The organism is Phaeobacter italicus, assembly GCF_001258055.1.
GTDB classification, from domain to species: Bacteria; Pseudomonadota; Alphaproteobacteria; order Rhodobacterales; family Rhodobacteraceae; genus Phaeobacter; species Phaeobacter italicus.
In genome coordinates this window covers 222,614-280,284 of record NZ_CVRM01000032.1, presented here as the reverse complement: position 1 = coordinate 280,284, position 57,671 = coordinate 222,614, and the positions used below count along the sequence as shown (strand labels likewise).

Here is a 57,671-nt window from a genome sequence, read left to right as displayed (position 1 = left end):
AAAACGCCCTTCAGCAAATGATTCCTGCAAATCAGCGGCGTTGTCGGGCAGGCCACCGTCGGACTGGATCAACTCCAGTTCAGCCGCGGGAAAGGCGGTCTCTGCCGCCTCCTGCGCCAGGCGCAACCGGTCAACCGCAGCGGTGCGCGCCGCATGTATCCGATGACCCGCTTGCGCCATCTGGCTTTCCAGAACCCGGTACCAGGCGGCATCCCGCACCTGTTCCTTCAGCAAGCGATTGCGTTCGCGCATGGCCTTTTCATAGGCAAGGGTTGCCTCTGCATGCCCGGGATCGAAACTCAGCACGATGCGGTCCAGAAACCGGCGGCGCCCCTCGGCGCCTTCGATCCACAACCGATCCATCGCAGGAATGAGCCAAACCACCCGGCAGATCTCCCCAAGATCAATCTGGCTGGCCGATTTGTTGTCGATCTTGACTTGTCGCGCCTTGCCTGCCTCTGACCAGGTCTCAACCTCGTAGGTCTGGCGCCCTGCCCGCAGTTCTGCCCGCAGTTTCCAGCCCAGCTCCTCAGGGCGGCGCGCCATGTCGGCGGCACTGGCCCGTCGCAGACCGCGCCCTGGCGAGAACAACGATACAGCCTCAAGGATATTGGTTTTGCCTGCGCCGTTGGCCCCATGAATGGCCACGGGACGGCCGTCCAAATGCAAATCCGCCCGCAGATGCGAGCGGAAGTGGGACAGGGTCAGGGCGGTCAGCGCCAGCATGGGGCGGGGTCCGATGTCATCTTTCCATAAATACTCAAATCCTCCATCCCGGCAGGCGATCAGGCCGCCGGGACAAAGGTCATGGCCTCAGCCATGTTACACGCGCATCGGCATCACGACATAGACCGCGCTTTCGTCATTGCCTTCGCGCATCAGGGTCGGGTCACCGGAGGAGTTGAACAGGAAGACAGCGTTTTCACGGTCGACCTGATTAGCAATCTCAAGAAGATATTTAGCGTTAAAGCCGATCTCAAGACGTTCATCGCTGTAGGCAACGGCCAGTTCTTCTTCGGCCGCGCCGCTGTCCGGTGCGTTCACCGACAGGATCAGTCGGTCATCGTCAAGCTGCAGTTTGACCGCGCGCGAACGTTCGGAAGAAACAGTTGCCACACGATCGACCGCGCGGGCGAACTCTGCGGCATCCACTTCCAGTCGGCGGGTGTTGCCTGCCGGAATGACGCGGGTGTAGTCCGGGAAAGTGCCATCAATGACCTTGGAGGTCAGGGTGATGTTCGGCGTCGCGAAGCGCACTTTGGTTTCCGATACGGACACAGCGATGTCCATTTCATCATCGTCCAGCAACTTGCGCAGTTCGCCCACGGTTTTACGCGGCACGATGACCCCCGGCATATCCTCTGCGCCCATCGGCAGATTGGCATCAATGCGGGCCAGGCGGTGACCGTCTGTCGCCACACAACGCAGCGCTTTGCCGCCCTCGACGGCATCGGCAACGTGCATATAAACGCCATTCAGGTAGTAGCGGGTTTCTTCCGTGGAAATCGCAAACTTCGACTTGTCGAACAGACGGCGCAGGATGGCCGCGTTTGCAGTGAAGTTCGAATGATACTCGGATGAGGCCATGACCGGAAAATCTTCGCGCGGCAGCGTTGCGAGCGAAAAGTTCGACCGGCCGGCTTCGACGGTCAGGCGGCCGCTTGCGGCATCTGCGGTCAGGGTGACCAGCGCACCATCTGGAAGCTTGCGGACAATTTCATGCAGGGTGGTGGCGGCAACCGTTGTGGCACCGGCACGCTCCACCTGGGCGGGAGCCTTGTCGACAACCTCGATGTCGAGGTCAGTGGCGCGAAACTGAGCTGTATCGCCTTCGGCCTCGATCAGCACGTTCGCCAGGATCGGAATGGTGTTGCGGCGTTCAACTACCGACTGAGCCTGAGCCACAGCCTTCAACAGGGTGCCGCGTTCGATGCTGATCTTCATGTCCCTAAGTCCTCTAACGTCTGGCCGGGAGAAGCAACGTAACGCTTTACCCCTTCGGCACAAGGCTTTTTATGGATTTGTCCAAGGGATTGCGCGCAGCGTCAAGGGTCGATGCCCCCTTGGCGTGCATATCCCGAAATTGCGTGTCTCTGCCGCATGGGTCTGACCCGAATCCCACATCTTTTGCCTCGTTGCCGTCTCTCCGACAGCGGAGGGCAAAAGACCCCGGCAAAGGCCGGGGTCTGAGCGGGATGTCTGAGGCCACCCTGGGCAAGGTGGTATGAACTTGGCGCCGGAGATCTCTGGGGAAGATCAAAAGCGTTGCAGGGGCGTCAGGCTTCGAGCGCGCGACGCAGCATTTCGACATCTTCGGCGATCTGGCCGTCGATTGTCTTCAGCTCTTCGATGCGACGCACACCGTGCATTACGGTGGTGTGGTCCCGTCCGCCAAAGCGACGGCCGATTTCCGGCAGGCTGCGGCTGGTCAGTTGCTTGCACAGATACATCGCCACCTGACGCGGACGCGCATAAGAGCGCAGACGCTTGGGACCGATGATGTCGGACATGCGGATGTTGTAGTACTCGGACACTTTGCGCTGGATCTCTTCGACGGTGATCTTGCGCTCTGATGCGCGCAGAACATCCGCCAGGCAGTCCTGGGTCAGCTCCATGTCGATCTCGCGACCCACAAGAGACGCAAAGGCAAACAGGCGGGTCAGCGCGCCTTCGAGAACACGAACGTTGGTGGAAATGCGGTGCGCCAGGAACTCCAGCACGCCATCGGCAATCCGCAGATCCGGATAGGTCTGCATCTGCTGAGCCACTTTGGATTGCAGGATTCCAAGACGCAGTTCGTAGTCGGTCGGGTGCAGGTCGACAACAAGACCACATTGCAGCCGCGAGCGAACGCGATCCTCCAGATCCTTGATCTCGCCCGGCGCACGATCAGCAGAGATGATGATCTGCTTGTTCTGGTCAACCAGCGCGTTGAACGTGTGGAAGAACTCTTCCTGGGTGCTGTCCTTGCCAGCGATGAACTGAACGTCATCGACCATCAGAACGTCAACCGAACGGAACAGGTGCTTGAAGTCCATCATCTTGCGTTCGCGCAGGGCCTGCACAAAGCGGTACATGAACTGTTCTGCCGACAGGTACAGCACGTTCAGTTCCGGATTGCGGTCCTTCAGCTCCCAGGCGATCGCGTGCATCAGGTGGGTCTTACCAAGACCGACACCGCCATAAAGAACCAGCGGGTTGAAGGTGACGGGTCCACCTTCTGCGACGCGGCGCGCAGCGGCATGAGCCAGTTCGTTGGGCTTGCCCACGACAAAGCTGTCAAAGGTAAAACGCGGATCAAGCGGCGCTGCCTGCAGCGTATCAGCCAGATCTTTGGCCGCAGCAGAAGGAGCTGCAGACCGTGCGCGCAGCGCCATGTCATCAGCAGCGTCCATAGGCGTTTCAACCACGTCAGCGACGTCAGACCGCCGTGCAGCAGGACGGGCCGCTTCATTCGCGGCGACCTTGAAGGCCAGACGCTGTACCGGCTCGCCGGACAGGTTGAATTCATGCAGGATCAGGTCAGCAAAGTTCTGGCTGACATAGTTCCCCATAAAGTTGGTCGGAACGTTGAAAAACGCGACGCCATCGTCGACGCGTGTAAATTCCAAAGGTTCAATCCACGTCGTGAAATTGTTTTGCCCCACGGTCTTCAACAAACGCTGTCTCAACCGTCCCCAGTTCTCTTCCATCATGCTGCGCCTCACGCATCCCAAAGTAGTAGCGGCCATTATTTGGCCTATTGTTTCATCCCCAGCCCGGCCCCAGGTCCAGGCAACGTTCACGCACAGCGGGAGTGTGTACTGACTCGCAGAAAGTCAGCACTGCCTAGTTTCAGGCATCGAGCAGGATCGCGTTTACTGTGACCGGCAAGGAAAACTGCAACGGTCACAAGACGAACCAAATACGTACACAATTGAGACAGGCCTGCCGTCCGAACTACGTTCAGAAAACAGCAGGAGCTCGGTGTCGGTTGATCATGAAAACCAACGTCACCAGAGCAAAGAGCACCCTTGAGTCCCATCAAGGATACCGCGAGCAGCCTGTCCCCCCAGCGAGTGAATCGCTGTATTAGTGGTAGCAATTCGGCGGGGGTCCCATCAACGAAACTATGATGTTGACTCAGGTATTGGGGATAAAGAATCTCCCTAGCCCGCTGAGCCCGCACAGGCTGTGACCAAAATGCAAAAGGCGCCGCAGAACGCGACGCCTTTGTGTTTTTTACGGCTTGTCGAAGGGCCCCTGAGCGCGGGTGCGATGGAATCAGCAGACGCCTTCGAAAGACTCGTTTTAGCCCAGTGCTTTGACCCGTGCGGTCAGGCGGGAGATCTTACGAGAAGCAGTGTTCTTGTGGTAAACGCCCTTGGAAACGCCACGCATCAGTTCAGGCTGAGCAGCGCGCACAGCTGCGGCTGCTGCTTCTTTATCGCCGGATGCGATGGCTTCTTCAGCTTTACGCAGGAAGGTGCGGATGCGCGAACGACGGGCTTTGTTGATGGCAAAGCGCTTTTCGTTCTGACGGGCGCGCTTTTTTGCCTGGGGCGAATTAGCCATGGTGTAGGACCTAACTTTGGTTTCGTGTTTTCAATAGGCGCAATGCCAGCCGAACCCGGATCCTGTCACCGGTGTGATTCTAGCCTGAGCGGGCTGCACGCGCATGTATGGCAGCGGGTACTAGCGGCAAAAGCGCAAGATTGCAAGCCATCGTGGCAAACCCGATAGGCGTACCACCTGTGTATCTGCCAGAGCCCCCCGCCAACGGGGACTCGCCCTGCTCCTTTCCGGATGGGCCCCCAAGAAAAAGGCAGGCGCCAGGCCTGCCCTTTCCAGTCTTGTAGAAGCACCCGCTTACTTGTCGCGGAATTGCGCCTCACGTTTTTCGAGGAACGCAGCCATGCCTTCCTTCTGGTCTTCCGTGGCAAACATCGAGTGGAACACCCGACGCTCAAACAACATGCCTTCGCTCAACGGCAGCTCGTAGCTGCGGTTCACGGCTTCCTTCGCCGCCATTGCGGTCAGCAGGGATTTCTCTGCGATCTTCTGAGCGGCGGCTGTGGCCTCATCCAAAAGCTTCTTGGCCGGAACCACGCGCGAGACCAGACCGGCGCGCTCAGCCTCCTCAGCGTTCATGAAACGGCCAGTGAGGTTCATATCCATAGATTTGGATTTACCGACGAACCGCGTCAGACGCTGGCTACCGCCCATACCCGCGATGACACCCAGGTTGATCTCAGGCTGACCAAATTTTGCAGTGTCGGCCGCAATGATGAAATCACACATCATTGCAACTTCACAGCCGCCGCCAAGGGCATAACCCGCCACAGCCGCGATGATCGGCTTGCGGATTGCGGCGATGCGGTCGTTGGTATCAGCAAACAGGTTGTTGGTGAAAACATCCACAAAGCTCATCTCCGACATCTCCTTGATGTCGGCACCCGCGGCAAAGGCCTTTTCAGAACCGGTCAGAATGATGCAGCGCACCTTGTCGCTGGCGTCCGCCTCTTCGAGGGCGGCGCAGAGTTCAGTCAAAAGCTCTGAGTTGAGCGCGTTCAACGCTTCGGGCCGGTTCAGTTTAATGAGGCAAACGTGGTCCTGCACTTCGACGTTGATCGTCTCATAGGCCATGATTTTCGCTTTCGATTGTTCCGTTCAGGGAAGAGTCATTATCACGGGACACATCGCGATCAAGCTATCTTTGGCATTTGGCGCAGTAGAATGACGAGCGTCCAGATTGGGTCACACGTGCGATCGTGCCATCGCATCCCTCGCGTCGGCACGGTTCCCCCTCGCGACCATAAACATCAAAGCTATGCTGAAAATATCCAAGTTCTCCATCGGCTTGGCGGAAATCCTTGAGCGAAGATCCCCCCGCCTTGATGGCGTCGCTCAGCACGTCCTTGATGATCGGCACCAGGCTCGCGACACGCGGCGCGGCGATTTGACCTGCCTTTCTTTTCGGCGAAATTCCCGCACGGAACAACGCCTCGCACACGTAGATATTGCCGAGACCTGCGATGATTCCCTGATCCAACAACGCCGATTTCACGGGCGTGTTGCGCCCTTTGAAGGCCGCGATGAGGTGGTCATCATGAAAGCCGTTGCCCAGGGGCTCTGGCCCCAGAACCGCCAGCAGCTTGTGCTGCTCTGCGGTGGCTGTTTCCAGCAGGTCCATCGCCCCAAATCGGCGCGGATCGTTGAAGGTGACGCGGGCGCCATTGTCCATGTCAAAGACAACATGGTCATGTTTCTGTGCCTGAGGGTGGTCGTGCACAAACTGACCCAGCGGATCACCCGACACGGTCATGCGTCCGGACATGCCAAGATGAATGAGCAGCGTCTCGCCGCTGTCCAGATCCGCAAGGATGTATTTCGACCGCCGCCGCAGCGCATTGACACGCCGCCCGCTGAGCCGTTCGGCCATGCGATCGGGGAACGGCCAGCGCAGATCCGGGCGGTTCACTGTTGCCTTTGTTATGACGGCCCCTTCCATCGCGGGTGACAATCCGCGGCGCACCGTCTCGACCTCGGGCAATTCTGGCATTACATCCCTCCTGACACTTGAGCGCACATGCCGGCACGAAGCTCCGCATTGTACCGCCCTCTCAGCGCCCTATAACTGGGGCGACACACAACAAACGGCAAGCCGCATGACCCAGAGATCTGAAAACACCACCCATTTCGGTTTTGAAACCGTGCCCGAGTCGGAAAAGGCGGGGCGCGTGCAGGGCGTGTTCAACTCCGTCGCGTCGAAATATGACGTGATGAACGATGTCATGAGCATGGGTATCCACCGCATCTGGAAAGACGCGATGATGGATTGGCTCGCTCCGCGGCCCGGCCAGCGGCTGCTGGATGTGGCAGGCGGTACCGGCGATATCTCTTTCCGCTTTCTCAAGCGCGCAGGTCACGGGCATTCCACTGTTCTGGATCTGACAGCACCGATGCTCGAGGAAGGCCGCAAGCGCGCCGAAGCCGAACAAATGGCGGATAGTCTGAACTGGGTAACCGGCGACGCCATGGCGCTGCCGTTCAAAGATAACACCTTTGACGTCTACACCATCTCCTTCGGGATCCGGAATGTGACCCGCCCCCAAGAGGCCCTGAACGAGGCCTACCGTGTGCTGAAACCGGGTGGTCGCCTGATGGTTCTGGAATTCAGCCAACTGCCCAACCCTGCGATGCAGAAGGCTTATGACCTCTATTCCTTCAACGTGATTCCGCGCATGGGTCAGGTCATTGCGGACGATTATGACAGCTATCAGTATCTGGTCGAATCGATCCGCAACTTCCCGGATCAGGACACATTCCTGTCGATGCTAAAGCAGGCCGGCTTTGCCAATGCCAAGTATCGCAATCTGTCGATGGGCATTGCTGCACTGCATTCGGGTTGGAAGATCTGATAGATGCGCGGTCCCCACAATATCGTTCGCCTGATCCGGACAGGCGCCACATTCGAGCGCACAGGTGCCATGCAGGTGGTGCTCGATGCGTTTGAGGCTCCCAAACCTCTGCGAATCCTGGCCCGCACCCTGGGCTGGCCGTTCAAATGGCTGGGCTACAAGGGGGATCCGTCCATGCCCCCGGCGACCCGTGCGCTGACGGCTTTGGGGCCTGCCTATATCAAGTTCGGTCAGGTCCTCTCGACCCGCCCGGATGTGGTGGGGCAGGACATGGCCCAACAACTACGTGTCCTGCAGGACCAGCTGCCTCCGTTTTCCCGCGATGAAGCAATCGCGCAGGTCGAACGCGAACTTGGTCAGCCGGTATCGCAGATCTATTCCGAGTTCAGCGAACCCATCGCAGCGGCATCGATTGCGCAGGTACACCGGGCCCGTCTGGTCGACAGTGGCCGTGAGGTGGCGGTGAAAGTCCTGCGACCGGGGATTGAGCGGGCCTTTAACAAGGACGTAGACGCCTTCTACTTTGCTGCGCGGATTGCCGATCTGTTTGCCCCTGGCGCCCGCCGTCTGAAACCGATGGATGTGATCGAGCATTTCGACGGTGTTGTTCAGGGCGAACTGGACCTGCGTCTGGAAAGCGCTGCTGCCTCCGAGTTTGCGGCGAACACCAAAGGCGACGAAGGTTTTCAATTGCCGGAGATCCTGTGGAACTACTCCGCACGGCGGGTCATGACACTGGGCTGGGCAGACGGGCTGCCGATCGGCGATAATGCAGCCCTGGACGCGGCGGGGCATGATCGGGCCGATCTCGCCCGTCGGGTGCTGTCGCTGTTTCTGCGCCATGCGCTGCGGGACGGCTATTTTCACGCCGATATGCACCAAGGCAACATGAAGGTCGCAGCCAATGGCGATATCATTGCCTATGACTTCGGGATCATGGGCCACATCGACGAATACACCCGCCGGGTCTATGCCGAGATTCTCTTTGGGTTTATCAAACGGGACTACAAACGCGTTGCCGAGGTCCATTTCGAAGCAGGTTACGTGCCTGCGGACCGCGATGTCGATGAGTTCGCCCGCGCCCTGCGAGCCGTAGGCGAACCCATCTTTGGCATGGACGCCTCTCATATTTCGATGGGACGTCTGCTGAACTACCTGTTTGAGGTGACAGAACGCTTTGGCATGGAAACCCGGACCGAGCTGATTTTGCTGCAGCGCACCATGGTGGTTGTCGAAGGGGTTGCCAGATCTCTGGATCCGCACATCAACATCTGGGAAACCGCCCGCCCGGTGGTCGAGGACTACATCAAGAAATCCATCGGTCCCCGTGCTGTGGTCAGCGACCTGCTGGAAACAGCAAAGGTCATGGCCCGTTTCGGCCCCCGCTTGCCGGCGCTGGTGGAACAAGCCCTGATCGCACAGAGCCACCTGTCAGACGAAGCAGCCAACCGCAAATCCGCACGCAGCTGGGTGGTGCCTGGCTTGTGCGGATTGGCTGTCGGACTTGCCGTGGCTTTTGCGGCCGTGGCGATTGGCTGACCTCTGTCAGCGCAGACGGTTCAGAACCGACAGAGACGGGTAGCCGTCGGGTGTCAGCCCGGCGGCCATTTGATAGGCTCGGAGCGCCGCTCGCGTACGTGGCCCGATCCGACCATCAACACCACCAGTGTCATAGCCTGAGCGCGACAGCCGTTCCTGCAGTTCCCGTCGCTCCTGCCGCGTCAGCGGACGGCTGTCTCGCGGCCAGTCTGCCTGTATTGGCGGGCGACCCTTCAGTCGGTCGCTCAGATGGCCAACACCGATGACATAGGCATCGGCTGCATTGTAACGCTCGATCACTGAAAAGTTGCGATAGACGAGAAACGCCGCGCCCTGCGCCCCTGCAGGCAATAGAACTGCGGCCTCGCCATGATCCGGCAAGGCGCCTCCGTCCACTGTGCGCAAACCAAGGCGCTGCCAATCCCGCGCCGGTTTGGTGATCTTGCGATCCGCCTGAGCGTAGTCAAACCCGGCCGGAAGCTGCACCTCGATTCCCCATGGCTGCCCCTTCACCCATCCAAAGCGTTTCAAGTAGGCCGCGGTAGACGCCAATGCATCGGTAGGGTCGTCCGACCAGATATCACGCTTGCCATCTCCGGTGAAATCAACAGCGTATTCCAGATAGGATGTCGGCATGAACTGCGTGTGACCCATCGCACCCGCCCAACTGCCAGTCATGGCGCGTGCACTGACATCACCGGACTGCAGGATTCGCAGCGCTGCAATCAGCTGACTTTCAAAAAACGCAGCGCGGCGTCCGTCAAAGGCCAGCGTGGCAAGCGAGCGGACAATATCCCTGCTGCCACGGAAATTCCCATAGTTGCTTTCCATGCCCCAAACCGCGGCGACAACCTCCTTGTCGACACCATATGTGGCCTCAATCCGTGCCAGCGTGTCATCATGATCGCGCAACGCGGCGCGTCCATTTTCAACGCGGCTGTCTGAAACCGCCCGCTCAAGATAGGTCCAGATCGGAGTAACGAACTCTGACTGATTGCCATCGCGTTTCACGATATCGGGGTCAAAGCGAACACCGGCCAGCGCACTATCGAGTGTTGCACGAGAAATGCCCGCTTCCTGCGCCCTGCCCCGGAACGCCGTCAACCACATCTCAAAGGCGCGCGCGGTTTCGGCGTCAACGGCTTCGCCATCAGGCTGAGTGCGTTCCGACGGGCGCGATTGCGGCCGCAGAGAGGTCGGAACAAGATCTGGCGTATTGCGCGCCAAGGCATGACCCGGCCGGGCAGCCGGGCGAAGGGAAACCTGTGGTGCAACAGCTACCTGCGAGGGAATCGCCCCCGCACCGGATTGGCTGGCATGGCTCGGGAATGAAACCATTCCCAAACCTCCCATACAAAGGGCCAGCGACAGCAATCGGGGCGGGCCAAGGCGCAAAGGCATCTTAAACCTCATGTTTTTATCTGCTCTGCAGAAGTCTACTTCCGAACAGATCCGACACAAAGCACCATGCAGAAGGCTGGCGGCACATTGCCGACGCCGCCAGTCTGGCCCAGCCTATTTCCGGCGCTTGCGCTCCACCTTGCGCTTGATCTTGCTGCGTTTGGCTTTTGCCTTTGTGGATTTTCGTTTCATCGACCGGCCCGCCGGGCTGCGGCGAGCACCACCGCCAACCGGCATCGGGTCGTCCCCGATCGCCAGGAGTTCAAGCTCCAGACCACCTGTGACTGGCGTCGCCTGGGCAAGACGCACGGTGACGCGTTGACCAACGGCAAGCGTCAGGCCCGTATCCGCCCCCATCAGCGTGCCCGCCTCTGCATCAAAGTGAAAAAACTCACGGCCAATGGAACGCACAGGAACCAGACCATCTGCCCCGGTTTCGTCCAGCTTCACAAAACAGCCAAACCGCGCGATGCCACTGATACGGCCTTCGAACTCATTGCCGACGCGCTCTGCCAGATAGGCGGCAAGGTAACGATCTGTCGTATCCCGCTCTGCCATCATCGAACGTCGTTCAGTGTCCGAAATATGGGTCGCGGTCTGTTCCAGACGCTCGATCTCTTGCGGATCAAGCCCGTCTTCCCCCCAGCCATGGGACGAAATCAGAGCCCGGTGTACGATCAGATCCGCATAGCGGCGGATCGGCGAGGTGAAATGTGCGTAGTTGCGCAGGGCCAGGCCAAAGTGACCGAAATTCTCGACGTTGTAATACGCCTGCTGCATGGAGCGAAGGGTCGAAATGTTGATGAGCTCTGCATCATCAGTACCGGCTGCCCCATTCAGCAGAGCATTAAGATGCCGAGTCTGAAGAACCTGCCCCTTGGCCAGCGACAGACCGGCGGCGCGGGCTGTCTCTCGCAGGGCATCCAGTTTTTCTGGTGCGGGCTCCTCGTGAACACGAAACAACAGCGGGGTGCGCTTTTTGATCAGCGTTTCCGCTGCAGCCACATTGGCCAGGATCATGAACTCTTCGATGAGCTTATGCGCATCCAGCCGGTCCCGGAAGTTCACTGAAACGACATTGCCTTTTTCATCCAGAACGATTTTGCGTTCCGGCAGATCAAGATCCAGCGGCTGCCTGTCGGCACGCGCTTTGACCAGCGCGGCATAGGCGGCATAAAGCGGCTTGATAACAGGCTCTAAGAAAGGCTCTGTCCGTTCCGTTGGCATTCCATCCATTGCCTCCTGGACTTCGCCGTAGTGCAGAGATGCAGCAGACCGCATCAGGCCCCGCACAAACCGATGGCCAATTTTGTTGCCGTCCGCGTCGATCTGCATGCGCACGGCAACACAGGCCCGTGGCACGCCCTCGTGCAGACTGCACAGATCACCTGACAACCGATCGGGCAGCATGGGGACAACGCGGTCGGGGAAATAGCTGGAGTTACCCCGCTTTCGGGCTTCCCGGTCGAGCGCGGTGCCGGGGCGCACATAGGCCGCCACATCGGCAATCGCGACCCAGATTACATGACCACCGGGGTTCTTTGGGTCATCATCGGCATGGGCGTAGCAGGCATCGTCATGGTCGCGCGCATCTGCCGGATCAATGGTGATCAACGGCATGTCCCGCAGATCCTCACGCCCTTTCAACCCCATCGGCTTGGCGGCATCAGCTTCGGCTATCACGGTGTCCGGGAAATGGTCGGGAATGCCGTGCTGATGAATGGCGATCAGCGAAACGGCCTTTGGCGCGGATGGGTCGCCCAACCGCTCGACCACACGTGCCCGCGGCAGGCCAAGGCGGGTCTTGGGGCCAGCTTGTTCGGCTTCAACCAATTCACCGTCGCGGGCCCCGTGGGTCGCGTTCTCTGCGACCGTCCATTCGGTGGAGGCCGCCTTGTCGATGGGAACAATTCGTCCGCCTTCGTCATGGCGGCGGAAAATCCCGATCACCCGCCGCGGGTTTGTTCCCACCCGCCGGATCAGCCTGGCTTCGTAGTGATAGTCCGCATCCTGCACCAGCGTCAGACGTGCCAGGATCCGATCCCCTTCGCCCAGGGCCGGGTCCGATGCACGCGGCAGGACCAGAACAACAGGTTCCACACCCTCTCCGTGCCATTCGAGCGGCCGGGCAAACAGATCGCCATTGTCATCCGGCCCTTTCACCATCAGCACGGAAACGGGCGGCAAGCGATCAGGATCGCGATATGTCTTCTTGCGCTTTTCCAGATGCCCTTCGGCCTCCAGCTCTTTCAGGATCCGCTTGAGGTCGATCCGGTCTGAGCCTTTGATGCCGAAAGCTTTGGCAATGTCGCGTTTGGAATTGTGAGTCGGATGGGCTGAAATCCATTCGAGGATTTCGGCCTTGGAAGGAATACGGGTCATAGATCTGAGCTACCACGCCCAGCGCGGAAGGTCATCGTGAAAAGCGCGCGATCCCACTCCGGACCGCGCGCTGTTCAGAAAATGATCAGGGGCTGAACCCGCCCCTTAGTCGGCGGCGAAATAGTCATTCAGGATGCGGGAATAGATCGCCTTGAGCTGATGGATCTGATCGATGTCCACCCGCTCGTCCACCTGATGCATGGTTTTCCCGACCAGACCGATTTCGACCACGGGACAATGCGATTTGATGAACCGCGCATCGGATGTTCCACCGGTTGTCGACAGTTCGGGCATCCGGCCGGTCTCGGCCTTCACTGCTGCGGCGACAAGATCGGACAGCGCGCCGGGCGGGGTGATAAAACTCTCGCCAGAGATCTTGACCGTCATGTCGATCGTCACGCCGAAGGCCTCGGCCACCTTATCCGCCTCTGCCCGCAGCCACGCGCTCAGATCCGCACCAGTGTGAGCATCGTTGAATCGGATATTCACGGTCGAGCGCGCCTGCGCGGGAATCACATTTGTTGCGGGATTGCCGGTATCGATGGTGACGACGGCCAGGGTTGACGCATCAAAATGTTCTGTTCCCTGATCCAGTTCGTGACTCGCCAACCGGTCCATGAGACGGGCCATCGCGTTGAGCGGGTTATTGGCGCGATGCGGATAGGCAGAGTGCCCCTGAACACCGGTTACCGTAAACCAGGCAGACAACGACCCGCGGCGGCCGATCTTGATCATTTCACCCATCTCATTCGGGCAGGTCGGCTCTCCCACTAGGCAGACAGACATCCGTTCGCCCTCTGCCGCCATCTGGTCGAGTATCGCGGTGGTGCCGTCGATGGCGTCCCCCTCTTCATCCCCGGTGATTGTGATGAGAACGGCGCCCTCGGGAGGGGTCGTGCGGACATAATCCACCGCGGCGGCGACAAAGGCCGCAACGCCCGATTTCATGTCGGTTGCGCCCCGCCCATACATGAAGCCATCCTTTTCCTCGGCCCCGAAAGGATCCACGGTCCAGGCTGCGGCATCACCGATTGGCACCACATCCGTATGGCCATTGAAACCCATGGTTTTGGGATGCGCCTTGTCGCCCCACCGCGCAATGAGATTGCTGACCTCGCCGCGATCCGCGCGGCTGCATTCGAATCCGGCCTCTGACAGAAGTTTCTCCAACAGAACCAATGCGCCGCCTTCCTCCGGGGTGACTGAGGCACAGCGGATCAAATCAGCAGTGAGCTGTTGCGGGTCGAGCGGCTGAAAGTCGGTGGAATTGGTCATTGGGCTCTCCGGTTGTCTGGCCCTTGGCTAACGCGGTTTGAAGCGCGGTGCAAACCCGCTGCTCCGCAAGCTGTTACGGAGTTTGTGGCGCAAATACCGCGGCTGCAGGCATTAATTTGCCGCAAACCGACCCAAAGACGGACAGAAAGCTACGGAAAATGTTAACCAGGTCTTAACAATAACTCGAGGCAGAGCATCAGAGTCCGCAAGACCACCGCAAAAAGCGGGGCGCGGAGACAGGCAGTTCCAACCGGCACCACCGCTGTTTCGGCAGCTGGGCCGTTCTATCCCTGTTCATCTGATCGCTGACGCCTCTCGTGACTGAGATGGGGCAGACGCATGGTTGCGGCATCCGAGCTGACATATGACATAAACGCCACTGCGGTGCAGATGGCTGAAACCATCTTTGGAGATGGCGTACAGGTCGTCAATGCCACCTACACCGGCGACACCCGCGCCTCTGCCATCTACTCAAACGGGGATGCCATCGCACCGGGGGCCACACCTGCGGATACCGGCATTATCCTGTCCACGGGGCAGGCCAGCGCCTTTACCAACTCCAGTGGTCAGGCAAACCAATCCAGCAACACAACAACTGCCAGCAATGGTCCAAACGGCGACCCGACATTCAACGCTGCAGCAGGTGGCGTGCAGACCTATGACGCATCCTATCTGGATGTGACGTTTGTCCCTGATTCCGACACCATGACGCTGCAGTTTGTCTTCGCTTCTGAGGAATACCCGGAATATCAGGACTCCGTCTTTCAGGATTTCGTGGGTGTCTGGGTCAACGGCCAGATGGTCGATCTGGAGTTCGGCAACGGGGACACAGACCCCGGAAACGTGAACTCCGGCAACAACTCCAACCTCTATCTCGACAACTCAAACAGCGATTACAACACAGAGATGGACGGTCTGACCGTCACCATGACACTGACCATGCAGGTCGATCCGGGTGTCGAAAATACGATTCGGATCGGCATCGCAGATGTGTCGGACGGCAGCTACGACAGTAACTTGCTGATCGCCGCCGATTCCGCACAAACAAGTGTAATCGCCAACACCGATATCGCCCATGTTGCGCCGAACGAAACCAAGGTGATCGACGTTCTGGCCAATGACACCAATTCGTCCAACAGCACATTGACCGTCACCCATATCAACGGCGTCGCCGTTGTGGCCGGGGACACCGTCACCCTTGGGACGGGCCAGCAAGTGCAGTTGAATGCTGATGGCACCCTCACCTTGATAGGCGATGGCGACGCCGAGGACTTTACTTTCAGCTACACGGCAAGCAACGGCACCAACAGCGACGTTGGCTACGTCGAGGCAAGCACCATCCCCTGTTTTGTCGCGGGTAGCCGCATTCTGACGGACCGGGGGCAGATCCCGGTCGAGGAGTTGCGCGTTGGCGATCTGGTGTTGACCCGCGATGCAGGCCTACAGCCCATTCGCTGGATCGGATCCCGCAGTGTTGCTGCACAGGGTCGGCTGGCACCGATCTGCATTGCCAAAAATGCGCTCGGCGATCACGATGAGCTCTGGGTCTCGCCCCAGCACCGCGTCCTTCTGAGCGACGCGATGGCTGAGATCCTGTTTGGCGATCACGAGGTGCTGGTCGCGGCAAAGGATCTGACAAACGACCACTCGATCACCCGCCGCCCCGGTGGCTCAGTCACCTATTTCCACCTGATGTTTGACGACCATCAACTTGTCACCAGCGAAGGATTGGTGACCGAGAGCTTCCTGCCGGGCCCGCAGACCAGCAAGCACTTTGACCAAGATGTGCTGGAGGAACTGCAAACCCTGTTTCCGCAACTGGATCCGAGCACCGGCACGGGCTACGGTCCATCGGCCCGACCAAGCCTGCGCAGTTTTGAGGCACAGCTGCTCTGTGCAACCTTGGCTGGGCTTTGAGGGCATCATGAGCTGGCTGGCCACACGCAGCACCTGTGATACGCTTGTCGTCTACCATGACACAGGTGGTCTTGATGCGGCTCAGGGCGATGGTCTTTTGGTCAGTGGCAGCCTTTGCATTGATATCCTCAATGACGAAAGCCATAGCCCGGCCCCCTTGCTGCGCCTGTGCCAAGGCGGTGACTGGCCGCTTGATATCTGCCTGTCCCGCACAGCCAGCGGCGGTTTTCGGCTAAAGATCCAACAACCGGGTATCTCCATCTCGCGAGAGGTCGCGCCACGGTCGGCCAGCCAGCCGAACGCTCCGTCAAAAGTGGGCTTACCCACGCCGCCAACCGGGCCTGCCCGTTTGGTTTACGCTTGGCACGGTCCTGCCCGCTGGGGGCGTCTTGCGCTGCTTGGTCATACAGGCCACACCATTTCGGTCGCAGAGGTGAACGCACCGCCGCCGCTGCGGCTGAGTGATTTGCGCCGACTTTTGCGCGACCTTCCATCCGACGCCAGGCAGCAGGGTCTCTTGTCGGTCAGCCTCAGCAACCGCATCTTGCCGCTGGCGCCTTTCGCGGGCCTTGCGCCAGAGACACTGGTTGCGACACCTAGCGGGCCCACCCAGATTTCCCAACTCAAGCGTGGCGATCTCATCCTGTCTGAAACAGGCGACTACATCCCGGTTCTGCATAAACTCATGCGGCAGCGTCCGGCAGTCGGCCATGACACCCCCGTTCGGCTTCGGGCCCCTTTTCTTGGGCTCGACGAAGACATCACCGTCGCGCCATATCAGCAGCTGGTGGTGACGGGCAGCGATGTCGATTATCTGTTCGGCCGCCCGCAGGTGCGTGTCCCCGCGATCGCACTGAAAGGGACCGCCATCGCAACCCCGGTTTCAGCCGATCTGACCGAGCAGGCGGTCTTTACCCAGCTCGTATTGCCGCGCAACGAACGCTTTCTTGCTGCAGGAACCCCGGTGGAGAGCCTGTTTCTGGGCCGTCTGCGGCGCGATACTGTCGGTCTGAGCGCCAGCGCGGTAGCGCATATCCCACGCAGTGATCTCCCGGAACATGCCACCGATCCGACACCCATTTTGCGCAGCTTTGATGCCGCAGTTCTGGCAGAACGTCGCATCGCATGACCATGGGTGCTTGATCGGTGCAGACTGACCTTCTAAGGAATCTGGAACGTTCACACCAACAGGGTCTGTCAGCACGTTGCGCCGTCTTTTTGCACCCTTTTCACTGATCTTTGTGCTGTGGGGCACTTTTGTTGCGGCAGAGACCTTGACCGTCAGCACGGTCACCCGTCCGCCGTTTTCCATGCAGGAGATGGATCGCGACACCGGGTTTTCGATTGATCTGGTGCGCAGCCTGACCGACAGGCTCGGCTGGCGCTATGAACTGGTCCGCACTGAAACCTTTGGCGAAATGCTCGATCTGGTGCGCACGGGCCAGGTCGACATGGCAGCGGCCAATATCTCCATCACTGCTGCACGTGAAACAGAGATGGATTTCAGTCATCCGATTTTTGAAAGCGGGCTGCGGATCATGGTTGCAGCTGACGATGTACGTGCCCCATCCCTGATGCGGGTTCTGTTTTCTGCCGACCTGATGATTGCCATTGCCGTTGCTGTGGTTCTGCTGATGGGCGGGGGCATGATGATGTGGGGGCTGGAGCGCCGGGCCCAGCCCTATTTTGATCGCCCGCTCAAGGAAGCATGGTTCCCATCCTTCTGGTGGGCGCTGAATCTCGTGGTCAACGGCGGCTTTGAAGAACGGGTTCCCCGCACACCGATTGGGCGGGTGTTTGGCGTTGTGCTGGTCGTTTCGTCCCTGTTCGTGGTTTCGCTTTTTGTCGCAAAGATCACGGCGGTCATGACTGTCGAGGCGATCAGCGGCTCGATCAACTCTGTCAACGATCTGTATGACAAGGACGTCGCAACCATTTCAGAGTCAACCGCAGCACGTTTCCTGGAGCGCCGTGATATTTCCTACCGGGGCTACAGTGATCTGGCGACTCTGCTGCGTGATTTCGATCAGGGCCTGACCCGGGTAGTGGTCTTTGATGCGCCGGTACTGGATCACTACATGGAAAGCGACGGGCGCAAAGTGGGCCATCCGGTGGGACAGGTGTTCCTGCGGGAAGACTACGGTCTATTGCTGCCTGATGGCTCTGACCACCTGGAAGAGATCAATCGCGCCCTTTTGGCCATGCGCGAAAATGGCGAATACGACGACATTTACCGCAAGTGGTTTGGCAAGGCCCCATAGGCCGAACGGGACCCAACCACCGGATAGGTTCAGTGCAGCAGATCTGCGGCACTCTCTCCGTCGTCAAAGAACGGCGTCATCTGGGCAACGATAACCGCGTTCTCATCCAGGGCGCGCTGCATCAGCTCTCGCTCTTCATCCGAAATCTCGTGTCCCTCGGCCTCGCGCTCTTCCAGTGTGCCATACCCGGTCACATCCAGAGGGGCGGTGTCCGCCTGCTTCAGGATCGCAACCGTTTCACGTACGGCTTCGGCCTCGTCCACGCCTGAGGCATAGATCATCAGCGCAGCACCTGTTGCGCCTTTTGGCAGACCATCGCCATCCTTGCGACCAATCTGGACAAGGAGGGTGTAGACCTGCTGGCGGGAGATTTTCTTCTTTTCCATGCTGCCGCCATATCTCTGCCACATGGGTTTGGTCAATATGAACCAAGCACACAGCAGGTTTGCCTGCTGAGCAATACTGACATCTGCCGGTCAAAGAGGATGACGCTGGGGCACGCCAAACCGACGCACCAGATTAAACCTTTCCTAAATCCGGCACTGTTAAATACACGCAATTGTTGTTTCTGGTTCGCTTAACAGGTTTCCTATGCCCACAGCCTCTGAACTTCCTATCAATACCACAGCGACTGCCACCGACATGGCCGAAACCATGTTCGGCAACGGTGTCACTATTGTCAGCGCCACCTATACCGGTGCTCAGGTCGCATCCGGGATTTACACCAATGGTGACACTGTTGCCCCCGGCGTTACACCATCCGATACAGGGGTCATCCTTTCGACCGGGAATGCGACCTCCATCACCAACAGCAGCGGTGATGTGAACACAAGCGCTGGAACCTCCACCAACAACCAGACCGCGGGGGATGCCGATCTGTCCGCAATTTCAGGACAGACCACCTACGACGCGGCGGTGTTCGAGGCTGAGTTCATCCCAAACGCTGATACACTGACCATGCAGTTTGTCTTTTCTTCGGAAGAGTACCTGGAATACGTCAACTCCGGTTTCAATGACTCCATCGGTGTGTGGGTAAACGGGGTTCAGGCAGAGCTCAGCCTTGGGTCGGGCGATATTTCAATCGACAACATCAACACAACCAGCAACGAAAACCTCTATATCGACAACGCCCCGACGGCTGACACCTTCAACACCGAGATGGATGGCTTCACCATCACCCTGACGCTCAAGGCGCCGGTGAATGTGGGGGAGGTCAACACCATCAAGATCGGCATCGCCGATGCAGGTGACACGGCCTACGATTCAAACCTTCTGATTGCGGGTGACTCGGTCCAGACAGAGCTGATCGCATTCGACGACACCATCGCGGTTCGAGAAGGGACAACCACCGACCTAGACGTTCTGGCCAACGACACGCAGGTCAACAATGCCGCGCTGACCATCACCCATATCAACGGGCAACCGGTGGTCGCGGGAAGCACCGTCACCCTTGCGGGTGGGGAAATGATCACCCTGAACGAGGACGGCACCTTCACCGTCGCAGGCCAGGATGATGTCGACGTCAATGAATCAACCGCATTTTCCTACACCGTCGCTGACACCGAAGGAAACACCGACACCGGTTTTGTCAAATTGACAACCACGCCCTGTTTCGTTGCAGGGACCATGATTGACACCATCGACGGGCCCCGTCCGGTAGAGGATCTTAGACCTGGCTGCATGGTTCAGACCCGCGATCACGGTCCACAGCCCCTGCGCTGGATCGGTCGCACAATGCGCAAGGCAAAAGGGGCAGATGCGCCCGTTGTCTTTGCCAAAAATGCGCTTGGCGATCACGGCGAAACGGCTCTGTCCCCCAATCACCGGGTTCTGGTGCGATCCGCCTCTGCCGAAATGCTGTTTGGCCAGAATGAGGTTCTGGTAAAAGCCAAGGATCTGATTAATGACACCACGATCCGTCCGCGCGCTGATGGTCAGGACACGATCTATGTGCACCTGCTGTTTGATCGGCACGAGATCATTCGCGGTGACGGGCTGGAAAGCGAAAGCTATCACCCTGGCGACCAGACACTCGAGAGCTTCGATCCCGAGACAAGAGCCGAAGTGCTGGAACTGATCGCGGACATGCAAGACCCCTACGGGCCAAGCGCTCGCGTGACAGTCAAAGCGCACGAACGTGACCTGCTAGGCGCGATTACCCAGTAAGACAGAAAGGCAAACGCCCAGTCAGTATTGGCTGCGCATCTGGTAACCGGGGTGAAAGCTCATCCTGACAAATGTCACGGGTTGAGACCGGAACCAGGTTGTGCGTTCCATTTGGAACAGGGGCGTTGCCTTTGCACAGGCCAGGTAATCAGACAGTTCATCATCCGCAGGTACGGCGGCAAAGGTCAGCTCTGCGTTTGAAAACGGCACCTCTCCCAGTAGCCACTCGTTCGGGCCGACAGTGGTGAAATCAGCATCCACCACCTTTGGCACCGCCGCGATATTGATCCAGCGGTCCTCGTACTGAAACGGCTGGTTATCGGCATAATGCATCGCCCGCAGGTGAAGAACCTTGGCGCCCATCGGCAAATCCAACTGCGAGGCCAGCCACCCCGGCGCAGTCTCTTCTTTTCGTTCGACCAGCGCATAGCGGTAATTTGCATTGCGATCCTCGACCAGTTGCCGGGTCAGAACAATTTCCAGCTTGGCTTGTTTCACGGGTGACACTGCTACCCGGGTCCCGCTTTTACGCTTGCGATCGATAATGCCGCGATCCGCCAGCTCCCGCAGGGCACGGTTGACGGTTGCGCGCGCGCAGCCGAACTCCTCTGCCAACTCCTGTTCTGTTGGTAACAGATCCCCCTGGGACCAGACACGGTTCTGAATCCGCTCCAGCACCACGTCCCGCACATCCTGAAAACCGATTTTGGCTCGCTCTGTCACCTGCTCAATCGCTCCTGTGCTACCGCGCCATGGGTCTTTCCCTGTTAAAGTGCACTCAGGAGTGCGGCAACAGCCGAACGATAACGACTGATGATCTGCGTGCGTTGGGCATGGCGTCCGTCTGCAACAACATGTCGGCCCGCAGACCAGACATCGCGCACCACCTGCCCCCCAGCGGCAAAGCACAGCCCGTCGAGCAACTGATCGTCCCGCAGGGCGCAAAGTGCCGGGTCTGAACTGTCGAAACTCATGAGATCTGCGAGCGCACCGACCTCGATGCGGCCAGCGTCACGGCCAAGGGCCTGGGCCCCTCCGCGTGCTGCACCAAGATAAAGCGCGGTCCCGACCGAACCCTCGCCATCGATAAACACGTTGCGCGCAAGATCCCGCAGCCGCTGGGAATATTCCAACGTCCGCAGTTCTTCGGCCAATGCGATCCGAACATTGGAATCAGACCCCACACCAAAGCGCCCACCGGCCGCCAGATAAGCGGGCCCGTTGAACGGCCCGTCACCAAGGTTGGCCTCAGTGATCGGACATAGCCCTGCCACAGCACCGGTTTCGGCCATCGCACATGTCTCGGCATCGGTCATATGCGTTGCATGGATGAGGCACCATTTTGCATCCACCTGTGCATTGTCCAGCAGCCACTCAACCGGGCGGGCGCCCAGCCAGGCCTCGACTTCTTCCACTTCCTTTGGCTGCTCTGCGATATGAATGTGGACGGGCAAATCTGCCTGCAGCTGCAAAGCCTCTGCCAGATAGGCAGGCGAGCTCGCACGAAGCGAATGCGGTGCAATACCAACCCGCGCATCAAAAGGCAGAGCCGTCCTTGCAGCCGCGCGCGCCGCCTCTACCAAGGTGCCAAAGCGATCAACGTCATTCCCAAACCGCATCTGCCCACCAGCAAGCGGCTGCTCTCCGGCCCCGCCATAGGAATACAGAACCGGCAGATGCGTCAGACCAATGCCCGTCTGTGCGGCAGCGGCAAAGATACGGGTGCTCAATTCTTCTGGCGCGTCATAGGCCTGCCCGCCGGGTTGGTGATGCACGTAGTGAAATTCCCCCACAGACGCATAGCCCGCCTCTAGCATTTCCAGAAAGACCATCCCGGCAATTGCCTCGATCTGATCCGGCGTCAGGTGATCGACAAAGCGATACATCAGCGTGCGCCAGGACCAAAAGCTGTCACGCCCGGATACCCGCGCCTCTGTCATGCCCGCCATGGCGCGTTGAAAACTATGGGAATGCAGATTGGCCAGGGCAGGCACAAGCGTATCCACGCAGGTGTCACCGTCCTTGGCCGCCGCGCCTGACTGCAGCGACGCAATGCGACCCTCCGCAACCGTGAGCCTCAGATCGCTCACCCACCCCTGCTCCAGTCGCGCCCGGCGTGCGAAAATAGCCTGCATGATATCCTCTTATGTATAGACATAATGATATTAGGCGCATACATTCTGGCGGACAAGCTCTTTTGCGAGGCCCTCATGAGCAACAGCTCCCCCTATCTGATAACCGACGCCACACTCGCCACCATGGTTCCAGGTGACACGGCCTACGGGCTGTTGCGCGATGCTGCGATTGCCGTGCAAGACGGTAGGATTGCATGGGTGGGACAGGCCAACGAGGTGCCGGATCACTATGCCGATTGGCAAAGGAAGCCGATGCAAAACCGCCTGATCACACCGGGCCTGATCGACTGCCACACGCATATCGTCTTTGGCGGCAACCGCGCGATGGAGTTCGAGATGCGCCTGAATGGGGCATCTTATGAAGAGGTGGCCCGCGCAGGGGGCGGCATCGTCTCAACCGTTTCGGCCACCCGTGAGGCCACGCTGGAGAAGCTGGTCGAGGACGCCCTGCCGCGTCTGGATGCGCTGATCGCAGAGGGCGCCACAGTGGTAGAGGTCAAATCGGGCTACGGGCTGGACCAAGAGACCGAGCTGAACATGCTGCGCGCTGCCCGCCGTCTGGGCAAACTGCGCCCGGTGACGGTGAAAACCACCTTCCTCGGTGCCCATGCCACACCAGCCGAATACAAGGGCCGCGATGATGACTACATCGATCAGATCTGCATCCCCGCCCTGCACGCCGCCCATGCGGAGGGGCTGGTGGATGCGGTCGACGGCTTCTGCGAAAACATCGCCTTTGCGCCTGCCCAGATCGAACGTGTGTTCAAGGTGGCGCAGGAATTGGGCCTGCCGGTGAAACTGCACGCCGAACAGCTGAGCCATCAGGGCGGCACCGCATTGGCGGCGCAGTACGGTGCATTGTCGGTCGATCACGTGGAGTATGCGACTGAGGACGACGCCAGGGCGATGGCCGCGGCGGGCTCCGTTGCCGTGATCCTGCCCGGTGCCTTCTACACCATCCGCGAAACGCAGATGCCTCCGATTGAACATTTCCGCGCCCACGGCGTGCCGATGGCTCTGGCCACCGACTGCAACCCCGGCTCCTCTCCAATGACTTCGCTGCTGTTGACGATGAACATGGGCTGCACCCTGTTCCGCATGACGCCGGAGGAGGCTCTGGCAGGCGTCACGCACAACGCCGCCCGCGCGCTGGGGCTGGCAGACCGTGGCCAGATCGCCGCCGGCATGCGCGCCGATCTGGCGGTCTGGGATGTCGAAACGCCCGGCGAACTGGCCTACCGCATCGGCTTTAACCCGCTTTACACCCGTATCTATGAGGGCAACCAATGATCAAGATGATCCCCGGCACAGTAACGCTTGCTACGCTGGAAGATATCTACCGCAACCTGACCCCGGCCAAACTGGACGCATCTGCCCGCGAACCGGTAGAGGCCGCAGCCCGGATGGTGGCCGAGGCCGCCGCTGGTGAGGCAGCCGTATACGGCATCAACACCGGGTTCGGCAAACTCGCCTCGACCAAGATCGCACCGGAAGACACCGCCACTCTGCAGCGCAACCTGATCCTCAGCCATTGCTGCGGCGTGGGTGAGCCGCTGCCCGAGGACAAGACCCGACTGATGATGACGCTGAAACTGCTGTCGATGGGCCGCGGCGCGTCGGGCGTGCGATGGCTGGTGATCGAACAGATCGAGCAAATGCTGGAGCGCGGCGTCATTCCGGTGATCCCGTCGCAGGGCTCGGTTGGGGCCTCTGGCGACCTCGCGCCGCTGGCGCATATGGCAGCGGCGATGATCGGAGCGGGAGAAGCCACCTTTGAGGGCACCCGAATGTCGAGCGGGGAAGCCCTGAAAAAGGCCGGATTAGAGCCTATTATTCTGGGCCCCAAGGAAGGGCTGGGGCTGATCAACGGCACCCAGTTCTCCACCGCCTGCGCCTTGGCCGGGCTGTTTGACGCCTGGCGCATGGCAGAGGCGTCGATGGCGATTGCGTCGCTGACCACGGACGCCATCATGGGCTCCACCGCGCCGCTGGTGGCGGATATCCACTCTCTGCGCGGCCATGCCGGGCAAATCGACGTGGCCCGCGAGATGCGCGCTATCATGGATGGCTCGGAAATCCGCGAGAGCCACCGCGAAGGCGACACCCGGGTGCAGGATCCCTATTGCATCCGCTGCCAGCCGCAGGTGGTGGGCGCGGCGCTGGACGTGCTGCGGATGGCCGCCAAAACGCTGGAGATCGAGGCCAACGCCGTCACCGATAACCCGCTGGTGCTGGTTGAGCGCAATCAGATCGTTTCTGGCGGGAATTTTCACGCTGAATACGTGGGCTTTGCCGCAGATCAGATCGCGCTAGCCATCGCTGAAATCGGCGCCATCGGCCAGCGCCGCATCGCATTGATGGTGGATCCCACCCTGAGCCACGACCTGCCGCCGTTCCTGACGCCCGATCCCGGCCTGAACTCCGGCTTCATGATTGCCGAGGTCACCACCGCCGCGCTGATGAGCGAGAACAAGCATCTGGCAAACCCCTGCGTGACGGACTCGACGCCCACGTCCGCCAACCAGGAGGACCACGTTTCGATGGCCGCCCACGGCGCGCTGCGTCTGACCAGGATGAACGCGAACCTGTCGGTGATCCTAGGCGTCGAGATGCTCTGTGCCGCGCAAGGGGTGGAGGCGCGCGCACCGCTGCAAACCTCGGCCCGCCTGCAGGACGTGCTGGCAATGCTGCGCGCCGATATCCCCTCGCTGGAGGAGGACCGCTATCTGGCGCCGGATATTGAAGCCGCCAGCGCCATGGTCCGTGCAGGCCGCGTGGCCGATGCCGCTGGCGTCAAGGTGGCGGCATGATCGACGTCACCCAAGGTTCATCGCCGCTGGTGCTGGGCCTGCCCCACACCGGCACCGATGTGCCGCCGAAAATCTGGGACTGTCTGAACGAGACCGGCAAGGCGCTGGCCGATACCGACTGGCATATCCATGACCTGTATTCGGGGCTGGTGGAGGACGTCACAACCGTCCGCACGCCGATCCACCGTTATGTGATCGACGTGAACCGCGATCCCATGGGTATCAGTCTCTATCCAGGGCAAAACACCACCACTCTGATACCGCTGACCGATTTCGACGGCCTTCCGATCTGGCAGGGGGGCAAGGAACCGGAAGAGGCGGAAATCACCCGCCGCCGCGACGCTTATCACGCGCCCTATCACGCCGCGCTGGCGGCGGAGCTGGAGCGGGTGAAGGGTATCCACGGTTTTGCCATCCTATACGATTGCCACTCGATCCGCGGCGATATTCCGTTCCTGTTCGAGGGCCGCCTGCCGGATTTCAACGTGGGCACCAACATGGGCGAAACCTGCGACGCGTCGATCGAGGCGCTGACCGTGGCCCATTGCGAAGCGGCGGAGGGCTATAGCTCAGTCCTCAATGGCCGTTTCAAGGGCGGCTGGACCACCCGCCATTACGGGCGGCCGGCTGAGGGCTTGCACGCGATCCAGATGGAACTGGCGCAGGCCACCTACTGCCATGAAAGCCCCCCCTGGCCCTATCAGCCGGAACGCGCAGGACAACTGCGCGCCCATCTCACCAACATTCTGACCGATCTCAAAAACTGGAGGCCCTCGGCATGAGCGATCCCCGCAAGAACACCCGCGATATCTTTCCGCCCACCGGCCCGGAAATCACTGCCAAGCATTGGGTTACCGAGGCGCCGATGCGGATGATGATGAACAACCTGCATCCCGACGTCGCCGAAAACCCGCATGAGCTGGTGGTCTATGGTGGTATCGGCCGCGCCGCGCGCACCTGGAAGGATTTCGACCTGATCGTCGAGACCCTGAAGAACCTCGACGACGACCAGACCCTGATGGTGCAGTCCGGCAAGCCGGTCGGCGTGTTCCAGACCCACAAGGACGCGCCGCGGGTGCTGATCGCCAACTCCAACCTGGTGCCGCATTGGGCCAACTGGGACCACTTCAACGAGCTCGATAAGAAGGGCCTGATGATGTACGGCCAGATGACGGCCGGCTCCTGGATTTATATCGGCACGCAGGGCATCGTGCAGGGCACCTATGAGACCTTTGCCGAGGCGGGCCGCCAGCATTACGGCGGCGACCTGAAGGGTAAGTGGATCCTGACCGGCGGCCTCGGCGGCATGGGTGGCGCCCAGCCGCTGGCAGCCGTATTTGCCGGTGCCTGCTGCCTGGCGGTGGAGTGCAACCCCGACAGCATCGACTTCCGCCTGCGCACCAAATACCTGGACGAGAAGGCCGAGACCCTGGACGAGGCGCTGGAGATGATCGAGCGCTGGACCGCCGCAGGCGAGGCAAAGTCCGTGGGCCTTCTGGGTAATGCGGCGGATGTCTTTGCCGAACTGGTCGAGCGCGCCAAGGCGGGCGGCGTGAAGCCTGATATCGTGACCGACCAAACCTCTGCACACGACCCGGTCAACGGCTACCTGCCGCAGAGCTGGAGCATGGCGCAGTGGAAGGAAATGCGCGAAACAGATCCTAAAGCAGTAGAAAAGGCCGCTCGCGCCTCCATGAAGGTGCAGGTCAAGGCGATGTGCGACTTCCACGCGATGGGTGTTCCCACCGTCGATTACGGCAACAATATCCGCCAGATGGCGCTGGAGGAAGGGCTGGAGAACGCCTTTGACTTCCCTGGCTTTGTGCCCGCCTATATCCGCCCACTGTTCTGCAAGGGCATCGGCCCGTTCCGCTGGTGTGCGCTGTCGGGCGACCCGGAGGATATCCGCAAGACCGACGCTAAGATGAAGGAGCTGTTCCCCGAAAACGAGGGCCTGCACCGCTGGCTGGACATGGCACAGGAGCGCATTGCGTTTCAGGGCCTGCCCGCGCGGATCTGCTGGATCGGCCTCGGCGACCGCCACAAAGCGGGCCTTGCCTTCAACGAGATGGTCCGTAATGGCGAATTGTCCGCACCAGTGGTGATTGGCCGCGACCATCTGGACTCGGGCTCTGTGGCGTCCCCCAACCGCGAGACCGAGGCGATGATGGACGGCTCTGACGCTGTCTCCGACTGGCCGCTCTTGAACGCGCTGCTGAACACCGCCTCCGGCGCGACCTGGGTGTCGTTGCACCACGGCGGCGGCGTTGGCATGGGCTTCTCGCAGCATTCCGGCGTGGTGATCTGCTGTGACGGGACCGAGGACGCCGACCGCCGCATCGGCCGTGTGCTGTGGAACGACCCGGCCACCGGCGTCATGCGCCACGCGGATGCGGGGTACGACATCGCCAAGGACTGCGCGCGCGAGCACGGGCTGAACCTGCCCGGTATTCTCTAGGCAGGGGCCATAGGGGCTCTGCCCCTCGGCCTCACGGCCTCACCCCGGAGTACTTGGGGAAACGTGATAGGCGGATTGCCTGTCATCTTTCCAAAAATACTCTGGGGTCCGGGGCAAAGCCCCGGTCCTACAAAAGAAAGCGCGCCCCGTTTTGACAGGGCGCGCTTCCGTGGCAAACTTGTTCTGAAAATCAGTCGCGCAGCAGCTCGTTGATCCCGGTTTTCGAGCGGGTCTTTTCATCCACACGCTTCACGATGACCGCGCAGTAGAGGTTGATGCCATTCTTCGAAGGCATCGAGCCTGCGACGACAACAGAATAGGGCGGCACTTCGCCGTACATCACTTCACCGGTTTCGCGGTCGACGATCTTGGTGGACTTGCCGATGAAGACCCCCATGCCCAGAACCGAACCTTCACGCACGATGCAGCCTTCGACCACTTCAGAACGCGCACCGATGAAGCAGTTGTCCTCGATGATGGTCGGGCCTGCCTGCATCGGCTCCAGCACGCCGCCGATGCCAACGCCGCCGGACAGGTGCACGTTTTTGCCGATTTGAGCACAGGAGCCAACGGTGGCCCAGGTGTCGACCATGGTGCCTTCATCGACATAGGCGCCAAGGTTCACGAAGGACGGCATCAGAACCACGCCGGGAGCAATATAGGCGGATTTGCGAACCACGCAGTTCGGCACCGCGCGGAAACCGGCATCTTTCCACTGGCTGTCGCCCCAGCCTTTGAATTTGCTGTCGACCTTGTCCCACCAGCCAGAGCCCTGCGGGCCACCGGACTGTTCTTCCATGTCCTTGATGCGGAAGCCCAGCAGCACGGCCTTCTTGGCCCATTGGTTCACATGCCAATCGCCGCTTTCCAGCTTTTCGGCGACACGCAGTTTGCCGGAGTCCAATGCGTTCAGGGTCTCTTCGATGGCGTCGCGCTGCTCACCTGTGGTGGCGGGGGTGATGGTATCACGGGCCTCCCAGGCGGCCTCGATTGCGGTTTCCAGCTGAGCGTTGGACATATGTGGTATCTCCGGGGTGAGAGTGGCTAGATCAACTTGTCGCGGTTACATAACCGCATTTTGCGCCGGGGTCATGTGCGTATTGCGTCAATCCACACGGCAGCAGCGCCCCTATCGGACGCGGCGCAGGTGTCGGCGCAGAATATCGCAGGCGGTTGTGACATCGCGCCGACGCATCGCCTGCACCACCAGGGCATGATCCGTGTCCACCCGCTGGGTCCAGCGCTGTTTCCAATTGGCAAACAGATGTCGGGCCGAGGCAATGTGCAGATCGTCAATTGTCGCCAGCAAACGTGGCATTTGACAGGGCGTCAGGATGATCCGATGAAACGCGCGGTTTTTCTGCTCCCAATCGGTCATGTCGGTTGCGGCATCACAGGCCAGACGTGCGGTATCAGCCGCCGTGATGTCCTCGGGTGTGAAATGGGCAAAGGCATTTTGCAGAGCCAGAATCTCCAGCGACACCCGCATTTCGATCACTTCGCGGATTTCGGCAGGGTCAAGCGCCGTGACACGGGTCCCACGCCGAGGAATAGACAGGGCCAGGCCATGTGCCTCAAGCCGCAACAGCGCCTCGCGGACAGGAACATGGCTGGTGTTGAACTCACGTGCGATATGGTCCTGGCGGAGCTTTTCCCCCGCAGGAAGCTCACCCCTGACGATCCGCTCGCTCAGAGCGTGATAGATCCGATCAGAGATTGTCGCGTTCATTTGCCGACCTTGTTGCCAACCCGCAGTAACGGGCTGGCTACCTGTTGTCCGATATCAGCCATCTGCGCCATCCACAGGATTTGGCGCTATATTGCCGCCACAGAGCAGAACCGCGACATGTTCACCCGGCTCGGGAACGTAAGCGCCACTTGTCAGGGCTGCCAGCGCCGTTGCCCCCGCAGGTTCAACCAGAATACGGCGATCCTGCCATAGACGGCGCTGCGCTTCCACGATTGCCGCATCACTCACCGTGAGCGAAGACAGATTGACGGCACCGGAGCTGGCGAGATCGTAACAGATCGATCCAATCCGACGCGCCCCCAGGGCATTGGCGGCAACGCCAGAGACGTCAACATCGACGGGTCCGCCCGCATCAATAGCCGCATTGAGGGCGCGGCTGGTTTGCGGTTCGACTGCGATGATCTTCTTTGACCCGCCATACCAGGCCATTGCGCCGGCAATCAGTCCACCGCCACCGACGGCGATGAGGATCGTATCCGCCTCAAGCCCCTGCGCATCCCATTCGGCAAAACACGTGCCCTGTCCGATCACAGTTGCGGGGGCATCATAAGCATGGACCTGCACCGCCCCAGTTTCTGCCTCGTAGGCCTTTGCCTTCTCCAGCGCATTCGCATAGGCGCCTGGCACGACTTCCAGATCTGCACCGCTGTCCCGGATCAGCGCGATCTTCGAAGGCCCAGCCATTTCCGGCACGTAGACGCGCGCCCGAAACCCCAGTTTTTGCGCCGCAAAAGCAACTGCCGCGCCATGATTGCCCCCTGATGCGGCAACGATGCCCGCGTCAGGCACAGATCCGCCAAGCAAGGTATTGAAAGCTCCACGCGCCTTGAAACTACCGGTGTGCTGCATGTGCTCAAGCTTCAGCGCGATGGGGTGTTCCAGGCCGAATGCGGTTGTGTCCAGCACTGGGGTACGCTGCACATAGCCCCGGATACGGGTCTCTGCGGCGCCGATATCCTGTGTCCAATGCATGATCAAATCCTTCTTTCCTGCGCGCCAAGCGTAATGGTCCGTCCCATTGGTACAAGGCGGACGTCACGGCCCAAAAAATAATCAGCCTGATGACGTTTCTTCACCATCGGTTGTGACACGGGATCGGCTCTGGCGCCATGCCTGTCGAACAGCTACTACTGAACTTCCGGTTTATTATACAGAAGAATAGGTTTGCCATGACTGATGATCGCCACAGCCGTTTGCGGGATGCACATTCCGACCGCGACCGCGCAGAGCACGTCCCTTCGACCCCGCAGACCGAAGCCCCGGCCTATCGGCTGGCGTTTGCTGACGATGATTTCCTGTGCCGGGATGAGCTGCGGCCAGTCCGCCTGCAATTGGAGCTGCTGAAGCCGCAGATGATGCTGGATGAGCATGGCATCGAGAGCACAATCGTCATGTTTGGAGGCGCCCGTATTCCTGCGCCGGCGGACAAGGAAAAGGCCCGCACACAAACCCTGCGTGATCTGTCCCATTTCTACGACGAGGCCCGCAAATTCGCCCGCCTCATGACGGAAAAATCAATGGCCAACGGGGGCAAGACAGATGTGATCGTCACGGGCGGCGGCCCTGGTGTGATGGAGGCCGGAAACCGGGGGGCAATTGATGCCGGAGGGGCTTCGATCGGGCTGAATATCGTTTTGCCGCATGAGCAGGCGCCGAATGAATATGTCACGCCTGACCTGTGCTTCAACTTTCACTACTTCGCGATCCGCAAAATGCATTTCCTGATGCGCGCCCGTGCCATCACGATTTTTCCGGGCGGCTTCGGGACACTGGATGAGATGTTTGAAAGCCTGACCCTGATTCAAACTGGCCGGATGGAGCGTGTCCCCTTCCTGCTATTTGGTCGTGCTTTTTGGGAAAAAATCATCAATTGGGATGCGCTGGCCGACGCCGGCACGATCTCGGATGAGGATCTTGATCTGTTCCGCTTTGTCGAAACCGCCGAGGAAGCGCTGCATATCATCGACAACTGGGAGCCTGCACCCGCCCGTGACAAGCTGCCTGGCCGCGACTGCTGAGTCAGACATCGTTCTGACAGGACATATTCAGGGCCTGCCTGGTTCCATCGCGGATCAGGCGGGCCTTGATCGTTCTGAGGCCTGATGCGTTCAGGCAAATTCGGGTGGAAGCACCCCAAGCGGCTGGCCCTGAGGCAGGCGTGTCAGAACCTGCTCGCCCTCCACGTCCTTGATTGCATAGCCATAGCCGCGCAGGCGAAATTTCCATTCCCGTGCGCTCAAGGCCTTGATGCGTTCTTCGCGCACAAGATCCAGAACTTGCGGTTCGATCGGCGCAGCGGCCGGAGTGTGACGTGCCATGGTCTTTTTCCCTTTCACTGACTGTCTACGATTTGGAAACTGTCGGCCGCGAATGGCAGAAATGTACCGCAATTGAGGAAATTTCTGGGCGCGCAAAGCCGCAGTGCAGCCAGCCCCCTAATAGCAGAGGGCAACACGGGCTGATTCCTTGCTTGAGGAGTGCGAAATCTGGTTTGGACAGGCGATTGATGCGGCTCCTCCTTTGGATCGGGCACAGCCTTGATCCACCTGCGAAACCGACGTCACCATTCTAACCGCTTGATTCTCATGCCCTGAATGTCGACACGGCTGTGAGCCCTGCCCTGCAGCACCCAGAATCCCCCAAAATTCGACCCATCATGGCCACATTCATTGACGAGAGTATACCTCAACCGAGAGTGGAGCGGGACGATGCCCAGAATCACAGACTACACAGCGCTGCTGTATTATTTGGAAGGTGACCACTTCCGCTGGAACTCACCGTTCGCGGTCGGCACACAGGCCGTTATCACCTACAGCTTTACCCTTCCGGGAAACCTGCCTGACGTTACTCAGGATCCGGTTGGCGCCACGGGCTACTGGTCCTTTGATGCGACCCAACAAGCGCGGGCACAGGCTGTGTTTGATCAGTACGAAGCCATCGCGGGCGTGCGCTTTGTCGAGGTGGATGGCCCTTCGATGATCAATATCTACGGCTTTGATGGGGGCAGCGCAGATGGCTATGCCAACATCGCCTATTCCGGGTCCGGCTATACCGGATCCGGTGCGCTGACGTCTGGCGAAACAGATCTGACGCCTGGAACCTACGGCCATATCGTGATGATGCACGAGCTGGGCCACGCTCTTGGCCTGCAGCATTCACATGATGGCAGCTTGACACTGGAACCGACCTGGGACCGACCAGAGCTGACGGTGATGACATACAATCACGCCCCCGACTACGTGACCGAACTGGGCACCTTTGACGTTCAGGCGATGCAGCACCTCTACGGCACATCCGACAGCTTTGATGGCTGGGAGATTGTCGGCGGCGGAAGCAGCCGGATCATCATTCGCGGCAGTGCCGATGGCGACCGGATGATGGGAACAGATCAATCCACCACACTTAACGGCCGCGGTGGACATGACCACATTCAGGGACGAGAAGCAGACGACATCCTGCGCGGCTCGGGCGGGCGCGATACGCTGGTTGGCGGGCTCGGAGATGACCGGCTGATCGGCGGACAAGGCTATGACGTTTTGATCGGTGGGTTGACCGACGATGGTCATTCCGGCGGACCGGACAATGACACGATGTACGGGCAGCGTGGATACGATCGGTTGGAGGGCGGCGCTGGCCGCGACCGGCTGTTCGGGGGCAATGGAAGGGACACACTGGTCGGTGGCGATGGCGCTGACACGCTGAATGGCGGTTTTGGCGCCGACGCCTTTGTGTTTGACCACGCGGATATGGGCGAAACTGACCATATCACCGATTTTGGTCGCGGTGCGGATGTCATAGACCTGTCGGGGCTGTGGCTGACAGATATCAGTCAGCTCACGATCACGGTCGGGGCAAACAGCACAACCATCCAATACACGGACTTCTTTGAGCTGATTCTGGCCGGATACACCGACCCCCTGACAGGATCGGATTTCATTTTCAGTTGAGGCAGCCGGGGACCTGCCCAGCGAGGCCGGGGGTCAGGGGTTCAGTCCCGCCTCGGCCTCGATTTGTTTGCGGCTCTTGCGCGCGCGCTCGGTTGCAGATTTCAGCTGTCCACATGCCGCCATGATATCATCACCTCGCGTCTTGCGGATCGGAGACGCATAACCCGCCTGGTAGATGATGTTCGCAAACGCCCGGATGCGATTGTTTGAAGACCGCTTATACGGGCTGCCGGGCCATTCATTGAACGGAATCAAATTGATCTTGGCGGGGATTTTATACCGCTTGATGTGATCGATGAGACGGTGCGCGTCTTCATCGCTGTCATTCACACCATCCAGCATCACGTATTCGAAAGTGATCCGTTCGGAATTCGATGCCTTGGGATAGTCCGCGAGCGCCTGCAGCAGCTCGTCGATGTTCCAGCGTTTGTTGATTGGCACCAGAACGTCGCGCACCTCGTTTGTGGTCGCATGGAAGGAGATTGCCAGCAGGCATCCGATTTCCTGCGCCGTTCGCGCGATTTCCGGCACAACGCCAGAGGTCGACAGGGTAATCCGGCGGCGACTCAGAGAGATACCTTCCGGGTCCATCGCAATCTTCATCGCGTCTCGGACGTTTTCAAAGTTGTATAGCGGCTCTCCCATCCCCATCAGGACGATGTTGGACAAAAGCCGCGTCTCGTCCTTTGGTGCACCGGGGGTGGGCCATTCCTCCAGATCATCACGTGCCATCATAACCTGCCCGATGATTTCGCCGGGTGTGAGGTTGCGAACCAGCTTCTGGGTGCCGGTGTGACAGAAAGAACATGTCAGAGTGCAGCCAACCTGGGATGACACACATAGCGTGCCGCGGTCATCCTCCGGGATATAGACCACCTCAACTTCGTGGCCGCCCGCAATCCGCACGAGGTATTTACGTGTCCCATCCGTCGAAACCTGTTTGCTGACCACCTCTGGCACTGCAATTTCGAAGGTCTCTGCCAATTGCGCACGGTACCCCTTGGCGAGATTGGTCATCTCTTCAAAGTCGCGTTTGCCCCATTGGTAGATCCATTGCCAGATCTGGCCCACACGCATCTTTGCCTGCTTTTCAGGAGTGCCATTTTCAATCAGCACATCGCGCATCTGCTCACGGGTCAGACCGACAAGATTGATCTTGCCGCCCTCGGGCAGTTTGCGGGGCAGGGTCATGACATCCTGGGTGATCGGCGCTTTGACGGTCATGGCAACGAAACTCGTGGCTGTGGCGGTGGATGCGGCTCTATATAGGAATTTAGCCCGAGATCAAAAGGAATCCTGCAAAAAACAGCGCATAGCTGCCCCGCGCCCAGCGCGGACCAGCGGAGTGTCGGGGGCAAAAACAAAAAACCCCGACACCAGCCGGGGTTTCTGAGAGCGGACAAAAAGGCCTGGATCAGAAGCAGCGCTTCTCGGCCTCTTCAACGGCAGCTGTAAAGCCGAGAAGGGAGAACGTATCCTTCGTCTGGGTGCCACGGGCGGAGCGGCCAATCAAAACAGCCTGGGCACCACGTTTCATCGCCGTAATGATCTTGGCGTCATCAGAGGCAGTCGCAGGCCAAGCCCATTCACCTTCGGTGAACAGTTCAAATTCGGAATCGCCGACAGCCATGTTCACGGTAGAGCCGGGTGCGAACGGATAGCCACCGGTAAAGGTGATCTGGCCACTCTTGCCGCTGTCGGGACGGAAGAAGACAAACAGCTGGATCTTGCCACGGCGCACGGCTTTGACCCGCCCATCACGCGTGTTGACAGTTTCCTTGGGGGCAGAAACACCCCAGCATTCTTTCGGGCTCTCGCCCTGGAACACACTCCAGTCGACATTGCTGGCGACGCGATTGTCAGTTTCTGCCTGCTGTGCGGTTGCGCTGGTGGCCATTGCGGCCAGACACAGGCCCGCGATGCTGCGGACGAGTTTTGATGTCATTTGTCCCGACTCCAAGACTGTCTTACCTCAAACTAGCAAGGGTCATGCGGCGTTGCATTCGCCGTCTGGTCCCGTTCCCCTCGCTTGTGTACTCATACACACTAACGTAACTATCGCCACGGGTGAAAGCCCGTTTTGGCGGGAAATTGCCAACAGGAAAGGCGTTTGTGATGACCAACCCCGTACCCATGACCGAAGTCTGGCGCGGTCCCCTTCTGGAAAGCCTGCATCTCGGACACGCCGTGGTGTGCAACGCGAAGGGCGAGATCGAACGCAGCTGGGGGGATCCGAACGCCGTGATCTATCCGCGCAGCTCTGCCAAAATGATTCAGGCGCTGCCGCTGATCACCTCTGGTGCGGCAGCAAAATACGGCCTGACCTCTGAGCAGCTGGCGCTGGCCTGTGCATCGCACAATGGCGCAGAAATCCACACAAGCCGGGTGAACAAATGGCTGGATCAGCTGGCGCTCAGTGACAATGACTTTCGCTGCGGCCCGCAACTGCCTGATGATATCCCTGCCCGCAACGCCCTGATCAAGACAGACAGCAGCCCCTGTCAGGTCCACAACAACTGTTCCGGCAAACATGCAGGCTTTCTGACGCTCAACCAGCATCTTGGCGCTGGCCCGGAATATATCGACATCGACCACCCGGTGCAGCAGGCCTGCCGCACTGCCTTTGAACAGGTAACGGATGAGGCCAGCCCGGGATATGGCATCGATGGCTGCTCTGCCCCGAATTTTGCAACCACTGTCAAAGGTCTGGCCCGCGCGATGGCATGGTTTGCCTCTGCTGCGGATCGATCGGATCGCGATGCTGACGCAGCACAACAGCTGGTCGCTGCGATGACCGCTCACCCCGAGCTGGTTGCAGGGGAGACACGGGCCTGTACCAATCTGATGCGGGCCATGGGCGGGAAAGTCGCGATCAAGACAGGCGCCGAAGCCGTTTTCATTGCGATTCTGCCGGAACAGAAATTGGGCGTGGCACTGAAAATCACGGATGGTGCAACCCGTGCGAGCGAATGCGCAATCGCAAGCATTCTTGTGGGTCTTGGAGTGCTCGATCCAGAACACCCAATGACGCGCAAGTATCGCTATGCACCGCTGATGAACCGGCGAAACGTCAACTGCGGAGAAATCCGCCCGGCAGCTGAGCTGCTGTTCTGAATTAGGTGAAACACCTGAATTGCCGCCCTGAACGGATTGCCTCCGTTCGGGGCGCATCTGTTTCGGATCAACCGGTTCAGACTGTCGGGCCTACATTTCTATGATTTCCGCAACCTCGACGCTGCCGTCGCCCATGACGACCATTGGGCAATCCTTGGCCATGTCACATGCGGCCTGCTGGTCCGGAGCTTCAACAATCGAATAGCCTGACAGGGGATTGGCGCCACCATTGTCGTCTACTCCGCCATGGTGGACCGTCCGCGACAGACCAACCGGCGCGCCAGGCACCACAAGCGCCTGCCCCAGCCCTTCCATCCAGCTGGACCACGCCGCCATGACCTTGCTGGTCTCTGCTTCGGTTTCAGGTGTCTTGCCGCCATGGTAGGCGAAAATGAACTGTGGCATCGGTCTTTCCTCCTTGGGATTTGGTTCAGCACGGTCAACCAAACGCCGGAAAGATCAGCACACGCCCCTAGCTGTGACCCGCCAACGCCTGTCAGAGCATGTCCCACAACAAACGCAGAGCAAGCACCACTGACGTTAGAACCAACAGTGGTTTGATCAGTCGCGCACCCTGTTTCTGCGCCATTCCAGCACCGGCGCGCGCTCCGGCAATCTGTGCCACTCCCATTGCCAAACCGACCGCCCACCAAGGGGTAGCGACGAATGCAAATGCCAAAAGCGCGCCCGCATTGGACGCGAAATTCAGCAACTTAGTGTGGGCAGTTGCCCGCAGAATACCATAGCCCGCCAAAGATACAAAACCGAGCATGTAAAAACTGCCCGCTCCCGGCCCCAAGAGCCCGTCATAGGCCCCGCATAGCGGCACGATGGTCGCAGCAAATACGAACGGCGACACCCGACGAGCGCGATCACTGTCATCAAGCCCCTTCTTGGTGGCAAAGAACACCGCGATCCCGATCAAAAGGACGGGCAAGATAAGGCGGATCCAATCGGTCGGCAGCACAGACACCAGCAACGCCCCCGCAACAGAGGCAATCCCGGCAATCAACGCAGACCCCGCCTGCTCGCGCAGGTTCACATGTCCGCCTCGCGCATAACTGAGCGCAGCGGTGGCAGCCCCGAACAGACCTTGGATCTTGTTGGTTGCAAGCGCGGTAATGGGATTGGCACCTGCCAGCAGCAAAACCGGGACAGTGATCAGGCCCCCGCCCCCGGCCACAGCATCAATAAACCCCGCAGCAAACCCTGCCGCCATCAACAGCAGCAGGATGTCGAAACCGACTTCGAACATAAATTTAGCCTTTGAATTCGGACCGTGCGTAGCCCTGGATAAACAGAAGCGCGCTCAGGTCGCCGTGGTTGATACGAATATCACATTCAGCCGCAACCGATGGTTTGGCGTGTAGGGCGACACCCGCGCCCGCACGCCCCAACATGCCCAGATCATTGGCCCCGTCACCAACCGCCATGACATCCGCCTCTGACAGCCCAAGGCGCGCTGTAATCTGTTCCAGGGCTTCGACCTTTGCAGCCCGGCCCAGAATCGGACGCGCGGCCTCTCCGGTCAGCTTGCCATCCTCAACCATCAGAGTGTTGGCCCGGTTCTCATCAAACCCCAGCTCCGCAGCAACCTTTGCCGTAAAGGCCGTGAACCCACCAGAGACAAGCGCAGCATAGGCGCCATCTGCCTTCATGGTGGCGAGAAGTGCCTTGCCCCCAGGCATCAGTGTGATGCGGTTTTCCAGCACCTCGTCGATCACGCTTTCCGGCAGCCCTTTCAAGAGAGCGACGCGTTCGGTCAGAGCACCTTCGAAATCCAGCTCTCCGTTCATGGCGCGCGCGGTGATGTCCTTGACCCGTGCACCTACGCCTGCCTCTTCGGCAAGTTCGTCAATACATTCCTGCTGGATCATCGTGCTGTCCATATCCGCCAACAGCATCTTTTTACGGCGCCCGGCGGCGGGTTGGACGACCAGATCGACACCCATCTGCTGCAGATCCGCCCAGACATCCCATTGATTATCCGGGCGATGCTCCAGCGTGAACTCGGCAGCCTCATCCGGTGCAAGCCACTGCGCATCACCCCCACCCCAGGCATTGCGCAGGGATTCGACCAAAGCAGGCGCAAGGGTCGGAGAGGTCGGATCGCACAGCAGCGTAGCAACAAACATGAAAGAGGCTCCGGTCATATGGGTTGCGCCAGTCATACGCCCCTCTCCCCGATCCCGCCAAGCCCCTGATTCATCTCTGCTCGCCCGAAACCGCCGAATGGCCCAGCCACTGGTCCGCCAACTGCGCCATGCTGCACCCGCAGAAGGCATCTGTTTCCGAAAGGCGTCAAAATGCGTCGCTATTGATGGAAGAATGGCCGCAATCTGCCATTTTCCGTATTGTTCGACGCGAGTTCAGCCAGTAGCCCTGTCTGTGGGACACCTCTCCCCAACGAGAGGCGCTTATCTGGAAGGGTAGCATTCATGGCTATTGAACAACCGGCAACGCGGCCGGCCAACCCGCGTTTTTCTTCTGGCCCCTGCGCCAAACCCCCCGCATATGATCTGACCAAACTCGCAGGCGCCCCCTTGGGTCGCAGCCACCGTGCCGCTGTCGGCAAGGAAAAACTGCTTGCCGCGATTGAAGGCACCCGTGAGATCCTAGGCGTTCCGGCAGATTACAAAATCGGGATCGTGCCCGCCTCTGACACCGGCGCTGTTGAAATGGCGATGTGGAACCTGCTGGGAGCGCGCGGCACCGAGATGCTCGCCTGGGAAAGTTTTGGCGCAGGCTGGGTCACCGATGTGGTCAAACAGCTAAAGATCGACGCGGTTGTGAAAACCGCCGACTACGGAGAGCTGGTCGATCTGGCTTCCGTCGATTTCAACAACGATGTTGTCTTCACCTGGAACGGCACCACTTCCGGGGTGCGGGTGCCAAACGGCGATTGGATCGCTGACGACCGGGCGGGGCTCACCATCTGCGATGCGACCTCCGCTGCATTTGCCCAGGACCTGCCTTGGGACAAACTGGATGTGACCACCTTCTCCTGGCAGAAGGTTCTGGGCGGCGAGGCCGCACACGGCATGATCATCCTTTCGCCGCGCGCCGTGGAACGACTGGAAAGCTACACACCTGCATGGCCCCTGCCCAAGATTTTTCGCCTGACCAAGGGTGGCAAGCTGATTGATGGCATCTTCAAAGGTGCAACAATCAACACACCGTCCATGCTGGCAGTCGAAGACTATTTGCTGGCGCTGGATTGGGCCCGGTCTGTTGGTGGGCTTGACGGGTTGAAAGCACGCGCTGACGCAAATGCGCAGGCGATTTTCAATTTCTGTGCCAACCGTCCGTGGATTGCCAATCTGGCGCAGGATCCTGCAACGCGCTCCAATACGTCAGTCTGCCTGAAATTCACCGACGAGCGCATTCAAGATGGGACGGCCTTTGCCAAGGCGGTCGCCAAGCGCCTGGAAGCGGAAGAGATCGCTCTGGACATTGGCGCTTATCGTGACGCCCCCGCAGGACTGCGCGTCTGGTGCGGCGGCACGGTGGAAACCTCGGATATCGAGGTGATGCTGCCCTGGCTCGAATGGGCCTTTGAGGCCGAAATCGCGGCACAAGCCTGACCCCCGCGCCGTCGACATCTGACAGACCAGTAGCCCGCCTTGGATCGGGCTGCTCTCTCCGAATTCAGGCCGCAAGCGGCCCCCGCAGATAAAGGACCAAACCAATGGCTCCCAAAGTACTCGTCTCCGACAAACTCTCGGAAACCGCCGTCCAGATTTTCCGCGACCGCGGCATCGATGTGGATTTCCTTCCCGACGTGGGCAAAGACAAGGACAAGCTGGCAGAGATCATCGGCCAATATGATGGCCTTGCCATTCGCTCTGCCACCAAGGTAACCGAAAAGATCCTCGAAGCCGCCACCAACCTCAAGGTGGTGGGTCGCGCCGGCATCGGCACCGACAATGTCGACAAGGAAGCGGCCTCCAAGAAAGGTGTGATCGTCATGAACACACCCTTCGGCAACATGATCACCACCGCCGAACACGCGATCGCCATGATGTTCGCGGTTGCCCGACAGCTGCCAGAGGCCTCGGTCTCCACTCATGCAGGCAAATGGGAAAAATCCAAGTTCATGGGGGTTGAGCTGACCAACAAGACGCTCGGCGTTATCGGTGCCGGCAACATCGGTGGCATCGTCTGCGACCGGGCCCGCGGTCTCAAGATGAAGGTTGTCGCCTATGATCCCTTCCTCAGCACCGAAAAAGCCGACAAGATGGGCGTCGAAAAGGTTGAGCTGGAAGAGCTGCTCGCGCGGGCGGATTTCATCACGCTGCATGTGCCGCTGACCGACCAGACCCGCAACATCCTGTCCAAGGAAAACCTGGAAAAAACCAAGAAGGGCGTGCGCATTATCAACTGTGCCCGCGGTGGTCTGGTGGATGAGGCCGCCCTGGCAGAACTGCTGACCTCTGGCCATGTTGCAGGTGCCGCCTTTGACGTGTTCTCGGTTGAACCCGCCAAGGAAAATCCGCTGTTCGGCCTGCCCAACGTCGTCTGCACACCGCATCTTGGCGCCGCAACAACCGAAGCACAGGAAAATGTTGCTCTGCAGGTGGCCGAGCAGATGTCGAACTACCTGCTCGATGGCGCGGTTGAAAACGCATTGAACATGCCGTCCGTCACCGCTGAAGAGGCCAAAGTCATGGGACCGTGGATCAAGCTGGCCGATCATCTTGGCTCTTTTGCCGGGCAGATGTCGGACGAGCCGATCGTGGCCATCAATGTGCTTTATGACGGTGTCGTGTCCGGCATGAACCTGGACGCCCTGAACTGCGCGGTGATCGCGGGCATCATGAAAAACGTGAACCCGGACGTGAACATGGTCTCTGCGCCCGTGGTGGCCAAAGAACGTGGCATCCAGATCTCGACCACAAACCAGGACAAATCCGGCACCTTTGATGGCTATATCAAGGTGACTGTCGTCACCGCCAAGCGCGAACGTTCTGTCGCGGGGACTGTGTTCTCTGACGGCAAGCCGCGCTTTATCCAGATCAAGGGCATCAACATCGATGCCGAAGTGGGTGCGCACATGCTCTACACCACAAACGAAGACGTGCCGGGGATCATTGGCGCTCTGGGTAAGACAATGGGCGACAACGACGTGAATATCGCGAACTTTACCCTTGGACGCTCTGACGCCGGTGGCGAAGCAATCGCGCTTCTCTACGTAGATGAACCTGTCCCGGCAGAGGCACGGGCCAAACTCGCAGAGACGGGTCTCTTCACCCAGATCAAGCCCTTGGCGTTTGACGTTGTCTGATCTGAAAGTCCGATAAACATTCCCTCAGATACGCCGCCCCGATATAAGGGCGGCGTATTTCATTTCAGCCTTCCATTTTACCATTTGCAGGAGCCCACCATGACAGCCCCAACCTATGCAATCGGTGACATTCACGGCCAGCTGGAGATGCTGGAACAAGCCCTTGACCACATCACCGCAGACGGCGGACAGGATGCAAAGGTGGTTTTTCTTGGCGACTACATCGACCGCGGCGCAAACAGCCGGGCCGTGATTGACCTTCTGATCCGTGGTCAGTCGGAGGGGCGCAACTGGGTCACTTTGCTCGGCAATCATGACCGCATGTTTTCTTGGTTCATGGAGGATACACCCCGCCATGACCCGCATCTTCTGGTGGGCTATCATTGGCTGCATGACCGGCTGGGTGGGCGCGAAACGCTGGAGAGCTATGGGCTGACCTTCACCGACAAAACACGGCTGGAAGACCTGCATGCAGAGGCCCTTAGCGCGGTGCCTGAACAGCATGTCGCCTTTCTGCGCGCACTAGAGCCGATGCATGAAACAGCGGATATCGCGTTTGTACATGCAGGCATTCGCCCTGATGTGCCCCTTGCAAAGCAATCGGAAAATGATCTGGTCTGGATCCGTCAGGCCTTTCACAATCACGCAGCACCCCACCCGAAACTCATCGTGCATGGGCACACACCTGTCGACCGGGCAACACACTACGGCAATCGGGTCAACCTCGACACCGGCGCAGGCTACGGAAAACCACTCAGCGTTGCCGTCTTTGACCAAAACAAAAGCTGGCTCCTTGATGAAACCGGTAGGCGCAGGTTGGCCCCCTGACGGGCGTCTTCATCTTTCAACAAATACTCTGGGGGTGAGGGTCGTCCCAGAAATGATCCGGGGATCATTTCAGACCCGAACGGGCAAAGCCCAGCCATGGGCGCGAGGGGGCAAAGCCCCCTCAACGCAGCTTTACATCCAGTCTAGCACCACCTTGCCGCTGGCCCCGGATTTCATCGCCGCAAAGCCGTCGGCAAAATCATCGACGCCAAAGCGGTGGGTGATCACCCGGCTTACATCCAGACCGTTCTGTAGCATCGCGATCATCTTGTACCAGGTTTCGAACATCTCGCGGCCGTAAACGCCCTTGATGGTGATCGCCTTGAACACGATGCGCGACCAGTCGACCGGCGACTTGCCCGGGGGAATGCCCAACAGGGCAATCTTGCCGCCCATCACCAGTGCCTCCACCATCTGGTCTAGCGCGGCCTGCGATCCGGACATCTCCAGCCCGACGTCGAACCCCTGTTTCAGGCCCAGCTCGCGCACCACGTCCTGCAGGTCTTCCTGCGCCACGTTCACCGCGCGCACCGCCGGCACCACATGTTCCGCCAGCGCCAATCGGTCCGGGTTGATGTCGGTGATCACCACATGCCGCGCGCCGGCATGTTTCGCCACCGCAGCCGCCATGATGCCAATGGGACCTGCGCCGGTGATCAGCACGTCCTCGCCCAGCAGATCAAAGCTCAGCGCGGTATGCACCGCATTCCCGAGCGGATCGAGAATGGCGCCGATTTCGTCCGGAATGTCATCCGGCAGCGGCACCACGTTGAAGGCCGGCAGTTTCAGATACTGGGCAAAAGCCCCCTGCTCGTTCACCCCGATGCCGCGGGTGCCGGGGTCCAGGTGGAACTTGCCGGCCCGGCTCTGGCGCGAGTCGGTCTTGATCAGATGCCCCTCGCCAGAGCAGCGCTGACCCACCGCCAGATCTGTAACATCGCGCCCGATTTCGACGATCTCGCCCGCGAACTCATGGCCGGTGATCATCGGCACCGGCACGGTGTGCGATGCCCATTCGTCCCAGTTCCAGATGTGAATATCGGTGCCGCAAATTCCGGTCTTCTTCACCTTGATCAGCACCTCGTCGGGGCCGATCTCCGGCACCGGCGCCTGCACCATCCACAGACCCTCCTGCGGATGGCTCTTTTCCAGCGCCTTCATCGTGTTGGGTCGGCTCATGACACAATCCCCAGTTCCTTGCCGACCTTGCCAAATGCGGCCAGCGCACGGTCCAGTTCCTCCCGTGTTAGAGCCGCATTCATCTGCGTCCGGATGCGCGCCTGGCCGCGTGGCACGACGGGGAAGAAGAAGCCAGAGACATAGACGCCCTCGTCGAACAGACGTGCCGCCATGTCCTGCGCCAGCTGCGCCTCGCCCAGCATCACCGGGATGATCGGGTGCTCACCCGGCAAGAGATCAAAGCCAAGTTTTTCCAGCCCCGCCCGCCAGTATTTCGCGTTCTCGAAAAGCTGCGCCCGCAGGCTGTCGCCTTCCTCCACCAACCGGATCGCCTCCAGCCCGGCAGCAACAATCGATGGCGGCAGCGAATTGGAGAACAGATAGGGCCGCGCCCGCTGCCGCAGCAGGTCGATCACTGGCTGCGGCCCGGCGATATAGCCGCCGATGGCCCCCCCAAGTGCTTTGCCCAATGTCCCGGTGACAATATCAACGTCCACCCCGAAATGCTCCGGCGTGCCGGCGCCCGTCGCGCCCATGAAACCGGTGGCGTGGCAGTCATCCACCATCACGATGGCATCGTATTTGTCGGCCAGTGCCCGGATTTCTGGCAGTTTCGCCAGATAACCGTCCATCGAGAACACGCCATCGGTCGCGATCATGATGTGCCGCGCACCGTCCTCGCGAGCCTGCTTCAGCCAGGCCTCAAGGTCGTTCATGTCGCTGTTCAGGTAGCGGTAGCGCTTGGCCTTGCACAGCCGGATGCCATCGATGATCGACGCATGGTTCAGGCTGTCGGAGATGATCGCATCCTCCGGCCCCAGCAGCGGTTCGAACAGACCGCCATTGGCGTCGAAACAGGCGGCGAACAGGATCGCATCATCCTTGCCCAGGAACTTCGCCAGGCGTTGCTCCAGTTCGCGGTGAATGTCCTGGGTGCCGCAGATGAAGCGGACAGAGGCCATGCCAAAACCCTTGTCATCCATGACACCGCGTGCTGCCGCGATAAGGTCGGGATGATCCGCCAAACCGAGATAATTGTTGGCGCACAGATTGATGACCTCAGCATCGCCAACCCGGATCTCACCCCCCTGCGGGGAGGTGATCATTCGTTCCCGCTTGTAGAGACCATCGGCTTTGATCTCTTCCAGGGTCTTGGAGATGTCGGTCAGAAAATCGGTAGACATGCGGGAACTCCTTCTCGTTCGAGTCGGAGTTCTATCATAACGGATTATTTTCCGAAATAGGGGATTTCATGATAACGGACATAAATCCGTGAAATCGGAAACCCGTCTTTTGATCTGACCTTCAGGCATTCTTGACGATCAGAAACACCCGTGCAGGACCGCTCTTTGCCTCAATGGCGTGCGGCACATCAGCCGCATAGCGGGCGGTATCCCCTGCCTGCAGTTGCTCCCTTGCGCCGCCTGACGAAAGGGAAACGCAGCCCTCCAGAATGGTCAGATGCTCCACCGTCCCGCGCCCATGCGGCTGGCTGTTCAACGCACCGCCCTCCTTTAGGCGAATGTCATAGACCTCATGCCCACCGGCGTCTTCTGGCGGCGACAGGATTCGGATCAGACAGCCCTCCCCCATGTTTTCGATGGAGGGCACATCGCTGTCGCGCAGCACTTCGATCCGGTCCTGGGCCTCGTTGCTGTCCAGCAAACCCGCAAAATCAACCTGCAGGGCTCGGGTGAGGTTCCAAAGCGTTGCAATCGTGGGCGAGCTTTCCCCGCGCTCAATCTGGCTGACCATGGACCGGCTCACGCCGGAGAGGTTCGCCACAGCCTCAAGGCTGAGACCTTGAGCCCGGCGCGCCTCTTTGAGGCGGGCAGGCAACAGGGTCAGGATATCGTCTACATTTTCCGTCATGGCGGAATCACTGCGCCTTTGCGGACAGTTTGTCAAACAAGGGAGAGGTTTTGTTTTGACGGTACGTTCCGCAGGACAGGCGATGCTGCATCTGCATAATCTGCGCCAAACCTATGAGGAGAGAGACCATGACCGATATCGTGATCCTGGATGGCGCCCGAACCGCCATCGGCACCTTTGGTGGATCGCTGGCAGGCACCACCCCAATTGACTTGGCAACCGTGGCATCCAAGGCCGCAATGGAGCGGTCTGGCGTCGAGCCTGACCAGATCGGCAATGTGGTCTTTGGCCATGTGATCAACACGGAACCCCGCGACATGTATCTGAGCCGTGTGGCGGCCATGCAGGCCGGCATCCCCAATGGCACGCCAGCGATGAACGTGAATCGGCTGTGCGGGTCCGGGGCACAGGCGATTGTCTCGGGCATCCAGTCGCTGATGTTGGGCGATGCGGAATTTGCCCTGACGGGTGGCGCCGAGAACATGTCGCGCAGCCCCTTTATCGTGCCGAGCGCACGCTGGGGTCAGAAAATGGGCGATGCGCGGGCCCTCGACATGATGCTGGGTGCGCTGAACTGCCCATTTGGAACCGGGCACATGGGTGTCACGGCGGAAAACGTCGCGGATGAGCATGACATCACCCGCGCGCAGATGGATGAATTCGCACTGGCCAGCCAGACCCGCGCAGCCGCGGCGATCGAGGCCGGATATTTCGCCAGCCAGATCACCCCGGTCGAGGTGAAGGTAAAGCGCGACATGGTGCCGTTTGAAGTCGATGAACATCCCAAGGCCAGCACATTGGACACCCTCAGCGGGCTGAAACCTGTGTTCCAAAAGGATGGAAGCGTTACAGCCGGCAACGCCAGCGGCATCAATGATGGCGCTGCCGCTTTGGTGCTCGCGACAGCGAATGCTGCAGAAAAGGCCGGACTAAAGCCCAAGGCACGGGTTCTCGGTTATGCCCATGCCGGCGTGCGCCCCGAGGTGATGGGCATTGGTCCGGTGCCAGCGGTCCAGAACCTGCTGCAGAAAACCGGCCTGTCAGTATCCGATTTCGATGTGATCGAATCCAACGAGGCCTTCGCGGCGCAGGCGCTTGCGGTGAACAAAGAACTGGGGCTGGATCCTGCAAAGGTGAACCCGAACGGCGGGGCGATCGCCCTTGGCCATCCTGTCGGTGCGACCGGTGCGATCATCACGCTCAAGGCCCTGTATGAGCTGGAGCGAATTGGCGGTTCCAAAGGGCTGATCACCATGTGCATTGGTGGCGGTCAGGGCATTGCCCTCGCCATCGAACGTCTCTGATCCCACCCTTTGCAACGCAAAAGGCCCCGGTTTTCACCGGGGCCTTTTTTGTGAGTGATCCGCTGGTTAGCTGGGGCTCATTCCGCGCAGACGCTCTGATCTGCGGCGCAGCATTTCCACCACTGTCAGCAGACCGATGGAGACCACCACAAGAATGGTCGCGACCGCCAGAATGGTGGGCGAAATTTGTTCGCGCAGGCCAGTAAACATCTGCCAGGGCAGCGTCTTTTGACCGGCCGAACCGACGAAGAGCACAACCACAACCTCGTCAAAGGAGGTGATGAAAGCAAACAAACCACCAGAGATGACCCCAGGTAGGATCAGCGGCATCTGCACACGGAAGAACGTGGTCACAGGACCGGCTCCCATGTTTGCAGCAGCTCGTGTCAGGGACCGGTCGAAACCAACCAGCGTGGCTGTCACGGTGATGATCACGAACGGGATACCAAGGGCTGCATGCGCCAGAACCACGCCAATGTATGTCCCCTGCAGACCAATACGGCTGTAGAAGAAGTACATGCCAGCGGCTGAGATAATCAGCGGCACGATCATCGGCGAAATCAGGATCGCCATGATCGCCCGGCGAAACGGAACATGCGGCTGGCTGAGACCGATCGCGGCCAACGTACCAAAGCCCACCGACAAGAGCGTCGCCATTGGCGCGATCTTGATGGAGTTCCACATCGCCTGCTGCCAGTCGTCGTTGGTGAAGAAGTCGCGATAATGCTTCAGCGAGTAGCCTTCGGGATCAAACCGCAACATCTCCGGAGTGAAGGTAAAGAAGTCCTGCGCGTTGAAGGACAGCGGCATCACCACGAGGATCGGCGTAATCAGGAAAACGAACACCGCGCCACAGATCACACGGAACGCATAGTGCCACAGCACCTGACCCGGTGTGAGGTACGGCGCCAGGTGCATGCGGTAGCGCGATGTCGAGAGCCAGAAGATGAACCAGCCAACAAAAGCACCGAACAAAAGCCCGATGATTGCGGCCGGCAGCCCGCCCAGCACAAAGCCTGCAACTGCAAAGGCTGCCGTCAGAACCCAGCGGAGCATCCGCTCCTGATCCCGCATCCCGGCGAGGGCAAACCCCAGACCGCCGACGAGCACGGCACCAATCACGATGCCCAGAAGTCCCGAACCCTGCGCCGTACCGACGAAAAGTCCGAAAAAGGCCCCGGCAGCGGCTGTGACAAGCGCCACGAAACCGGGGGTTTGGTTTTCAACAGGTGTCAAAGCCATGTGTCTTATCCCAGTTTCACGTTGTCGATGCCGACAATCTTGTCATAGGCCCAGTAGAGCGCGAGAACGACGACCAGCAGGATACTGCCAAGTGCCGCAGCGAGACCCCAGTTGAGCGATTGCGAGATGTGGAACGCGATCCGGTTGGAGATGAAGACACCTTTGGTGCCGCCCACCAGTTCCGGCGTGATGTAGTAGCCAATCGCCAGGATGAACACGAGGATCGAACCCGCACCAATTCCCGGAACCGACTGCGGGAAGTAAACCCGCCAGAAGGCTGTCCAGTTGGTGGCGCCAAGGGATTTGGCAGCACGCAGATAGGATGGGTTGATGGTTTGCATCACCGAATACATCGGCAGGATCATGAACGGCAGCAGAATGTGGGTCATCGCCACGATGGTGCCGAACTGGTTGTTGATCATCACAAGGCGCGCATCATCGGCAACCAAACCCAGCCAGACCAGCGTGTCATTGATAACGCCCTGTTGCTGCAGCATGACTTTCCATGCGGATGTCCGCACCAAAAGCGACGTCCAGAACGGCAGCAGAACCAGGATCATCAAGAGGTTGGCGGTACGTGACGGCAGGTTCGCCAAAATCCACGCCACCGGATAGCCGAGCACAATGCAGCTCACCGTGATGGCCAGCGACATGAGCAGCGTCCGCAGGAACAGGGTGCCATAGATCCGTTCGGATTCCGGACGCAGCTCAGCACCATCAGCGCCTTTTTGGAAGTCGGCCGCATTCAGGAAGTAGCCGTTCGTGTAAGCGCCCGAGTAGGTCTTGAGCGTGCGCCAGACTTCCGGATCGGCCCAATCCTCGTCGATCTTGACAAAGGCATCGTAGGCCGTGGTCGTTTCGACCTCGCCCGCTGCAATCGCGGTAGACACAGCCTGCAGTGCGGCTTGGGCATCACCACCAAAGGCCGAAGGAGCCTGAGGGTTGGCCGCAAGATCGTTGTGAAGCGCCAGATAGACAGGCGCCCAGGGATCTTCCTTGGTCGGGCTGTCATTGTCTTCTTGCTGAATGGTCCGTGCCCAGCGGGTGTAGGCGGTGCTTGCTTTGGGCAGCGCCGCCGCTGCGGTTTCGGATACCTCGAAAAGCGGCTCTGCATCATCGCTGCGAGAGGACACCCACGCAGGATCAGCAAAGATCGACACAAAGGTCGCGGGCTCTTTCCAGGCCGGATCCAGCTTTTCGAACTGTTTGATGTAGACCTTGCCGATGTCGTCGGCGCGGCGGCCGGCCTTGCGGAACAAGGACGAAATGCCCGGGTTCTCGTAGTTCAGGCGTGAACCGACACGTGTGTGTTCCTTGCGTTCGGCCGCCACGACGAGGTCATAGGCAAGCGCCTCGAACACAGGCGCGGGAGGGGTAACGCCGCTGTCGGCATCCCAATCCTGCACCGCAACCACGGTTTCTGGCAGTGTATCGGAGACAATCTTATTCTCGACCGAGCGGAACAGCATATCAGCAATCGGGAGAATGAATGTCAGGAGAACAAAGAGCAGAAGTGGCGCAATCAGCATGAGGGCGCGGATCTTCTGCATCCGGAGAGCTCGGGCCAGGCTCCGCTTGAGCGGTGTGCCATCGGCGGCCAGGACCGGTCCGGTGTGGGTGGTATCGCTCATTGTAGGAGCCCCCGTCGGAATACTTTTTTGTTGGTGGAGAGAGGGCCGTGGCGCAGGCCGTCGGCCCCCTCCCATTTATCGTTCCGTCAGATCAGGGACGGATTACTTGGCCAGCCATGCCTGGAATTTTGCATCCAGATCATCACGGTTGTCCGCCCACCACTCGTAGTCATAGACGTGAACGTTGCCAGAGTTGGCCGGGTCGGTCGGCATATGCGGTGCCATGTCGATGCCCAGGATGGCGTGCTTGCCAACCAGCGGCGCAGAAGAGGCACGGGCCGGACCGTAGGAGATGAACTTTGCCTGATCTGCCAGACGCTGAGTGTCGGTCGCGAACTTCAGGAAGTCCATGACGCGCGCTTTGCGGTCTTCAGGCAGGTCAGCCGGAACAACCCAACCGTCCAGGTCAAAGGACTGCATGTCCCACAGCATGTCGATCGGCTGGTTCTGCTCTGCGATTGCAGAGAACAGACGACCGTTGAAGGTCGAACCCATCACAACTTCGCCGTCAGCCAGCAGCTGCGGGGTTTCTGCGCCAGCAGTCCACCAGACAACCTGATCCTTGATGGTGTCCAGCTTTGCCAGTGCGCGCTCTACGCCCTCGTCGGTGCCCAGAACGTCATAGATTTCGTCCTTGGCGACGCCGTCGCAGTACAGAGCCCATTCCATGTTGTCGATCGGACGCTTCTGCAGCGCGCGCTTGCCCGGATATTTCGCGGTGTCAAACACGTCACAGATTGTGGACGGCGGGGTGTCGCCAACCAGATCCATGCGGTAACCAAAGGTGGTCGAGTAAACGATCTGCGGCACGAAGCAGTCGCTGACCAGCAGGTCGCCGAAGTCGTCGCTTGCCGACGTGCCATCAGGCGCAGCTGCCAGAACTTCGTCGTGGTCGATTTCAGCGATCAGACCTTCATCGCACATACGCATTGCGTCAGACGCAACGGCATCCACCAGATCCCAGGTTACGTTGCCTGCTTCGGTCATCGCGCGCATTTTTGCGGTCGCTTCAGCCGAGCTCTCGTCCCAGATCACTTTCAGATCGGGGTGCATTTCCAGATAGGGCTCAACATAGGCCTTGAGCTGGCTTTCCTGATAGGCACCGCCCCAGGAAACAATAGTCATTTCGTTTGCCATGTCGGCGGCCATTGCCATCGGCGCACACAGAGCCGTGGTGGCTGCCAGAGCAGTCAGTTTGGTGAGTTTCATAGACACTCTACTCCTTGTTGAATTTGTAATTCTTCGGATCGTAGTCCCCCGGTCATTCTGCGCCGGGGGTTTCGTCGCGCGTTGCGTCAGCCGAGCAGGCCTCAGGCGTCAAGCGCGCGGCAATCTTCAGGCAACCAGCCGATCTCGATCTGCTGACCGGGTGTCAGACGGGTCTGGTCTGGTGCGTTCCGGGTCTTGATGATGAACTCATCATTGCCGGCCACGCGCAGACGGGTGCGGAAGATGTCACCCATGTAGATGAACTCCAGCACTTCCGCTTTCAGCGTATGTGCGCCTTCCTGCATGCGTTCTTTGTTATATTCAACACGCTCTGGACGGATCGAAACGCGGGTACGCTCACCGGGTTTAGAAACGTTGATCGGCTTGCAGTCGATCAGCTCGCCATCATCCAGCTGAACCAATGCGATGCCATTGTTGATCTCTTTGACAGTGCCTTCCAGCGTGTTGTTCTCGCCGATGAACTGCGCAACAAAGCTGTTTGCGGGCTCTTCATAGAGCTGATCTGGCGGCGCCAGCTGTTGGATGCGGCCGTCATCAAATACCGCGACACGGTCGGACATCGTCAGGGCTTCGGTCTGGTCGTGGGTCACGTAAACCGTGGTGATCCCCAGATCGTGCGCAAGGCGGGTGATTTCAAACTGCATCTTTTCACGCAGCTGCTTGTCCAGCGCGCCAAGAGGTTCATCCATGAGAACCAGTTCCGGTTCAAACACGAGAGCACGCGCCAAGGCGACACGCTGTTGCTGACCACCAGACAATTGCGCAGGGCGACGGCCACCGAATGCACCCATCTCTACCATATCCAACGCGCGCTTCACTTTTTGCTCGCGTTCGGATTTGCCCATGTTGCGAACTTCCAGCGGGAAGCTGAGGTTCTCTGCAATGGTCATGTGGGGGAACAGCGCGTAATTCTGGAAAACCATCCCGATGCCGCGCTTGTGAGGAGGGATGTTGTTGATCGAGACGCCATCAAGCCGGATGTCACCGTGGGTGGCTGTCTCAAAACCGGCCAGCATCATGAGGCAGGTTGTTTTGCCCGAACCGGACGGGCCCAACATTGTCAGAAATTCGCCTTTCGGCATGGTGAGGTTGAGATCTTTGACAACGAGATTCTCGCCATCGTAGCTCTTCTGCACGCGTTCGAACTCAACGAACGCGTTCGTATTTGACGCATCAGCCAATGGAGGCTCCCTGGTTTGCTTCGGCAGATTAGCTCTGCACTTCTGATTTGATGTAAGCACACCCGACAAGTGATGTGCAACCGGATCGTCCAGATCCTTGTTGGATTTACCTTAGGGCCGAAAAACCCGCCAACGGGCCAAATTGCGACATGAGGTCGAAAGAAAGCGACTTAAATTGCGCTACTTTTCAGATCAATTTTTTATCTAAAATGACCATTTAAGAAATCAGCCGAATGTTATCGGAAACGCTGCAGCTGCATTCCTGGGGCGCCACATCCCACCGCCCCGCCGAACGAGAAACGCCAGCCCGATAGGCTGGCGTTTTACGGAAACTGGCATCCTGAGAATCAGGCGCTTTGCAGCATGTCTTTTTCCTTGAGGATCTCATAACACTCATCAAGCGACTTGCGGGCCCGCTCAATAAGAGTGTCGATCTCGTCAGGCGTGATGACCAGCGGAGGAGAGATGATCATCCGATCACCGACGTGGCGCATGACAAGGTTGTTCGCAAAGCACCGCTCACGGCAGATATAGCCGACCGTACCCGCATCAGATGCAAAGGCCGCGCGTGCGGCTTTGTTGGGGGTCAGGGCAATCGATCCCATCATTCCAACAATCTTGGCTTCACCAACCAGGGGGTGATCTGTCAGCGCTTCCCATTTTTCCTTGAGATAGGGCGCGGCGACATCACGGACGTGACCGACGATATTCTCTTCTTCCAGAATACGCAGGTTTTCCAGCGCCACGGCAGAGGCCACCGGATGACCGGAGTAGGTATAGCCGTGGTTGAACTCACCCGAGCCGATCACCGCAGCAACTTCGTCGCTGACAATAGAACCGCCGATCGGGGCATAGCCCGACGACAGACCCTTGGCGATGGTCATGATATCCGGCCGGATCCCCATGGTCTGGCTGCCGAACCAGTTGCCGGTCCGGCCAAACCCACAGATCACTTCGTCCGCGATCAGGAGGATCTCATACTTGTCGCAGATACGCTGGATCTCAGGCCAGTAGGTCGTCGGCGGCACAATAACGCCCCCTGCCCCCTGGACCGGCTCTGCGATAAAGGCCGCGACACGGTCTTCGCCCAGCTCCAGAATTGCCTGTTCCAGCTCCTGTGCACGCGCCAAACCAAAATCTTCCGGGCTCATATCACCGGCTTCAGCCCACCAGTTTGGCTGATTGATGTGGTGGATATCCGGGATCGGCATTCCGCCCTGTTCGTGCATCGCACTCATACCACCAAGGCTGCCGCTGCCGACGGAGGAGCCGTGATAGGCGTTCTTGCGGCTGATGATAATCGATTTGGATGGCTTGTCCTTCAAGGCCCAGTAATGCCGAACCATTCGAATGTTGGTATCATTCGCTTCCGAACCGGAGCCCGCAAAGAAAACATGGTTCAACCCTTCGGGCGCCAGTTCGGCAATCTTTGCCGCCAAGGCGATGGCTGGTGCGTGGGTCGTCTGGAAGAACGTATTGTAATAAGGCAGCTCCCGCATCTGGCGCGCGGCGACATCTGCCAGCTCATCACGACCATAGCCGATGTTGACGCACCATAGGCCCGCCATCGCATCCAGAATTTCATGGCCCTCGCTGTCAGTAAGGGTGACGCCGCTGGCACGTGTGATGACGCGCGCGCCCTTTTCAGCCAGTTCACCATTGGCAGTGAACGGATGCATGTGGTGGGCCGCGTCGAGGGCCTGAAGCTCTGCCGTGGGCAGGTGATTGGTGATCGCAGTCATGTGACGACTCCTGAGAAACAGATTGCGCCCAGAATATGATCAAATTTCACCATGTCAATCGAATCAGCTTCCCTGATCCAACCCCTGACTGACCTGTTCCATGCCCTGCGCCACGTCTCGCTCCATCGCCAGCGCCGCCAATTCCGCATCCTTGCGAGTCAGCGCTTCGATGATGTCCTTGTGGCGGTCAGGGAAGCTCTGTGTGCCAAGGCGTCCGCACACCACGCGCAAGGAGGGACCGAACCGCAACCATAGCCGATCAGCAAGGTCGCTGAGGATAGGGGCATCAGCATGGGAATAGAGGCGGGTGTGGAAACGATAGTTCTGCACCAGATAGCCTGCCACGTCACCGGAAGAGATCGCCTTGTCCAGCGCGGCATCAATGGCTTCCAACTCAGCGATATCTTCAGCGCTCACCTTGTTTGTTGCAAGGCGGGCAAGCTGACATTCGATTGTTTTTCTTGCATAAATCAGCTCATCCAGATCGCTGTCCCGCAACAGCGGAACCGAAACGCGACGATTTCCCTGGAACACCAATGCCCCATCAGAGATCAATCTGCGGATTGCCTCGCGGACAGGTGTCATGCCCGCGCCCAGCGACTCCACCAGCCCCTGGATCGTAACGGCCTGACCCGGCGCCAGTTCGCCAAATAGGATTTGGCCGCGCAAGGTCTGGTAGACGGTTTCATGCGCCGGCAATTTCGCACCGGGCTGAGCGTCGCTGGATGCGTCTGTCTGGGTCGGGTTCACCTTCGGAAATCCTCCTAAATTTTGGGCAGCTTGCACCAAGTTTCCCTAGGTGAAAACATAAACAGTATTGCCGAATGAGGCAAAACTTGATCAAATCCTTACCAGCCGGGCACGGAAACCGGCACGCACAGGGAGACATTTATGACACTGAAGACGATGACATTGACCGCCATCGTGGCGCTCAGCAGTGCGGCCGCCGTCGCAGAAGAGGTCCGCGTTTACAACTGGTCCGACTACATCGACGAAGACCTGCTGACCAAGTTCGAAGAAGAAACCGGCATCGACCTGATCTATGACGTGTTCGACAGCAACGAATTGCTGGAAACGAAAATGCTGGCTGGTGGCTCCGGCTATGACGTCGTTGTACCGACCGGGTCCTTCCTGGCCCGCCAGATCCAGGCAGGCGCATTCCAACCGCTGGACAAATCCAAGCTGAGCAACGCAGCCAACATGTGGGAGGTGATCGAAGACCGCACCGCCCGCTATGACCCGGACAACGTCTATTCCATCAACTACATGTGGGGCACCACGGGCATCGGCGCCAACCTCGCCAAGGTCAAGGAAGTGTTGGGGGACGACGCCCCGATCGACTCTCTTGATCTGGTGTTCAACCCGGACAACATGGCCAAGTTGGCAGAATGTGGCGTCTATTTCCTGGACGCCCCAGATGAGATGATTCCGGCGGCGCTGAAATACATCGGCGAAGACCCCAACAGCATGGACGCAGACGTGGTGGCAAAGGCCGAGCCGGTGCTGACTGCCGTGCGCCCGCATGTGAAGAAATTCCACTCGTCCGAATACATCAACGCATTGGCAAACGGCGACATCTGTGTGGCCTTTGGCTGGTCCGGCGACATCCTGCAGGCCCGTGACCGCGCCGCCGAAGCCGACAATGGCGTTGAAATCGTCTACAACGCCCCAAAAGAAGGCGCGTTGATGTGGTTTGACCAGATGGCGATCCCTGTGGACGCCCCGAACCCTGAAGCGGCTCATAAGTTCCTGAACTTCATCATGGAAGCGCAGAACATGGCGGCGGCATCGAACTACGTCTATTACGCCAACGGAAACAAGGCGAGCCAGGAGTTCCTCGAAGAGGATGTGATCGGCGATCCGGCGATCTACCCGAACGAAGAGACCCTGCAGAACCTCTATATCAAGGAAGCCTACCCGCCGAAGGTACAGCGCAAGGCAACCCGGATGTGGACCAAGGTGAAATCCGGCACCTGATCCGGATCAGCAGATAGTTTGGGGCGGTCTTGCGGACTGCCCCATCCTTCGCTTTGCGGGAGCGCGGCACCCGGCTGGTGCACTGTGCCCGTTTCCTCCCAACCACAAGACCAGACGTGGGGGCCAATCTTGACCATTCCCGTATTCGAACCCTGGAACGATCCAGAGGCCAAGCCTCTGATCCAATTCCAGAATGTGACCAAGCGCTTTGGTGAGTTCACCGCGATTGATGATCTCACTCTCGGCATTTACGAACGGGAGTTCTTTGCGCTTCTGGGCCCGTCTGGCTGTGGCAAAACCACCATGATGCGGATGTTGGCGGGGTTCGAAACCCCAACCGACGGAAAGATCTATCTCTCAGGTCAGGACATCGCTCCCGTCCCGCCGAACAAGCGGCTGGTCAACATGATGTTTCAGTCCTACGCGCTGTTTCCCCACCTTAGCATCTGGGACAATATTGCCTTTGGTCTCAAGCGGGAAAACAAACCCAAACATGACATCGAAGAACGGGTGCAGGAAATGCTGCGCCTGACACGGCTTGAGAAATTCGCCCGCCGCAAACCGCACCAGATTTCAGGTGGGCAACGCCAGCGTGTCGCACTTGCCAGATCACTGGCAAAAGCACCAAAACTCCTGCTCCTGGATGAACCCCTTGGCGCGCTCGACAAGAAGCTGCGTCAGGATACCCAGTTTGAGCTGATGGACATCCAAGAAAAGACCGGAACGACCTTTGTGATCGTAACCCACGACCAGGAAGAGGCGATGACCGTCGCCTCGCGTGTTGCGGTGATGGACAACGGCAAACTGGTCCAGGTCGCGACCCCGGATCGGATCTATGAAAACCCGAACTCTGTATATGTGGCGGATTTCATCGGTGACGTGAACATCATAGAAGGTACGGCAAAACCGACCGGCCCCGATCAATACGACATCACCTGGAAAGAGGGCGCCGAGCCGCTGAATGTTAAAAGCCAGAACAGCTTTTCTGACGGACAGACCTGTCATCTGGCAATCCGCCCGGAGAAAGTCACCATCAGCGCAGACAAACCCGCAGATGCCGACAATGCGGTGCAGGGGCGCGTTCTGGACATCGCGTATCTGGGCAACATCTCTACCTATCACGTAGAGTTGCCTACCGGTGCGGTGATCAAAGCGCAGACCGCAAACACCCGTCGTATCGCCCGCCGCGCCTTTACCTGGGAAGACCCGGTCTGGCTGTCCTGGACAGCCACCGCCGGTGTTCTGCTGGCTGAATGATGCGCCGCTTCGTCCTTATCGCAATTCCCTATCTTTGGCTGCTGGCGCTGTTTTTGGTGCCATTTGCCATCGTGTTCAAAATCGCGCTGTCCGACGCGGCGATTGCCCGTCCTCCCTACTTCCCTCAGTTTGACTGGGTCGAAGGGATCGGCGCATTTCTGGCAGAGCTCGACTTTGAGAACTTCGTCTGGCTGACAGAGGATGATCTATACTGGAAAGCCTATCTCAGCTCGTTGCGGATCGCCTTCATTTCCACGTTCCTGACGCTCTTGGTTGGCTATCCGATGGCCTACGGCATGGCGCGTGCGCCTGAGGAATGGCGCCCAACGCTAATGATGCTGGTCATCCTGCCGTTTTGGACATCCTTCCTGATCCGCGTCTACGCCTGG

General features: G+C 59.3%; 50 protein-coding genes (2 of these 50 running past the window's edge). 20 read left to right on the top strand and 30 right to left on the bottom strand.

Annotated features, from left to right (window positions below; genetic code table 11):
* The 6 genes from recF to mutM form a co-directional block, all read right to left on the bottom strand.
* Positions 1-726, bottom strand: partial view of a DNA replication/repair protein RecF gene (gene recF / locus NIT7645_RS14885; RefSeq protein WP_046211525.1) — the 5' portion only. It extends 372 nt beyond the left edge of the window; only the first 726 of its 1,098 coding nucleotides appear in the window; its start codon is at positions 724-726; the stop codon falls past the left edge of the window.
* Positions 727-822: 96 nt separating this feature from the next.
* Positions 823-1,944, bottom strand: a complete 1,122-nt coding sequence (dnaN, locus tag NIT7645_RS14880; protein ID WP_008558969.1) for a DNA polymerase III subunit beta — start codon at positions 1,942-1,944, stop codon at positions 823-825.
* 332 nt (positions 1,945-2,276) lie between these two features.
* Positions 2,277-3,695 carry a chromosomal replication initiator protein DnaA gene (gene dnaA, locus NIT7645_RS14875; RefSeq protein ID WP_050687426.1) on the bottom strand — a complete coding sequence of 473 codons (1,419 nt, stop codon included), beginning with the start codon at positions 3,693-3,695 and terminating at the stop codon, positions 2,277-2,279.
* A gap of 595 nt (positions 3,696-4,290) precedes the next feature.
* Complete coding sequence (gene rpsT, locus NIT7645_RS14870) at positions 4,291-4,554, bottom strand: 30S ribosomal protein S20 (RefSeq protein ID WP_008560069.1); 264 nt, start codon at positions 4,552-4,554, stop codon at positions 4,291-4,293.
* Positions 4,555-4,848: 294 nt separating this feature from the next.
* Complete coding sequence (acuK, locus tag NIT7645_RS14865) at positions 4,849-5,625, bottom strand: acryloyl-CoA hydratase (RefSeq protein WP_008561096.1); 777 nt, start codon at positions 5,623-5,625, stop codon at positions 4,849-4,851.
* A 64-nt stretch (positions 5,626-5,689) separates the two neighbouring features.
* Positions 5,690-6,541 (bottom strand): bifunctional DNA-formamidopyrimidine glycosylase/DNA-(apurinic or apyrimidinic site) lyase, encoded by an 852-nt coding sequence (mutM, locus tag NIT7645_RS14860; protein ID WP_008559549.1) that lies wholly within the window; start codon positions 6,539-6,541, stop codon positions 5,690-5,692.
* 106 nt (positions 6,542-6,647) lie between these two features.
* On the opposite strand from mutM, the gene ubiE reads away from it, so the two are divergent.
* Both ubiE and ubiB read left to right on the top strand, forming a co-directional pair.
* Positions 6,648-7,400: a bifunctional demethylmenaquinone methyltransferase/2-methoxy-6-polyprenyl-1,4-benzoquinol methylase UbiE gene (gene ubiE / locus NIT7645_RS14855; RefSeq protein WP_008563044.1), complete on the top strand. Its 753-nt coding sequence runs from the start codon at positions 6,648-6,650 to the stop codon at positions 7,398-7,400.
* A 3-nt stretch (positions 7,401-7,403) separates the two neighbouring features.
* The gene (gene ubiB, locus NIT7645_RS14850; protein ID WP_046211521.1) at positions 7,404-8,939 is read left to right on the top strand and encodes a 2-polyprenylphenol 6-hydroxylase; all 1,536 of its coding nucleotides are present in this window, start codon (positions 7,404-7,406) and stop codon (positions 8,937-8,939) included.
* Between the two features lie 6 nt (positions 8,940-8,945).
* On the opposite strand, the gene NIT7645_RS14845 is transcribed toward ubiB, so the two are convergent.
* From NIT7645_RS14845 to dapE, 3 genes are all read right to left on the bottom strand, one after another.
* Positions 8,946-10,277, bottom strand: a complete 1,332-nt coding sequence (locus NIT7645_RS14845; RefSeq protein WP_050687425.1) for a lytic murein transglycosylase — start codon at positions 10,275-10,277, stop codon at positions 8,946-8,948.
* Positions 10,278-10,454: 177 nt separating this feature from the next.
* On the bottom strand, positions 10,455-12,722 hold the full coding sequence (gene rnr / locus NIT7645_RS14840) for a ribonuclease R (protein ID WP_050674340.1): 2,268 nt from the start codon (positions 12,720-12,722) through the stop codon (positions 10,455-10,457).
* Positions 12,723-12,827: 105 nt separating this feature from the next.
* Positions 12,828-13,997, bottom strand: coding sequence for a succinyl-diaminopimelate desuccinylase (gene dapE, locus NIT7645_RS14835; protein WP_050687423.1), 1,170 nt, complete (start codon positions 13,995-13,997; stop codon positions 12,828-12,830).
* A gap of 339 nt (positions 13,998-14,336) precedes the next feature.
* Between dapE and NIT7645_RS14830 the strand changes: the two genes are divergently transcribed.
* The 3 genes from NIT7645_RS14830 to NIT7645_RS14820 all read left to right on the top strand — a co-directional run bounded on the left by NIT7645_RS14830 (position 14,337) and on the right by NIT7645_RS14820 (position 18,175).
* Positions 14,337-15,914 carry a Hint domain-containing protein gene (locus NIT7645_RS14830; protein ID WP_050687420.1) on the top strand — a complete coding sequence of 526 codons (1,578 nt, stop codon included), beginning with the start codon at positions 14,337-14,339 and terminating at the stop codon, positions 15,912-15,914.
* A gap of 7 nt (positions 15,915-15,921) precedes the next feature.
* Complete coding sequence (locus tag NIT7645_RS14825) at positions 15,922-17,043, top strand: Hint domain-containing protein (protein ID WP_074964262.1); 1,122 nt, start codon at positions 15,922-15,924, stop codon at positions 17,041-17,043.
* 76 nt (positions 17,044-17,119) lie between these two features.
* Positions 17,120-18,175, top strand: coding sequence for a transporter substrate-binding domain-containing protein (locus NIT7645_RS14820; RefSeq protein WP_008559462.1), 1,056 nt, complete (start codon positions 17,120-17,122; stop codon positions 18,173-18,175).
* 29 nt (positions 18,176-18,204) lie between these two features.
* Here NIT7645_RS14820 and NIT7645_RS14815 read toward each other — a convergent pair whose 3' ends face one another.
* Positions 18,205-18,561: a DUF8846 family protein gene (locus NIT7645_RS14815; protein WP_046211542.1), complete on the bottom strand. Its 357-nt coding sequence runs from the start codon at positions 18,559-18,561 to the stop codon at positions 18,205-18,207.
* Positions 18,562-18,766: 205 nt separating this feature from the next.
* On the opposite strand from NIT7645_RS14815, the gene NIT7645_RS14810 reads away from it, so the two are divergent.
* Entirely contained in the window at positions 18,767-20,341 is a 1,575-nt protein-coding gene (locus NIT7645_RS14810) for a choice-of-anchor L domain-containing protein (protein ID WP_050687417.1), read from the top strand.
* Between the two features lie 21 nt (positions 20,342-20,362).
* Here NIT7645_RS14810 and hutC read toward each other — a convergent pair whose 3' ends face one another.
* Positions 20,363-21,064 (bottom strand): histidine utilization transcriptional repressor HutC, encoded by a 702-nt coding sequence (hutC, locus tag NIT7645_RS14805; RefSeq protein WP_008559689.1) that lies wholly within the window; start codon positions 21,062-21,064, stop codon positions 20,363-20,365.
* A 44-nt stretch (positions 21,065-21,108) separates the two neighbouring features.
* Positions 21,109-22,476 (bottom strand): formimidoylglutamate deiminase, encoded by a 1,368-nt coding sequence (locus NIT7645_RS14800; protein WP_050687415.1) that lies wholly within the window; start codon positions 22,474-22,476, stop codon positions 21,109-21,111.
* 75 nt (positions 22,477-22,551) lie between these two features.
* Between NIT7645_RS14800 and hutI the strand changes: the two genes are divergently transcribed.
* The 4 genes from hutI to hutU are packed head-to-tail and all read left to right on the top strand — an operon-like array spanning position 22,552 to position 27,744.
* The gene (gene hutI / locus NIT7645_RS14795) at positions 22,552-23,766 is read left to right on the top strand and encodes an imidazolonepropionase (protein ID WP_050687413.1); all 1,215 of its coding nucleotides are present in this window, start codon (positions 22,552-22,554) and stop codon (positions 23,764-23,766) included.
* A complete protein-coding gene (gene hutH / locus NIT7645_RS14790; protein WP_050687411.1) occupies positions 23,763-25,286 on the top strand; it encodes a histidine ammonia-lyase in 1,524 nt (507 codons plus the stop codon). The genes hutI and hutH overlap by 4 nt, the downstream gene beginning before the upstream one ends.
* Positions 25,283-26,068 carry an N-formylglutamate deformylase gene (hutG, locus tag NIT7645_RS14785; RefSeq protein WP_050687409.1) on the top strand — a complete coding sequence of 262 codons (786 nt, stop codon included), beginning with the start codon at positions 25,283-25,285 and terminating at the stop codon, positions 26,066-26,068. The genes hutH and hutG overlap by 4 nt, the downstream gene beginning before the upstream one ends.
* On the top strand, positions 26,065-27,744 hold the full coding sequence (hutU, locus tag NIT7645_RS14780) for a urocanate hydratase (protein WP_050687407.1): 1,680 nt from the start codon (positions 26,065-26,067) through the stop codon (positions 27,742-27,744). The genes hutG and hutU overlap by 4 nt, the downstream gene beginning before the upstream one ends.
* A gap of 190 nt (positions 27,745-27,934) precedes the next feature.
* Here the strand turns inward: hutU and dapD are convergent, their stop codons facing one another.
* The 3 genes from dapD to NIT7645_RS14765 form a co-directional block, all read right to left on the bottom strand.
* Entirely contained in the window at positions 27,935-28,762 is an 828-nt protein-coding gene (gene dapD, locus NIT7645_RS14775) for a 2,3,4,5-tetrahydropyridine-2,6-dicarboxylate N-succinyltransferase (protein WP_008562399.1), read from the bottom strand.
* A 111-nt stretch (positions 28,763-28,873) separates the two neighbouring features.
* Positions 28,874-29,473 carry a GntR family transcriptional regulator gene (locus NIT7645_RS14770; RefSeq protein WP_050687405.1) on the bottom strand — a complete coding sequence of 200 codons (600 nt, stop codon included), beginning with the start codon at positions 29,471-29,473 and terminating at the stop codon, positions 28,874-28,876.
* A gap of 54 nt (positions 29,474-29,527) precedes the next feature.
* The gene (locus NIT7645_RS14765) at positions 29,528-30,466 is read right to left on the bottom strand and encodes a threonine/serine dehydratase (RefSeq protein WP_050687403.1); all 939 of its coding nucleotides are present in this window, start codon (positions 30,464-30,466) and stop codon (positions 29,528-29,530) included.
* Between the two features lie 197 nt (positions 30,467-30,663).
* Between NIT7645_RS14765 and NIT7645_RS14760 the strand changes: the two genes are divergently transcribed.
* Positions 30,664-31,512: an LOG family protein gene (locus NIT7645_RS14760; RefSeq protein WP_008562750.1), complete on the top strand. Its 849-nt coding sequence runs from the start codon at positions 30,664-30,666 to the stop codon at positions 31,510-31,512.
* A gap of 90 nt (positions 31,513-31,602) precedes the next feature.
* On the opposite strand, the gene NIT7645_RS14755 is transcribed toward NIT7645_RS14760, so the two are convergent.
* On the bottom strand, positions 31,603-31,812 hold the full coding sequence (locus NIT7645_RS14755) for a hypothetical protein (RefSeq protein WP_008561548.1): 210 nt from the start codon (positions 31,810-31,812) through the stop codon (positions 31,603-31,605).
* Between the two features lie 390 nt (positions 31,813-32,202).
* Between NIT7645_RS14755 and NIT7645_RS14750 the strand changes: the two genes are divergently transcribed.
* A complete protein-coding gene (locus tag NIT7645_RS14750) occupies positions 32,203-33,441 on the top strand; it encodes a M10 family metallopeptidase C-terminal domain-containing protein (protein ID WP_050687401.1) in 1,239 nt (412 codons plus the stop codon).
* A 33-nt stretch (positions 33,442-33,474) separates the two neighbouring features.
* Here the strand turns inward: NIT7645_RS14750 and rlmN are convergent, their stop codons facing one another.
* Positions 33,475-34,665: a dual-specificity RNA methyltransferase RlmN gene (rlmN, locus tag NIT7645_RS14745; protein WP_046211507.1), complete on the bottom strand. Its 1,191-nt coding sequence runs from the start codon at positions 34,663-34,665 to the stop codon at positions 33,475-33,477.
* Between the two features lie 190 nt (positions 34,666-34,855).
* The gene (locus NIT7645_RS14740) at positions 34,856-35,386 is read right to left on the bottom strand and encodes an invasion associated locus B family protein (RefSeq protein WP_008559150.1); all 531 of its coding nucleotides are present in this window, start codon (positions 35,384-35,386) and stop codon (positions 34,856-34,858) included.
* A gap of 170 nt (positions 35,387-35,556) precedes the next feature.
* Here NIT7645_RS14740 and NIT7645_RS14735 point away from each other — a divergent pair, with 170 nt between their 5' ends.
* Positions 35,557-36,555 carry an asparaginase gene (locus NIT7645_RS14735; protein ID WP_037302629.1) on the top strand — a complete coding sequence of 333 codons (999 nt, stop codon included), beginning with the start codon at positions 35,557-35,559 and terminating at the stop codon, positions 36,553-36,555.
* Between the two features lie 90 nt (positions 36,556-36,645).
* Here NIT7645_RS14735 and NIT7645_RS14730 read toward each other — a convergent pair whose 3' ends face one another.
* The 3 genes from NIT7645_RS14730 to serB form a co-directional block, all read right to left on the bottom strand.
* Complete coding sequence (locus NIT7645_RS14730) at positions 36,646-36,960, bottom strand: YciI family protein (protein ID WP_050687399.1); 315 nt, start codon at positions 36,958-36,960, stop codon at positions 36,646-36,648.
* 91 nt (positions 36,961-37,051) lie between these two features.
* A complete protein-coding gene (locus NIT7645_RS14725; protein WP_008560642.1) occupies positions 37,052-37,810 on the bottom strand; it encodes a TSUP family transporter in 759 nt (252 codons plus the stop codon).
* A 4-nt stretch (positions 37,811-37,814) separates the two neighbouring features.
* Positions 37,815-38,690, bottom strand: a complete 876-nt coding sequence (gene serB, locus NIT7645_RS14720) for a phosphoserine phosphatase SerB (protein ID WP_050687450.1) — start codon at positions 38,688-38,690, stop codon at positions 37,815-37,817.
* Positions 38,691-38,993: 303 nt separating this feature from the next.
* Between serB and NIT7645_RS14715 the strand changes: the two genes are divergently transcribed.
* The 3 genes from NIT7645_RS14715 to NIT7645_RS14705 all read left to right on the top strand — a co-directional run bounded on the left by NIT7645_RS14715 (position 38,994) and on the right by NIT7645_RS14705 (position 42,667).
* Positions 38,994-40,139 (top strand): phosphoserine transaminase, encoded by a 1,146-nt coding sequence (locus NIT7645_RS14715; protein WP_050687397.1) that lies wholly within the window; start codon positions 38,994-38,996, stop codon positions 40,137-40,139.
* 104 nt (positions 40,140-40,243) lie between these two features.
* Entirely contained in the window at positions 40,244-41,839 is a 1,596-nt protein-coding gene (gene serA, locus NIT7645_RS14710) for a phosphoglycerate dehydrogenase (protein WP_008563274.1), read from the top strand.
* A 99-nt stretch (positions 41,840-41,938) separates the two neighbouring features.
* Positions 41,939-42,667, top strand: a complete 729-nt coding sequence (locus NIT7645_RS14705; protein WP_050687395.1) for a metallophosphoesterase family protein — start codon at positions 41,939-41,941, stop codon at positions 42,665-42,667.
* Positions 42,668-42,799: 132 nt separating this feature from the next.
* On the opposite strand, the gene tdh is transcribed toward NIT7645_RS14705, so the two are convergent.
* From tdh to NIT7645_RS14690, 3 genes are all read right to left on the bottom strand, one after another.
* Entirely contained in the window at positions 42,800-43,828 is a 1,029-nt protein-coding gene (gene tdh, locus NIT7645_RS14700; protein WP_050687448.1) for an L-threonine 3-dehydrogenase, read from the bottom strand.
* 14 nt (positions 43,829-43,842) lie between these two features.
* Complete coding sequence (locus NIT7645_RS14695) at positions 43,843-45,030, bottom strand: glycine C-acetyltransferase (protein ID WP_050687393.1); 1,188 nt, start codon at positions 45,028-45,030, stop codon at positions 43,843-43,845.
* 121 nt (positions 45,031-45,151) lie between these two features.
* Positions 45,152-45,718, bottom strand: coding sequence for a helix-turn-helix domain-containing protein (locus NIT7645_RS14690; RefSeq protein WP_050687391.1), 567 nt, complete (start codon positions 45,716-45,718; stop codon positions 45,152-45,154).
* Between the two features lie 128 nt (positions 45,719-45,846).
* Here NIT7645_RS14690 and NIT7645_RS14685 point away from each other — a divergent pair, with 128 nt between their 5' ends.
* Positions 45,847-47,022 (top strand): acetyl-CoA C-acyltransferase family protein, encoded by a 1,176-nt coding sequence (locus tag NIT7645_RS14685; RefSeq protein ID WP_050687389.1) that lies wholly within the window; start codon positions 45,847-45,849, stop codon positions 47,020-47,022.
* A 66-nt stretch (positions 47,023-47,088) separates the two neighbouring features.
* Here the strand turns inward: NIT7645_RS14685 and NIT7645_RS14680 are convergent, their stop codons facing one another.
* The 6 genes from NIT7645_RS14680 to NIT7645_RS14655 all read right to left on the bottom strand — a co-directional run bounded on the left by NIT7645_RS14680 (position 47,089) and on the right by NIT7645_RS14655 (position 54,798).
* The gene (locus tag NIT7645_RS14680) at positions 47,089-48,264 is read right to left on the bottom strand and encodes an ABC transporter permease (RefSeq protein ID WP_008561900.1); all 1,176 of its coding nucleotides are present in this window, start codon (positions 48,262-48,264) and stop codon (positions 47,089-47,091) included.
* A gap of 5 nt (positions 48,265-48,269) precedes the next feature.
* A complete protein-coding gene (locus NIT7645_RS14675; RefSeq protein ID WP_050687387.1) occupies positions 48,270-49,895 on the bottom strand; it encodes an ABC transporter permease in 1,626 nt (541 codons plus the stop codon).
* A 102-nt stretch (positions 49,896-49,997) separates the two neighbouring features.
* Positions 49,998-51,104, bottom strand: a complete 1,107-nt coding sequence (locus NIT7645_RS14670) for an extracellular solute-binding protein (RefSeq protein WP_008562528.1) — start codon at positions 51,102-51,104, stop codon at positions 49,998-50,000.
* A 101-nt stretch (positions 51,105-51,205) separates the two neighbouring features.
* Entirely contained in the window at positions 51,206-52,306 is a 1,101-nt protein-coding gene (locus NIT7645_RS14665) for an ABC transporter ATP-binding protein (protein WP_037302628.1), read from the bottom strand.
* A gap of 347 nt (positions 52,307-52,653) precedes the next feature.
* Positions 52,654-54,048: an aspartate aminotransferase family protein gene (locus tag NIT7645_RS14660; RefSeq protein WP_008563194.1), complete on the bottom strand. Its 1,395-nt coding sequence runs from the start codon at positions 54,046-54,048 to the stop codon at positions 52,654-52,656.
* A gap of 63 nt (positions 54,049-54,111) precedes the next feature.
* Entirely contained in the window at positions 54,112-54,798 is a 687-nt protein-coding gene (locus NIT7645_RS14655; RefSeq protein WP_008560898.1) for a GntR family transcriptional regulator, read from the bottom strand.
* Between the two features lie 141 nt (positions 54,799-54,939).
* Between NIT7645_RS14655 and NIT7645_RS14650 the strand changes: the two genes are divergently transcribed.
* The 3 genes from NIT7645_RS14650 to NIT7645_RS14640 form a co-directional block, all read left to right on the top strand.
* On the top strand, positions 54,940-56,025 hold the full coding sequence (locus NIT7645_RS14650) for a polyamine ABC transporter substrate-binding protein (RefSeq protein WP_008561410.1): 1,086 nt from the start codon (positions 54,940-54,942) through the stop codon (positions 56,023-56,025).
* A 129-nt stretch (positions 56,026-56,154) separates the two neighbouring features.
* Positions 56,155-57,282, top strand: a complete 1,128-nt coding sequence (locus NIT7645_RS14645) for an ABC transporter ATP-binding protein (RefSeq protein ID WP_050687385.1) — start codon at positions 56,155-56,157, stop codon at positions 57,280-57,282.
* Positions 57,282-57,671: the 5' end (the start) of an ABC transporter permease subunit gene (locus tag NIT7645_RS14640; RefSeq protein WP_050687446.1), read on the top strand. Its footprint extends 492 nt past the window's final position; only the first 390 of its 882 coding nucleotides appear in the window; its start codon is at positions 57,282-57,284; its stop codon lies off the right edge, out of view. The genes NIT7645_RS14645 and NIT7645_RS14640 overlap by 1 nt, the downstream gene beginning before the upstream one ends.

Bases quoted from the DNA above. Each gene is read 5' to 3' on its own strand.
- NIT7645_RS14705 (WP_050687395.1), top strand. From the start codon at position 41,939: ATGACAGCCCCAACCTATGCAATCGGTGACATTCACGGCCAGCTGGAG.
- NIT7645_RS14740 (WP_008559150.1), bottom strand. From the start codon at position 35,386: ATGACATCAAAACTCGTCCGCAGCATCGCGGGCCTGTGTCTGGCCGCA.
- rpsT (WP_008560069.1), bottom strand. From the start codon at position 4,554: ATGGCTAATTCGCCCCAGGCAAAAAAGCGCGCCCGTCAGAACGAAAAG.
- NIT7645_RS14800 (WP_050687415.1), bottom strand. From the start codon at position 22,476: ATGCAGGCTATTTTCGCACGCCGGGCGCGACTGGAGCAGGGGTGGGTG.
- hutI (WP_050687413.1), top strand. From the start codon at position 22,552: ATGAGCAACAGCTCCCCCTATCTGATAACCGACGCCACACTCGCCACC.
- acuK (WP_008561096.1), bottom strand. From the start codon at position 5,625: ATGGCCTATGAGACGATCAACGTCGAAGTGCAGGACCACGTTTGCCTC.
- NIT7645_RS14755 (WP_008561548.1), bottom strand. From the start codon at position 31,812: ATGGCACGTCACACTCCGGCCGCTGCGCCGATCGAACCGCAAGTTCTG.
- rnr (WP_050674340.1), bottom strand. From the start codon at position 12,722: ATGACCCGTATTCCTTCCAAGGCCGAAATCCTCGAATGGATTTCAGCC.
- NIT7645_RS14750 (WP_050687401.1), top strand. From the start codon at position 32,203: ATGCCCAGAATCACAGACTACACAGCGCTGCTGTATTATTTGGAAGGT.
- ubiB (WP_046211521.1), top strand. From the start codon at position 7,404: ATGCGCGGTCCCCACAATATCGTTCGCCTGATCCGGACAGGCGCCACA.
- NIT7645_RS14845 (WP_050687425.1), bottom strand. From the start codon at position 10,277: ATGGTTTCATTCCCGAGCCATGCCAGCCAATCCGGTGCGGGGGCGATT.
- dapD (WP_008562399.1), bottom strand. From the start codon at position 28,762: ATGTCCAACGCTCAGCTGGAAACCGCAATCGAGGCCGCCTGGGAGGCC.
- NIT7645_RS14770 (WP_050687405.1), bottom strand. From the start codon at position 29,473: ATGAACGCGACAATCTCTGATCGGATCTATCACGCTCTGAGCGAGCGG.
- NIT7645_RS14690 (WP_050687391.1), bottom strand. From the start codon at position 45,718: ATGACGGAAAATGTAGACGATATCCTGACCCTGTTGCCTGCCCGCCTC.
- dnaA (WP_050687426.1), bottom strand. From the start codon at position 3,695: ATGATGGAAGAGAACTGGGGACGGTTGAGACAGCGTTTGTTGAAGACC.
- NIT7645_RS14760 (WP_008562750.1), top strand. From the start codon at position 30,664: ATGACTGATGATCGCCACAGCCGTTTGCGGGATGCACATTCCGACCGC.
- NIT7645_RS14660 (WP_008563194.1), bottom strand. From the start codon at position 54,048: ATGACTGCGATCACCAATCACCTGCCCACGGCAGAGCTTCAGGCCCTC.
- NIT7645_RS14735 (WP_037302629.1), top strand. From the start codon at position 35,557: ATGACCAACCCCGTACCCATGACCGAAGTCTGGCGCGGTCCCCTTCTG.
- NIT7645_RS14830 (WP_050687420.1), top strand. From the start codon at position 14,337: ATGGTTGCGGCATCCGAGCTGACATATGACATAAACGCCACTGCGGTG.
- NIT7645_RS14725 (WP_008560642.1), bottom strand. From the start codon at position 37,810: ATGTTCGAAGTCGGTTTCGACATCCTGCTGCTGTTGATGGCGGCAGGG.
- hutU (WP_050687407.1), top strand. From the start codon at position 26,065: ATGAGCGATCCCCGCAAGAACACCCGCGATATCTTTCCGCCCACCGGC.
- serA (WP_008563274.1), top strand. From the start codon at position 40,244: ATGGCTCCCAAAGTACTCGTCTCCGACAAACTCTCGGAAACCGCCGTC.
- serB (WP_050687450.1), bottom strand. From the start codon at position 38,690: ATGTTTGTTGCTACGCTGCTGTGCGATCCGACCTCTCCGACCCTTGCG.
- NIT7645_RS14680 (WP_008561900.1), bottom strand. From the start codon at position 48,264: ATGGCTTTGACACCTGTTGAAAACCAAACCCCCGGTTTCGTGGCGCTT.
- tdh (WP_050687448.1), bottom strand. From the start codon at position 43,828: ATGAAGGCGCTGGAAAAGAGCCATCCGCAGGAGGGTCTGTGGATGGTG.
- NIT7645_RS14650 (WP_008561410.1), top strand. From the start codon at position 54,940: ATGACACTGAAGACGATGACATTGACCGCCATCGTGGCGCTCAGCAGT.
- NIT7645_RS14825 (WP_074964262.1), top strand. From the start codon at position 15,922: ATGAGCTGGCTGGCCACACGCAGCACCTGTGATACGCTTGTCGTCTAC.
- NIT7645_RS14765 (WP_050687403.1), bottom strand. From the start codon at position 30,466: ATGCATTGGACACAGGATATCGGCGCCGCAGAGACCCGTATCCGGGGC.
- dnaN (WP_008558969.1), bottom strand. From the start codon at position 1,944: ATGAAGATCAGCATCGAACGCGGCACCCTGTTGAAGGCTGTGGCTCAG.
- NIT7645_RS14730 (WP_050687399.1), bottom strand. From the start codon at position 36,960: ATGCCACAGTTCATTTTCGCCTACCATGGCGGCAAGACACCTGAAACC.
- rlmN (WP_046211507.1), bottom strand. From the start codon at position 34,665: ATGACCGTCAAAGCGCCGATCACCCAGGATGTCATGACCCTGCCCCGC.
- NIT7645_RS14675 (WP_050687387.1), bottom strand. From the start codon at position 49,895: ATGAGCGATACCACCCACACCGGACCGGTCCTGGCCGCCGATGGCACA.
- NIT7645_RS14670 (WP_008562528.1), bottom strand. From the start codon at position 51,104: ATGAAACTCACCAAACTGACTGCTCTGGCAGCCACCACGGCTCTGTGT.
- hutG (WP_050687409.1), top strand. From the start codon at position 25,283: ATGATCGACGTCACCCAAGGTTCATCGCCGCTGGTGCTGGGCCTGCCC.
- mutM (WP_008559549.1), bottom strand. From the start codon at position 6,541: ATGCCAGAATTGCCCGAGGTCGAGACGGTGCGCCGCGGATTGTCACCC.
- NIT7645_RS14815 (WP_046211542.1), bottom strand. From the start codon at position 18,561: ATGGAAAAGAAGAAAATCTCCCGCCAGCAGGTCTACACCCTCCTTGTC.
- dapE (WP_050687423.1), bottom strand. From the start codon at position 13,997: ATGACCAATTCCACCGACTTTCAGCCGCTCGACCCGCAACAGCTCACT.
- NIT7645_RS14715 (WP_050687397.1), top strand. From the start codon at position 38,994: ATGGCTATTGAACAACCGGCAACGCGGCCGGCCAACCCGCGTTTTTCT.
- NIT7645_RS14810 (WP_050687417.1), top strand. From the start codon at position 18,767: ATGCCCACAGCCTCTGAACTTCCTATCAATACCACAGCGACTGCCACC.
- hutH (WP_050687411.1), top strand. From the start codon at position 23,763: ATGATCAAGATGATCCCCGGCACAGTAACGCTTGCTACGCTGGAAGAT.
- NIT7645_RS14685 (WP_050687389.1), top strand. From the start codon at position 45,847: ATGACCGATATCGTGATCCTGGATGGCGCCCGAACCGCCATCGGCACC.
- ubiE (WP_008563044.1), top strand. From the start codon at position 6,648: ATGACCCAGAGATCTGAAAACACCACCCATTTCGGTTTTGAAACCGTG.
- NIT7645_RS14695 (WP_050687393.1), bottom strand. From the start codon at position 45,030: ATGTCTACCGATTTTCTGACCGACATCTCCAAGACCCTGGAAGAGATC.